Annotated in this window: 58 protein-coding genes and 2 pseudogenes (1 of these 60 only partly in view); 22 read left to right on the top strand and 38 right to left on the bottom strand. The window is 68.4% G+C overall.

Going from position 1 to position 55,946, the window contains the following annotated elements; translation table 11 throughout:
• The first annotated feature begins 103 nt into the window (after positions 1-103).
• The gene (locus ROP_RS33340) at positions 104-499 is read left to right on the top strand and encodes an SRPBCC family protein (RefSeq protein WP_043825866.1); all 396 of its coding nucleotides are present in this window, start codon (positions 104-106) and stop codon (positions 497-499) included.
• 44 nt (positions 500-543) lie between these two features.
• Here the strand turns inward: ROP_RS33340 and ROP_RS33335 are convergent, their stop codons facing one another.
• From ROP_RS33335 to ROP_RS33325, 3 genes are read right to left on the bottom strand one after another with little or no spacing between them, the layout of a single operon-like run.
• Positions 544-1,095 (bottom strand): DinB family protein, encoded by a 552-nt coding sequence (locus ROP_RS33335; protein WP_015890398.1) that lies wholly within the window; start codon positions 1,093-1,095, stop codon positions 544-546.
• A 56-nt stretch (positions 1,096-1,151) separates the two neighbouring features.
• On the bottom strand, positions 1,152-1,742 hold the full coding sequence (locus tag ROP_RS33330; RefSeq protein WP_015890397.1) for a YdeI/OmpD-associated family protein: 591 nt from the start codon (positions 1,740-1,742) through the stop codon (positions 1,152-1,154).
• Position 1,743: 1 nt separating this feature from the next.
• The gene (locus tag ROP_RS33325; RefSeq protein ID WP_043825863.1) at positions 1,744-2,160 is read right to left on the bottom strand and encodes a VOC family protein; all 417 of its coding nucleotides are present in this window, start codon (positions 2,158-2,160) and stop codon (positions 1,744-1,746) included.
• An 89-nt stretch (positions 2,161-2,249) separates the two neighbouring features.
• Between ROP_RS33325 and ROP_RS33320 the strand changes: the two genes are divergently transcribed.
• Complete coding sequence (locus tag ROP_RS33320; protein WP_015890395.1) at positions 2,250-3,215, top strand: helix-turn-helix transcriptional regulator; 966 nt, start codon at positions 2,250-2,252, stop codon at positions 3,213-3,215.
• Here the strand turns inward: ROP_RS33320 and ROP_RS33315 are convergent.
• Positions 3,200-3,469, bottom strand: coding sequence for a thiamine-binding protein (locus ROP_RS33315; RefSeq protein ID WP_419789308.1), 270 nt, complete (start codon positions 3,467-3,469; stop codon positions 3,200-3,202). The two genes, ROP_RS33320 and ROP_RS33315, sit on opposite strands and share 16 nt — an antisense overlap.
• Before the next feature lie 62 nt (positions 3,470-3,531).
• On the opposite strand from ROP_RS33315, the gene ROP_RS33310 reads away from it, so the two are divergent.
• The 3 genes and pseudogenes from ROP_RS33310 (at position 3,532) to ROP_RS33300 (ending at position 5,235) form a co-directional block, all read left to right on the top strand.
• Positions 3,532-3,957 (top strand): recombinase family protein, encoded by a 426-nt coding sequence (locus ROP_RS33310; protein ID WP_015890393.1) that lies wholly within the window; start codon positions 3,532-3,534, stop codon positions 3,955-3,957.
• An 85-nt stretch (positions 3,958-4,042) separates the two neighbouring features.
• Positions 4,043-4,991 (top strand): annotated as a pseudogene (locus ROP_RS33305) (zinc ribbon domain-containing protein); the annotation flags it as partial.
• A 13-nt stretch (positions 4,992-5,004) separates the two neighbouring features.
• The gene (locus ROP_RS33300; RefSeq protein WP_015890391.1) at positions 5,005-5,235 is read left to right on the top strand and encodes an FAD-dependent monooxygenase; all 231 of its coding nucleotides are present in this window, start codon (positions 5,005-5,007) and stop codon (positions 5,233-5,235) included.
• 29 nt (positions 5,236-5,264) lie between these two features.
• Here ROP_RS33300 and ROP_RS33295 read toward each other — a convergent pair whose 3' ends face one another.
• The gene (locus tag ROP_RS33295; RefSeq protein ID WP_015890390.1) at positions 5,265-5,735 is read right to left on the bottom strand and encodes a TIGR03618 family F420-dependent PPOX class oxidoreductase; all 471 of its coding nucleotides are present in this window, start codon (positions 5,733-5,735) and stop codon (positions 5,265-5,267) included.
• A 202-nt stretch (positions 5,736-5,937) separates the two neighbouring features.
• On the opposite strand from ROP_RS33295, the gene ROP_RS33290 reads away from it, so the two are divergent.
• Together ROP_RS33290 and ROP_RS45120 are read left to right on the top strand one after the other, a co-directional pair.
• Positions 5,938-7,281, top strand: coding sequence for an NAD-dependent succinate-semialdehyde dehydrogenase (locus ROP_RS33290; protein WP_015890389.1), 1,344 nt, complete (start codon positions 5,938-5,940; stop codon positions 7,279-7,281).
• 5 nt (positions 7,282-7,286) lie between these two features.
• A pseudogene (locus tag ROP_RS45120) lies at positions 7,287-7,811 on the top strand (class I SAM-dependent methyltransferase); the annotation flags it as partial.
• Positions 7,812-7,991: 180 nt separating this feature from the next.
• Here ROP_RS45120 and ROP_RS40770 read toward each other — a convergent pair.
• Together ROP_RS40770 and ROP_RS33280 are read right to left on the bottom strand one after the other, a co-directional pair.
• On the bottom strand, positions 7,992-8,198 hold the full coding sequence (locus ROP_RS40770) for a hypothetical protein (protein WP_080512598.1): 207 nt from the start codon (positions 8,196-8,198) through the stop codon (positions 7,992-7,994).
• Between the two features lie 86 nt (positions 8,199-8,284).
• The gene (locus ROP_RS33280) at positions 8,285-10,498 is read right to left on the bottom strand and encodes a serine/threonine-protein kinase (protein ID WP_015890387.1); all 2,214 of its coding nucleotides are present in this window, start codon (positions 10,496-10,498) and stop codon (positions 8,285-8,287) included.
• 310 nt (positions 10,499-10,808) lie between these two features.
• Here ROP_RS33280 and ROP_RS33275 point away from each other — a divergent pair, with 310 nt between their 5' ends.
• Complete coding sequence (locus ROP_RS33275) at positions 10,809-12,164, top strand: MCE family protein (RefSeq protein WP_015890386.1); 1,356 nt, start codon at positions 10,809-10,811, stop codon at positions 12,162-12,164.
• Between the two features lie 41 nt (positions 12,165-12,205).
• Here ROP_RS33275 and ROP_RS33270 read toward each other — a convergent pair whose 3' ends face one another.
• The 3 genes from ROP_RS33270 to ROP_RS33265 all read right to left on the bottom strand — a co-directional run bounded on the left by ROP_RS33270 (position 12,206) and on the right by ROP_RS33265 (position 14,434).
• Positions 12,206-12,829, bottom strand: a complete 624-nt coding sequence (locus tag ROP_RS33270) for a maleylpyruvate isomerase family mycothiol-dependent enzyme (RefSeq protein WP_015890385.1) — start codon at positions 12,827-12,829, stop codon at positions 12,206-12,208.
• 151 nt (positions 12,830-12,980) lie between these two features.
• Positions 12,981-13,133, bottom strand: a complete 153-nt coding sequence (locus ROP_RS43635; protein WP_015890384.1) for a hypothetical protein — start codon at positions 13,131-13,133, stop codon at positions 12,981-12,983.
• Positions 13,134-13,213: 80 nt separating this feature from the next.
• Entirely contained in the window at positions 13,214-14,434 is a 1,221-nt protein-coding gene (locus tag ROP_RS33265; RefSeq protein ID WP_015890383.1) for an MFS transporter, read from the bottom strand.
• Between the two features lie 71 nt (positions 14,435-14,505).
• Here ROP_RS33265 and ROP_RS33260 point away from each other — a divergent pair, with 71 nt between their 5' ends.
• On the top strand, positions 14,506-15,444 hold the full coding sequence (locus ROP_RS33260) for a LysR family transcriptional regulator (protein WP_015890382.1): 939 nt from the start codon (positions 14,506-14,508) through the stop codon (positions 15,442-15,444).
• A gap of 77 nt (positions 15,445-15,521) precedes the next feature.
• Here ROP_RS33260 and ROP_RS33255 read toward each other — a convergent pair whose 3' ends face one another.
• Together ROP_RS33255 and ROP_RS33250 are read right to left on the bottom strand one after the other, a co-directional pair.
• Positions 15,522-16,487: an NAD(P)-dependent alcohol dehydrogenase gene (locus tag ROP_RS33255; protein ID WP_015890381.1), complete on the bottom strand. Its 966-nt coding sequence runs from the start codon at positions 16,485-16,487 to the stop codon at positions 15,522-15,524.
• A 101-nt stretch (positions 16,488-16,588) separates the two neighbouring features.
• Complete coding sequence (locus ROP_RS33250) at positions 16,589-17,875, bottom strand: alpha/beta fold hydrolase (RefSeq protein ID WP_148222529.1); 1,287 nt, start codon at positions 17,873-17,875, stop codon at positions 16,589-16,591.
• Between the two features lie 243 nt (positions 17,876-18,118).
• Between ROP_RS33250 and ROP_RS33245 the strand changes: the two genes are divergently transcribed.
• Complete coding sequence (locus tag ROP_RS33245; RefSeq protein ID WP_015890379.1) at positions 18,119-18,562, top strand: protein-tyrosine phosphatase family protein; 444 nt, start codon at positions 18,119-18,121, stop codon at positions 18,560-18,562.
• A gap of 83 nt (positions 18,563-18,645) precedes the next feature.
• Here ROP_RS33245 and ROP_RS33240 read toward each other — a convergent pair whose 3' ends face one another.
• The 3 genes from ROP_RS33240 to ROP_RS33230 form a co-directional block, all read right to left on the bottom strand.
• The gene (locus tag ROP_RS33240; protein WP_015890378.1) at positions 18,646-20,919 is read right to left on the bottom strand and encodes a polyribonucleotide nucleotidyltransferase; all 2,274 of its coding nucleotides are present in this window, start codon (positions 20,917-20,919) and stop codon (positions 18,646-18,648) included.
• Positions 20,920-21,232: 313 nt separating this feature from the next.
• On the bottom strand, positions 21,233-21,502 hold the full coding sequence (gene rpsO / locus ROP_RS33235; protein ID WP_015890377.1) for a 30S ribosomal protein S15: 270 nt from the start codon (positions 21,500-21,502) through the stop codon (positions 21,233-21,235).
• A 110-nt stretch (positions 21,503-21,612) separates the two neighbouring features.
• Entirely contained in the window at positions 21,613-22,587 is a 975-nt protein-coding gene (locus ROP_RS33230) for a bifunctional riboflavin kinase/FAD synthetase (RefSeq protein ID WP_025432373.1), read from the bottom strand.
• Between the two features lie 176 nt (positions 22,588-22,763).
• On the opposite strand from ROP_RS33230, the gene ROP_RS33225 reads away from it, so the two are divergent.
• Positions 22,764-23,477 carry a metal-dependent transcriptional regulator gene (locus tag ROP_RS33225; RefSeq protein ID WP_043825860.1) on the top strand — a complete coding sequence of 238 codons (714 nt, stop codon included), beginning with the start codon at positions 22,764-22,766 and terminating at the stop codon, positions 23,475-23,477.
• A 4-nt stretch (positions 23,478-23,481) separates the two neighbouring features.
• Here the strand turns inward: ROP_RS33225 and truB are convergent, their stop codons facing one another.
• From truB to rimP, 11 genes are all read right to left on the bottom strand, one after another.
• Complete coding sequence (gene truB, locus ROP_RS33220) at positions 23,482-24,399, bottom strand: tRNA pseudouridine(55) synthase TruB (RefSeq protein WP_015890375.1); 918 nt, start codon at positions 24,397-24,399, stop codon at positions 23,482-23,484.
• A 38-nt stretch (positions 24,400-24,437) separates the two neighbouring features.
• Entirely contained in the window at positions 24,438-25,121 is a 684-nt protein-coding gene (gene npt / locus ROP_RS33215) for a 4'-phosphopantetheinyl transferase Npt (RefSeq protein WP_015890374.1), read from the bottom strand.
• Positions 25,118-26,047, bottom strand: coding sequence for a metallophosphoesterase family protein (locus ROP_RS33210; protein ID WP_043825856.1), 930 nt, complete (start codon positions 26,045-26,047; stop codon positions 25,118-25,120). The genes npt and ROP_RS33210 overlap by 4 nt, the downstream gene beginning before the upstream one ends.
• Before the next feature lies 1 nt (position 26,048).
• Positions 26,049-27,437: an MATE family efflux transporter gene (locus ROP_RS33205; RefSeq protein WP_015890372.1), complete on the bottom strand. Its 1,389-nt coding sequence runs from the start codon at positions 27,435-27,437 to the stop codon at positions 26,049-26,051.
• Between the two features lie 12 nt (positions 27,438-27,449).
• Positions 27,450-28,451 (bottom strand): DHH family phosphoesterase, encoded by a 1,002-nt coding sequence (locus ROP_RS33200; RefSeq protein WP_015890371.1) that lies wholly within the window; start codon positions 28,449-28,451, stop codon positions 27,450-27,452.
• An 11-nt stretch (positions 28,452-28,462) separates the two neighbouring features.
• The gene (rbfA, locus tag ROP_RS33195; protein ID WP_015890370.1) at positions 28,463-28,951 is read right to left on the bottom strand and encodes a 30S ribosome-binding factor RbfA; all 489 of its coding nucleotides are present in this window, start codon (positions 28,949-28,951) and stop codon (positions 28,463-28,465) included.
• Between the two features lie 113 nt (positions 28,952-29,064).
• A complete protein-coding gene (locus tag ROP_RS33190; protein ID WP_015890369.1) occupies positions 29,065-29,355 on the bottom strand; it encodes a DUF503 domain-containing protein in 291 nt (96 codons plus the stop codon).
• Positions 29,356-29,456: 101 nt separating this feature from the next.
• On the bottom strand, positions 29,457-32,381 hold the full coding sequence (gene infB, locus ROP_RS41640; RefSeq protein WP_015890368.1) for a translation initiation factor IF-2: 2,925 nt from the start codon (positions 32,379-32,381) through the stop codon (positions 29,457-29,459).
• 105 nt (positions 32,382-32,486) lie between these two features.
• On the bottom strand, positions 32,487-32,840 hold the full coding sequence (locus tag ROP_RS41635; protein ID WP_015890367.1) for a YlxR family protein: 354 nt from the start codon (positions 32,838-32,840) through the stop codon (positions 32,487-32,489).
• A gap of 44 nt (positions 32,841-32,884) precedes the next feature.
• Positions 32,885-33,916, bottom strand: coding sequence for a transcription termination factor NusA (gene nusA, locus ROP_RS33180; RefSeq protein ID WP_015890366.1), 1,032 nt, complete (start codon positions 33,914-33,916; stop codon positions 32,885-32,887).
• On the bottom strand, positions 33,913-34,485 hold the full coding sequence (rimP, locus tag ROP_RS33175) for a ribosome maturation factor RimP (RefSeq protein ID WP_015890365.1): 573 nt from the start codon (positions 34,483-34,485) through the stop codon (positions 33,913-33,915). The genes nusA and rimP overlap by 4 nt, the downstream gene beginning before the upstream one ends.
• Before the next feature lie 197 nt (positions 34,486-34,682).
• Here rimP and ROP_RS33170 point away from each other — a divergent pair, with 197 nt between their 5' ends.
• The 4 genes from ROP_RS33170 to ROP_RS33155 all read left to right on the top strand — a co-directional run bounded on the left by ROP_RS33170 (position 34,683) and on the right by ROP_RS33155 (position 37,058).
• A complete protein-coding gene (locus ROP_RS33170) occupies positions 34,683-35,210 on the top strand; it encodes a hypothetical protein (RefSeq protein WP_043825852.1) in 528 nt (175 codons plus the stop codon).
• Positions 35,207-35,650, top strand: a complete 444-nt coding sequence (locus tag ROP_RS33165) for a ferritin-like domain-containing protein (RefSeq protein ID WP_015890363.1) — start codon at positions 35,207-35,209, stop codon at positions 35,648-35,650. The genes ROP_RS33170 and ROP_RS33165 overlap by 4 nt, the downstream gene beginning before the upstream one ends.
• Positions 35,651-35,748: 98 nt before the next feature.
• Positions 35,749-36,234 carry a nuclear transport factor 2 family protein gene (locus ROP_RS33160; RefSeq protein WP_015890362.1) on the top strand — a complete coding sequence of 162 codons (486 nt, stop codon included), beginning with the start codon at positions 35,749-35,751 and terminating at the stop codon, positions 36,232-36,234.
• On the top strand, positions 36,231-37,058 hold the full coding sequence (locus tag ROP_RS33155; RefSeq protein WP_015890361.1) for an SDR family NAD(P)-dependent oxidoreductase: 828 nt from the start codon (positions 36,231-36,233) through the stop codon (positions 37,056-37,058). Before ROP_RS33160 ends, ROP_RS33155 begins: the two co-directional genes overlap by 4 nt.
• Positions 37,059-37,068: 10 nt before the next feature.
• Here ROP_RS33155 and ROP_RS33150 read toward each other — a convergent pair whose 3' ends face one another.
• Together ROP_RS33150 and ROP_RS33145 are read right to left on the bottom strand one after the other, a co-directional pair.
• The gene (locus tag ROP_RS33150; protein WP_015890360.1) at positions 37,069-37,917 is read right to left on the bottom strand and encodes an ABC transporter permease subunit; all 849 of its coding nucleotides are present in this window, start codon (positions 37,915-37,917) and stop codon (positions 37,069-37,071) included.
• Complete coding sequence (locus ROP_RS33145) at positions 37,914-38,852, bottom strand: ABC transporter ATP-binding protein (RefSeq protein ID WP_015890359.1); 939 nt, start codon at positions 38,850-38,852, stop codon at positions 37,914-37,916. Before ROP_RS33145 ends, ROP_RS33150 begins: the two co-directional genes overlap by 4 nt.
• Here ROP_RS33145 and ROP_RS33140 point away from each other — a divergent pair.
• The gene (locus ROP_RS33140) at positions 38,851-40,140 is read left to right on the top strand and encodes a sensor histidine kinase (protein WP_148222528.1); all 1,290 of its coding nucleotides are present in this window, start codon (positions 38,851-38,853) and stop codon (positions 40,138-40,140) included. The genes ROP_RS33145 and ROP_RS33140 overlap by 2 nt on opposite strands.
• On the top strand, positions 40,137-40,805 hold the full coding sequence (locus tag ROP_RS33135) for a response regulator transcription factor (RefSeq protein WP_015890357.1): 669 nt from the start codon (positions 40,137-40,139) through the stop codon (positions 40,803-40,805). The genes ROP_RS33140 and ROP_RS33135 overlap by 4 nt, the downstream gene beginning before the upstream one ends.
• Before the next feature lie 20 nt (positions 40,806-40,825).
• On the opposite strand, the gene ROP_RS33130 is transcribed toward ROP_RS33135, so the two are convergent.
• Positions 40,826-42,271 (bottom strand): MFS transporter, encoded by a 1,446-nt coding sequence (locus tag ROP_RS33130; protein WP_015890356.1) that lies wholly within the window; start codon positions 42,269-42,271, stop codon positions 40,826-40,828.
• 102 nt (positions 42,272-42,373) lie between these two features.
• Between ROP_RS33130 and ROP_RS33125 the strand changes: the two genes are divergently transcribed.
• Together ROP_RS33125 and ROP_RS33120 are read left to right on the top strand one after the other, a co-directional pair.
• On the top strand, positions 42,374-42,973 hold the full coding sequence (locus ROP_RS33125; protein ID WP_015890355.1) for a TetR/AcrR family transcriptional regulator: 600 nt from the start codon (positions 42,374-42,376) through the stop codon (positions 42,971-42,973).
• Positions 42,974-43,030: 57 nt separating this feature from the next.
• A complete protein-coding gene (locus ROP_RS33120; RefSeq protein ID WP_015890354.1) occupies positions 43,031-43,678 on the top strand; it encodes an FHA domain-containing protein in 648 nt (215 codons plus the stop codon).
• On the opposite strand, the gene ROP_RS33115 is transcribed toward ROP_RS33120, so the two are convergent.
• The 5 genes from ROP_RS33115 to ROP_RS33095 form a co-directional block, all read right to left on the bottom strand.
• Positions 43,679-44,641 (bottom strand): alpha/beta fold hydrolase, encoded by a 963-nt coding sequence (locus ROP_RS33115; protein ID WP_015890353.1) that lies wholly within the window; start codon positions 44,639-44,641, stop codon positions 43,679-43,681. It lies immediately after the preceding gene.
• A 310-nt stretch (positions 44,642-44,951) separates the two neighbouring features.
• Positions 44,952-45,251 (bottom strand): hypothetical protein, encoded by a 300-nt coding sequence (locus ROP_RS33110; protein WP_015890352.1) that lies wholly within the window; start codon positions 45,249-45,251, stop codon positions 44,952-44,954.
• Positions 45,252-45,374: 123 nt separating this feature from the next.
• A complete protein-coding gene (locus tag ROP_RS33105) occupies positions 45,375-45,788 on the bottom strand; it encodes a hypothetical protein (protein ID WP_015890351.1) in 414 nt (137 codons plus the stop codon).
• Between the two features lie 135 nt (positions 45,789-45,923).
• On the bottom strand, positions 45,924-47,654 hold the full coding sequence (locus ROP_RS33100; protein WP_015890350.1) for an acyl-CoA dehydrogenase family protein: 1,731 nt from the start codon (positions 47,652-47,654) through the stop codon (positions 45,924-45,926).
• Positions 47,655-47,722: 68 nt separating this feature from the next.
• A complete protein-coding gene (locus ROP_RS33095; RefSeq protein WP_015890349.1) occupies positions 47,723-49,468 on the bottom strand; it encodes a proline--tRNA ligase in 1,746 nt (581 codons plus the stop codon).
• 56 nt (positions 49,469-49,524) lie between these two features.
• On the opposite strand from ROP_RS33095, the gene yaaA reads away from it, so the two are divergent.
• Positions 49,525-50,268 (top strand): peroxide stress protein YaaA, encoded by a 744-nt coding sequence (gene yaaA / locus ROP_RS33090; RefSeq protein ID WP_015890348.1) that lies wholly within the window; start codon positions 49,525-49,527, stop codon positions 50,266-50,268.
• Positions 50,269-50,321: 53 nt separating this feature from the next.
• On the opposite strand, the gene ROP_RS33085 is transcribed toward yaaA, so the two are convergent.
• Genes ROP_RS33085 through ROP_RS33070 form a run of 4 tightly spaced genes read right to left on the bottom strand, consistent with a single transcriptional unit; the run spans position 50,322 to position 53,791 of the window.
• Positions 50,322-50,708, bottom strand: a complete 387-nt coding sequence (locus tag ROP_RS33085) for a universal stress protein (RefSeq protein ID WP_015890347.1) — start codon at positions 50,706-50,708, stop codon at positions 50,322-50,324.
• On the bottom strand, positions 50,705-52,264 hold the full coding sequence (locus ROP_RS33080) for a tripartite tricarboxylate transporter permease (protein WP_015890346.1): 1,560 nt from the start codon (positions 52,262-52,264) through the stop codon (positions 50,705-50,707). Before ROP_RS33080 ends, ROP_RS33085 begins: the two co-directional genes overlap by 4 nt.
• Before the next feature lies 1 nt (position 52,265).
• On the bottom strand, positions 52,266-52,805 hold the full coding sequence (locus ROP_RS33075) for a tripartite tricarboxylate transporter TctB family protein (RefSeq protein ID WP_015890345.1): 540 nt from the start codon (positions 52,803-52,805) through the stop codon (positions 52,266-52,268).
• Positions 52,802-53,791, bottom strand: a complete 990-nt coding sequence (locus ROP_RS33070; protein ID WP_015890344.1) for a Bug family tripartite tricarboxylate transporter substrate binding protein — start codon at positions 53,789-53,791, stop codon at positions 52,802-52,804. Before ROP_RS33070 ends, ROP_RS33075 begins: the two co-directional genes overlap by 4 nt.
• Positions 53,792-53,858: 67 nt before the next feature.
• Here ROP_RS33070 and ROP_RS33065 point away from each other — a divergent pair, with 67 nt between their 5' ends.
• Both ROP_RS33065 and ROP_RS33060 read left to right on the top strand, forming a co-directional pair.
• The gene (locus tag ROP_RS33065; protein ID WP_015890343.1) at positions 53,859-55,475 is read left to right on the top strand and encodes a sensor histidine kinase; all 1,617 of its coding nucleotides are present in this window, start codon (positions 53,859-53,861) and stop codon (positions 55,473-55,475) included.
• 30 nt (positions 55,476-55,505) lie between these two features.
• Positions 55,506-55,946: the 5' portion of a response regulator gene (locus ROP_RS33060; protein ID WP_015890342.1), read on the top strand. The gene runs 234 nt beyond the window's last position; 441 of the gene's 675 nt are visible here — the first part of the coding sequence; its start codon is at positions 55,506-55,508; its stop codon lies beyond the right edge, outside the window.

The raw sequence follows: 55,946 nt of genomic DNA, 5'->3' as shown, positions 1-55,946 counted from the left end.
TACCGCGAGTTACACGCAACTCGACACGGGTCAATTCACCCGTTGTTCACGTCCCACCGCCTCTGCACCGTCGGCCGGGGCAGAAACCGGGTACTCCTCCCCCGTGCCCCAGTCCTTCTCCGCTGATTCCGACGCCCCGGTGGACACCGTGTGGGCGCTCGTCGCTCGGCCCTCGCGCTGGCCCGAGTGGGCGCCGCACGTCCGCGGCGCGTGGGGACTCGGCTCCCCCGAGATCGAGGCCGGCAGGTGCGGCGCGGCACGACTGCTCTGGATCGTGCCCGTTCCCGCGTCCATCTCGGCCAAGACACCCGGCCGCTCGTGGACCTGGCGAGTGGGGCCGATCACGCTCGATCACCTCGTCGAGCCCCGCGGCACCGGTGCGCGGATCACGATGACGATGTCTGCGCCGGGACCTCTCGATTCGGTACTCGGCGTCACCTACGGCCCGGTCGTGCGGACCCTCGTCCGTCGACTCGCCCGCGTCGCGGCCGAACGCTAGCGGTCGCATCCGCGCCGGCTACGTGCAGAATTCCCACTCCCGGACTACGGGCGCCGCACATACAGGTCGCGTAGCAGCGCCACTTCGGCACCGTGGTGGATGACCTCGCGATTGATGTGCAACACCAGCGCCGCCATCGGGTAGTCCGCGAACGGTCCCTCGCTGGGCCCGCACGGCTGGGCGAGTCCGGTGGTTCCCAGGTTCCGCACGCCCTCGCACCAGGCGTCGTACTGCTCGTCGAGTTGAGTGAGCGCCTGCGCGGCGGTGCCGGCGTAGTCGAACGTCTGATAGTCCATGGGCGACCCGCCGAAGTGATTGCCGATCCGCATGCCGAAGACGCCGACGACGATGTGCCCGAGCCGCCACGCGATGGTCGTGATCGGGGGCGGGTCCGGCGCGGGAAACGCGAAATCGATGGTGAACTCGCCGCTGCCGGCCTGAACAGGGGCCTGCGAGCGACCTCTCGGACGCACACTCCAGCAGTCCGGAGCGGGCTCCCAGAAGTATTCCTCATCGGTCAGCCCCGCCAGCCGCGGGCGCAACTGATGGTCCCAGTGCCAGTTGAGCTGATCGGCGAGTTCGTGCGGCCAGTCCATTCGTGACTCTCCTCTCCCGGTCGCCGACCGGGGACGTCGACCTATCTCGAGACGTGCTATTCCACACCGTCCCGGATCCGGACACCCGGATGATTGGCCCGCAGATTCATCGCCGCCAGCGCGACCGTCCGTTCGATTCGCCGCTTCCTCGTGTCCGGCTTCTTCGCTGACGCTATCCACTCCAGTATCAACCGTGTCGAAGACGGCGGAAACTTCTCGAAGTTCGCGTGTGCAGCGTCGTTTCGCGCGAACGCTGCCCGCAGATCGCCGGGGACCACCGCGTCGTCGCCAGTTGCCGTGTTCTCCCACGTCCCCTTGGACTTGGCCAGGTCGATGGCGGCCTGACCGGCCGCGGTCATCAGGCCCTGCTCGATCATGCTCGCCGCGCGCTGCCGGTTCACCCGGCTCCAGGAACTGCGCGCGGTGCGGGGCGTGAAGCGCAGCCGCGAACTGTCCGCGTCGTGTGTCCGGTGCAGCCCGTCGATCCATCCGAAGCACAGCGCCTGCTCGATCGCCTCGTGATAGCGGACGCTCGGGGTCCCGCTGTCCTTGTGGTGGATGATCAGCCAGACCTCCTTCTCGGACCGGCCGTTCTCCGAGAGCCAGGCACGCCACTGAGCGGCCGTGCGAGCGAGAACGATGTCCATGTCACACCCCTGCCTTCGACGCGAGAATGTCCAGGTAGTGCTGGTTGAACATCACGCCGAGAATGTTCCCGAACGGATCGGTCACCGACGCGGTGACGAATCCCGGCCCGTGCTCGACCGGCTTCCCGTGCAGGATGGCACCCAGGGACAGCAGCCGCTCGACGCCCGCCTCCACGTCGTCGACGTGCCAGTACGTCATCGTGTTCTCGGCGTCGCGGAAACGGTCGGGTCCGGCGAATCGGCTGTCGACGATGCCGAGTTCGTGCTGGTAGTCGCCGATTCGGAACTCGAGGTAGGCGGGCGCTCCCGCCACCGAGCGCACGAAGTAGGGCTCGACTCCGAGCAGTTCGGTGTACCAGGCCTGGGCGGCTGTCAGGTCGTCGGCGTAGAAGCTGACGGTGGTGAGTCCTCGCAACATCGGTGGATCCTTTCCTCGGTCGGTGACACCCTCCATCCTCGGACCCAAAGTGCTCACCAATTGAGCGCTTTTCGAGGGAAACTGAGAACATGCGCGCTGACCGACTCGTGGCCACCCTTCTGCTGATGCAGTCCCGGGGCCGGGTGACCGCCGCCGAAGTCGCCGGCGAACTCGAGGTGTCCGTCGCCACCGCGCGACGCGACCTGGAGGCGCTGTCCGCCGCCGGTATCCCGGTGTACCCGCAGTCCGGACGCGGCGGCGGATGGTCCCTCCTCGGCGGCGCCCGCACCGACCTCAGCGGACTGTCCGCACCCGAGGCCCAGGCCCTGTTCCTGCTGGCCGGCCCGGCCGCCGCCGTCTCGGGCGAAGCCAAGGCGGCGCTGCGCAAACTCGTGCGGGCCCTGCCGCAGACATTCCGGGCCGACGCCGAGGCCGCCGCGGCTGCCACCATGATCGATCCCACCCGGTGGGGTGACCGCGACCGCCGCAGACCCGAAATGGTCGACGTCCTGCAGGCGGCCGTCGTACGGCGCCGGAAAGTCCGCCTGACCTACACCGACAGCGCACGGCAGCGGTCCGAGAGACTCGTCGACCCGTGGGGCCTCGTCGACAAGGACGACATCTGGTACCTGCTCGCCGGGACCGAACGGGGGCAGCGAACCTTCCGGGTCGACCGGATCGTCCACGCCGAATCGACGGCGCAGCCCGCCGAGCGCCCCGAAGACTTCACACTCGCCGAGGCGTGGGACGAAGTCGTCGGCGAGGTGGAACAGCGGCGCTCCACGACGTCGGCGACCGTGCTCATCGACGCCAGGTTCGTGCCGATTCTGCGTGATCACTTCGGGCGGCACTGCCACCCTGACGGTGAGAGCGACGACGGGCGCGCCCGGGTGCGTCTCGCCGCACCCACCCCCTTGGACATCGCCCGAAACCTCGCCGGCTGGGGTTCACTGGTCGAGGTGCTCGAACCGCGGGCGGTCCGCGCCGAACTCGCTCGAATCGGCACGGAACTCGCCCGCCGGTACGCCGGCGAGAACAGTCACTCGGTCAGGTAATGCTCCACGGTCTCGACCTTCGCCCGCAGCTGACCGCTGCGCGCCGGCCGGATATCCGCTTTCAACACCAGACTTGCCCGCGGAAACTCTTTCAGCAGAACATCTGTCGCGCGCTTGACGACTGCCATCACCTCGTCCCACTCACCCTCGACGGTGGTGAACATCGACGTGGTCTCGTTGGGCAGCCCGGATTCGAGGACCACTCGCACGGCCGGGGCAACCGCGGCACCGACGCTGTCGGAGTCCCCGCCCATCGGGCTCTCAACTGTTACCGTAATCGCCAATTCTTCCTGGTCCTTCCGGTTGCTATTGGATCATGCGCAGCGGCGAGGCGGCGGCATACCTGAACGTGTCGGTGGTGGGGGTCCGGAAGGCCGCGTCGGCGGGCCGGTTACCTTCTCGGCGTACAGGTTCCGGTCAGCGAGTCTTCGATCGGGCGGATCTCGACGTCTACCTGGGTCGACCTACATGGAAGAATGTTCGGGCCGACAGGGCGGAAGCATCGTATTGCCGGGTGTCCGGCTCGATCGGTCAGGAATCCTCGCTCGCCGATCAGGAGAAGATGTTGCGTGAGAGTGCCACCGGCACCGTGTACCGGGTCTACAAGGATCGTGGTTCCGGTCTGCGGGAGACCCGAGCGGGACTGAATCGGATGCTCGACGACGCAGCCAAGGGCCGGTTCACGGTGGTGCGAGTGGTATGGCGGGATCGGTTGGCGCGATTCTCCGGTGGCATGGATTGAACGTTACCTGTCGGTGGTCGGCGTCAAGGTCGAGGTCCTGCGTGAACAGGGGGACAAGTCGCTGGTAGAGGAGCTGATGGACGACGTCGTGGTGGGCATGGACCGGTCCCCGTCCACGCTCGGTGCCGCCGCCATCACCGCCGACGGCCCGGAGTGGCTGGTGTCCGATTACCGGGGCGTCACGTACAACGACCGCGGCCTCGGGATCAAACTGGCGCGCCTGCAAACCGAAGGCCAGTTGCTGCACCGCAAAGCTGCTCGCCTGCGCCGGCTCGCCGCCACCGCCCCACCCGAGGTCCGCGCACAACTCGACGCGAAAATCGCCGTCCTCGAAGGGCACCGCACCGCGGTGGGCGCCAAGCGGGGCAAGATCAACCGGGAAATGACGTTCCACTTCGCCCGCCAGGTCACCGACTATGCCACCTCGGCGGGCGCGCAGGTGATCGCGGTGGAAGACCTCACCACCCTCGAGACAACAACAATCGGGCCGCGCAGTCCGCCCGCCGCCACGCCGTCGACGCTCTCACCCACACCGCCGCCGGTGTCGGTGCGGTGCGGTGGTGGTGTCCGTACCGGCACGCGGATCTTCCGCGCAGTGTCCGGGCTGCAACGAGCCACTCTCTCGCCCCGGCGGTTACCACCGAGCATGGTGTGCGGGGTGCAAGGTTGGCGGAAACCGTGACCATGTGGCGGCCGTGAACCTGGCCGAATGGGCATTGCTGGGACGCGGAAAAGCCGTTCGGAGGCGCGGCGGGAATCCGCAGATCCGGGTGATCGAGCATGCGCCGGTGCGCCGATGCCGCGACAAGATGTGTCCCACTCCGAGCAGGCCGCGGCATCGCCGGGTCCGCCGCAGCCTGCACACCGTGACACCGCCGATGGGGGTGACTCCGAACAGATATGTTCCCACACCTCGAGCGTCGGTGTGGGACACGGTCCAACCCGCACCACCGCACGGTATTACGGGTAGCCGTGAAGTACATACATCTCCAACGCCAGCCACGTCAGTGGTAGGAAGTATGAGATCTATGTAGACGCTGACGCCGAATGCCACCTATCCTCCTGGGCGATCAACGGGCCGTGGTCATCGGTGATGCCGCCCACGGCATGTCACCGGCAGCAGGCCAAGGCGCCTCCCTCGCCATCGCCGACGCCCTCACCATCGCAGCCGTCCTCGACCCTCGAACCTCCGCCTCGGAGTTCTCGACCGCGATAAGCCGACGCCGCACCGCCGTCGAAGAAGCCCGCAACACCCCCGGCCCTCGGGCGACGACCTGATGCGCGGTGTCGACTCCCGTCCGTGCACGTCACGTCCCGGTCGCCTCTGAGGTCTGCGCGACCGGATTGCTGTAAATGCGGTCGGGCCGGACGAGCACGGCGGTGCGGCGGTCGGCGTCCATCACGCGGTCGAATTCCGACCAGTCGTCGTGGGTTCCGCCCGCGGCGACGAAGATTTCGCGCAGCAGCAGCCGCAACCGCTCGGAGTCCAGCCACGGCTGCGGGTCGTCCGGACCAGCGAGCTCCGCGCGACCTTCGACGGTGGCCCACTGCCACCCACGGCGAAATGTCGTCGTCGCCTGGGGCCGGGTGCGCAGATTCGCCAGCTTGACCTTGCCGTGCGCGACGAACGCCAGCACGGTCTCACCGGTGACAGGGTGCTCGAGCACTCCGGTGTTCACGACGCTCGATTGGATGGTCCCGTCGGCGCGGAGCGTCGCAACGACGGCCAATCCCTGATCGGCACGAGCGAGTTCGAACGCTTCCTGAAGCGTAGTCACCGGTTGCCCTCCGACCTCTCGCTCCCAGTCGGCGAGTCGACGATCACCACTGCTGTCGGCCCGTTGCTGGGAGGGTTGCTGGGTTCACTTCGCTCAGTATGAGCCATGCCGAACCCGGGTGCGATCTCCATCCCGACTTCCGGCCCCACTGCCCGATCGCGCGTAATACTGGGGGTACCCGACCCTTTCGAGGAGACGCGACATGAGCCTGTACGCAGTAGTGGACCCGGCGACCGGGAAGACCGTGCGCGAATACCCGACCGCCACCGACGAGGAGATGCAGGCGGCGTTGTCCGCTGCCGAGAAGGCACACCGTGAGTGGTCGCGGCGCTCGACGATCCCCGAGCGCGCTGGACTGCTCGCGAAAGTCGCCGAGTTGCACACCGAACGCCGCGAGGAACTGGCCACGATCATCCAGCGGGAGATGGGCAAGCCGCTCGACCAGTCGCTGGGGGAAGTGGACTTCAGTGCCGCGATCTACCGGTACTACTCCGACAACGCCGAGAAGTTCCTCGCCGACGAGCCCATCGACCTGGTCGAGGGCACGGGTACCGCGCTGATCCGTCGAAGCTCGATCGGTGTGCTGATCGGCATCATGCCGTGGAACTACCCCTACTACCAGGTGGCCCGGTTCGCGGGTCCGAATCTGGCGCTGGGCAACACGATCGTGCTCAAACACGCACCGCAGTGCCCGGAATCGGCGGCGGCGCTACACCAGATCTTCTCCGACGCCGGATATCCGGAGGGCGCCTACGTCAACGTCTACGCCACCAACGAACAGATCGCCGATGCGATCGCCGACCCACGCGTCCAGGGCGTGTCGCTCACCGGGTCCGAACGCGCGGGTGCAGCGGTCGCCGAGATCGCCGGACGCAACCTCAAGAAGGTGGTGCTGGAACTCGGCGGTTCCGATCCGTTCATCGTGCTCAGTTCCGATGATCTCGACGCCACGGTCAAGGCGGCGGTGGAAGGTCGTTTCGAGAACACCGGACAAGCCTGCAACGCAGCGAAGCGATTCATCGTCGCCGAGGACCTGTACGACGATTTCGTCGGCAGATTCACCGCGGAGGTGCTCGCGTCCGCCGATGGACTCGCGCCTCTCTCGTCGGTCGCCGCGGCGGACCGGCTGGCCGAACAGGTGCAGCAGGCGATCGCCGAGGGAGCCACCCTCGTGTCCGAGGGTGAACGGCGGGGAGCCTTCTTCCCGCCCGCCGTGCTGACGAATGTGTCACCCGATTCGCGAACGTACCGGGAGGAACTGTTCGGGCCGGTTGCCACCGTGTACAAAGCAGGCTCCGAGGCCGAGGCCGTCGAGCTGGCCAACGACACCCCGTTCGGTCTCGGCTCCTATGTCTTCACGACCGACCCCGATCAGGCCGACCGGGTCGCCGACTCACTGGAGGCGGGCATGGTGTTCGTCAATGCCGTTGGCGCCGAGGGTGTCGAGCTGCCGTTCGGCGGCGTCAAACGCTCCGGTTTCGGTCGCGAACTCGGCAAATTCGGGATCGACGAATTCGTGAACAAGAAACTCATCCGCGTCGGCTGAACTTCGTGGCCATTTTCAACGACTACGACAGGTACGCGTCGGCGTACGACGCCGACATCGAGGACAACGTGTACAACGCGTTGTACGAGCGACCCGCGACGTTGGCGCTGGTCGGCGACGTCGCGGGGCGGAGGGTGCTGGACGCGGGCTGCGGCAGCGGTGTGCTGTCGCAGGCGCTCGTCGCCGCAGGCGCTGCGGTCACCGGCGTCGATGTCAGCGCGAACCTGCTCGCGATCGCCCGGAACCGCCTGGGACCCGACGTCTCGCTGATCCGGGCAGATCTCAACCGGCAGTTGCCCCTCGCGTCATCGACCTTCGACGTCGTGGTGGCGTCGCTGGTGATGCACTACCTCCACGACTGGTCCGGTCCGTTGTCCGAGTTTCACCGGGTACTCGCGCCGGGCGGGTGCGTCGTCCTCTCGACGCATCACCCGTTCGTGGACTTCAGGCCCTCGGGGCAGGGCGACTACCTCGACACGTTCGAGTTCACCGAGGAATGGGTGAAGTCCGGCGAGACCTTCCCCATGAGGTTCTGGCACCGGCCGTTGCACGCAATGTTCGACGCCTTCACCACAGCGGGTTTCACCGTCGAACGTGTCTCGGAGCCGCGACCGGATGCCGCGGTGCGCGACCGCTCCCCCGAACTGTTCGAGCAGCTCAACCGTGAAGCCCCGTTCATCTTCTTCGTCCTGCGCCGCGGCGCGACGCCGTCAGGGAAGATGCATCAGCTTTCCGGCGAGGGTGAACAGGCGGCGGGCCAGCCTCATGACGGGCAGGCCCAGGGGAATCAGGAGGATCGTCACGCACAGTATTCCGCCGACGAGCCACACCACGGCCGCGACGATCCCCAGCACCGTGCCGAGTACGGCCGTGAGGATTCCCAGCACCACATCGAGCAGGCCCCGCAACAAACGCATGATGACCTCCTGGTTCCAGTCTGCGCGCATGCGGACCGAATCGCACCCCGTCGACAGTGACCCGCCGTTGGAGATTCCCGGTTGCGTCAGACCACCCGCTCGAGTGCGCGGACGTCTGCATCCAGTTTCCTGTACAGCCAGTACACGGCGACGAATGCGAGCCCGGAGGCCGCGCACAACCCCAGGACCGAATCGCGCACCAGCGGCAGTTCCTGGGGTTCGAGGGTGCTGAATCCGGCCAGGACACCGACGAGCGGCACCGACGCCGTCACCGCCAGATAGACCGTCGTTCGTCGACGCAGCCCGTCGAGAACGTCGGCGTCGTGCGCTGTCGTGAGGCCGTGTCGCAGATAGATGGGATAGACGCAGCGGACGACGTAGAACGTCGACAGAAAGAATGTGTAGGCAACGGAGATCGTGCCCGCCACCAGGACGGTCGTCGCCGCGTGGACCAGCAGCCGCGAGGGAAGCTCCGTGAACCAGCGAAGAAACATCACCCCCGCCACGGATGCGCAGACGGCGAACACGAAAGTATTGAGCGCGCACAGATCGCCCCAGACCAGGGTTCGTGAGCGCACCCGTGCGAGGACGGCCTCGTCGTAGCGTCTGCCCTTACGCAGGCCGCGGGGAACCGCGAGCAGATCGCGGGACATGTAGGCGTAGATGAGGACGGCAAGCGGCCAGGCGATGAGGTTGAAGACGACGGTGCTCGTGTAGAGCTTCGAGTAGGTGGCATCGGACAGCCGCTCGTCGAGAAGTTCCTGCAGGTGCACGGCCAGGTAGATCGTCGCCAGCCCGATGCCGACCAGCGACGACGACCACAGGATGGGGGTCGGCGATCGCGACAGTCGTGCCCGCCAGCTGTTCGGGGGCGGATAGACCAGGTCCCGGGACCTCTTCTCGAGGCACAAGTCGAACTGCTGGGCCAATTCGGACCCGCTCGGGTAGCGGTCTTCGCGGTCGGGCGACAGACATTTCAGAAGCACCCGGCGCAGGGCCATGGGGCAGTCCGGCGGAAGCTCCGACAGGAACTGCGCGGCCACGGGCCTGCGCCGCAGTTCGAGCATGCGGGCCAGCGACGTCTCCGACTCGCCGGCCGTCGTTTCGTCCGCGAACGGTCGGCGTCCGGTGAGCAACTCCCACACGAGGACAGCGAGCGCGAAGATATCGCTCCGGGTGTCGAGGTCGGCGGCGGTGGTCGGTGAGCCCGGGTGGCAGGCTTCGAGCTGTTCGGGTGACATGTAGGCCAGCGAGCCACCGAAATATGCCAGCGGGCTGGTGCCCTTGATGCGTTGGCTGGAGCTGACGTTGAAGTCGGCCAGCTTCGGTATCCCCTCGGCGCTCAACAGCACGTTCGCCGGCTTGATGTCTCGATGCAGCACCCCTCGCTCGGAGGCGTGCGCAAGCGCGTCGGCGAGCCGGCGGCCCAGCCAGGCCACCGTCTCCGGCCACGTCAAGGACGCGATCCGTGTTCGAACACCGGATTCTGTGGGCCGCACCTCGCCCTTGGCGGCAAGGACCCCGTCGACGGCATCGAGCAGCAGTTGCCCACTCCGCTGTTCCATGGGCGTCGAGCGCAGGAGATGCACCACGTCGAGCAGTGTTCCCCCCGGCAGATACTGCATGTAGAGCAACTTCAGCTCGCCGTCGGCGATCAGTCGCTGGTCGTAGATGCGCACGATGTAGTCGTGATCCAACTGCGCGAGGGTCTGCGGCTCGATGCCGTGGTTGTGGGAAATCTTGACGGCGACGAGTCGCTGCATCGATTGTTGCCGCGCGAGATACACCTGGGCGAAGGCACCGGACCCGATCCTCATCAGCAGATCGAAGTCGTCGACACGGTCGCCGACATCGATGTTGCCGAGCACGACTTGTGCCCGCGGTCGAGCGATCATCGTGCTGCAGTAGTCATCCGTGAACTCTTCGGGTCCGGGACCGCCCGCCATGGTGGCGGCCTCGGCGGCCATGGTGACCGCATCGGCTTCGGGCTCACTGCGGCGCCGGGCGTGAAATTCCTCGTAGACCAACTCGGCGGGAAGCGGTCCGTCCTGCAGTTCCGCGAACTCCGCCCGGTACTCGGTCAGTCGTTTGGGGAAGTCGAACCGAAGCCAGCGGTACTCGAGGTCGATCTTGATCAGTTCGATCAGTATCGAACGTCGTTCTGCCGGTTCGCGGGGCAGGAAGGCGGCCAGGTCAGGCGGGAACCCGGACTCCCACGCATCCGAAAACCGTGCCACGACCGTGGCAAGCGCTGTGCGGGTCCGTTCCGCTGATTCGACCAGATCGGTCGGCTCGTACATCGGTAGCTCGGTGTGCAGCCCCGGGCGATCACACGGCGGCTACGCGCGGTGCGGCGACGGGTCGTGTTTGCCCCACATTGTGTCCTTCCGCCGAATCTCCCCGCTCAAGAATATCGCTCCGCCACCGGCGCACGGGCGGCAAAGCGGCGGTCACCGCACGGTCGTGGCCGACTCCGGCCGAGAATTTTGTCGGCACCCGCGCCGACGCGGCACCACACCCACCCTGCGCGAGGCACGATAGACCGGGAGGTTGGCGCATGCCGACGCGGTCTCGGCGGCCACCACCGACGGCGATCGTGAGGGTGGTCGAATGAGCGACACGGCATCCGTCGTGGGCCGACGAGTACTGGGGCTGGTGTTCTTTCTCGTCCTCGCGTTGTTCCTGGCCGTCACGACCGGCATGTTCGACAAGGCCTTCGGCACGGTCGTCGACATCGACGTCGTCACCGACAGCGGCGGAAACTCAGTGGCCCCCGAGGCGGACGTGAAGGTTCGTGGCCTCATCGTCGGCGAGGTGCGCTCGGCGTCCTCCCTGGAGGGCGAGGTCACGCTCGCTCTCGCGATCCAGCCGGACAAGGCGCCGCTGATTCCGTCCAACGCGACCGCGCGGCTGCTGCCCAAGACGCTGTTCGGTGAACGCTATGTGTCGCTGATCGTTCCCGAGGGCGACACGGCCCCGCCGATCCAGGCCGGTGACACGCTGCGTCAGGACAAGAGCGGCAACGCCGTCGAGGTCGGCGAGGTGCTGGACGGCCTGCTGCCGCTCCTGCAGGCGATTCCGCCGCAGGATCTGGCGAACACGCTCGGCGCACTGTCCCAGGGGCTGAGCGGACGCGGCGCCGAACTCGGCCTGACGCTGGACCGGCTCGAGGAGATCTTCGGCGGGCTGAACACCGAGCTTCCCGCCATTCAGGAGGATCTGCGCGGCCTGGCGGACTTCTCGCAGACGTATTCGGAGGCGGCGCCCGATCTGGTCAACGCCCTCGACAACCTGCGGACCACCGGAAACACCGTGGTGGAGAAGCAGGGGGAGATCGCCACGCTGCTCACGACACTCACCGGAACGAGTGCGTCCACCGCGGACCTTCTGCAGGCGAACGCCCGGAGTGTCGTCACGATCGCCGCCGATTCACGGGAGGCGCTGCAACTCCTCGGCCGCTACTCACCGAGCGTCGGCTGCACCCTCGCGGCCTTCGTGAGGGCGGCGCCGATCGCCCTCGAGTTGCTCGCGCTCGACGACCCGTACCCCGGCGGTCGGGGCACCGTGCAGTTCGTCAACCCGAAGGGCCGCTACCTGCCCAATCAGGACGAGCCGCGCCTGCTCGACAACCGCGGACCCGCTTGCTACGACGACGTCACCGCACCGGGCGGACACTTTCCGCAGTACCCCGGCGGATCGTTCAACGACGGTTCCTACCAGGTGCCCACACGGAACCCCGGACCGTCTGCCCTCGGTTACTTCCCGGCGCCCGCCGGCGTCCCCGACCAGGTTCCGGGGTACCGAGCCGAGGTCATCCCCGCCAGCTACGCGGGTTCGAAGATGGAACAGGACACCCTCGACGTCGTCTACGGCGAGGCCGGGGGCATGGCGCCGGAGGACGTGCCGAGCTGGACGACGCACGTCGGCGCCCCCGCGTTGAGGGGAACCGAGGTGACCCTCGAATGACGACCTACCGGCCGCCGCCGCGGAAGTCCCGCAGGACGATCTCAAAGCGCCGCCGCGAGTGCGTCGACTCCCGGTCCGTCGAGGTCGTCCAGCGCCACCGTCCGGCCGGACACGGCGAGAAGGAGGGACAGTGCGGTGCCGCTCACCTCGGGACCGTCGCCGATCGACACGTCGGCGTCCACGGCCGTGAGCCGGACGCGGGCCACGAGTTCCTTGGCGCCGCCCATGGAGGCGGGGGTGCGCGTCTGCAGACGGAGCGATCTGACAACTGCCTCCGCCGGGTAGGAGCGGGTGAGACCGAGCGGTCGACGGATGTCCTCACCGTGGACGACCTCCTCGACGAGTCGGCTGTCGAGGGGCGCCGAAGGCGTCGACGTGCGCGACGCCGCCCGGCGAAGCCGCTCCAACGTCTCCTGCGGCGAGGCACCGCGTTGACGTTCCACGCCGCGAGCGTTCTGGCGGTCGAAATCGAACCGTGCCCGGGCGAGTCCGACCACGAAACCGAGGCGCGTCGTCCGCGCCGTGTCGACCAGGTGAGCGACCACGTCGTGCACCGTCCAGTCGCCGCAGAGCGACGGCTCGTCCCACCGCCCGGCGTCGAGGTTCTCGAGGTCGTCGATCAGCGCGGCACGCTCTACGTGCACCATCGTCCAGACATCTTCCACGGCACTCTCCTTCGGTCGGACACATCGTCTGCCCGGTAGGACTCCCGGATCCGCGGAGAATCATCGGTCGACGAGTCTCGACCATCCGGCGACCTCGTCCGCAGCGATCACGGCCACTACAGCTTTCGAGTTCCGGCGACAGGGTGACCGGTCAGGACCGGCGATCGTCACAGACCTCGGTTCGACCGTCGAACGTGCACGCGCACAAAGGGTTCGATTCCGCTCCCCCGAACAGTGCGACCGCCAATCCCAGGACACCGACTCCGCCGGACAGCACGGCACCGAGTAGGAATACGTCAGTCATCAAGCGCCCTCCCCCTTTGTCTCTCGTCCCATTACAACAGGTCCGCCCTCGGGCGGCAGCCGCGGGCCCACCGGAGAGATTCACCGCGGCAGCTTTGCCTTCGGGAGAAGCGCGAGGCCGAGCGCGAGCATCGTCAGCACGAGGACGAGCACAGCCACGCCGACCCAGCGTCCGCTCGCCCAGGCGACACCTCCGACCCAGCCGAACAGGCTGGATCCGGCGTAGTAGGAGACGTTGTACAGCGCCGTGGCCTGCGCCCGCCCCGTCGTCGCGTGCGCGCCGACCATGCCGGATGCGACGGCGTGGCCGACGAACAGTCCGGCGGTGACCGCGGCCAGACCGAGGAGGATCAAAACCAGCGATCCGCCGAGGCTGAGCACAGTCCCACCTGCCATGAACGTGCAGGCCAGCACGAGCACCGTTCGGTGGCCGAGCCGGCCTACCAGCCATCCCGCGGCGCGGGAACCCACGGTGCCCGCGAGGTATGCGAGAAAGATGAGCGACACCACCGTCGGCGCGAGATGGTAGGGGGCTGCCTCGAGGCGGAAGGGCAGATAGTTGAAGACCGCCACCATGCCGCCGACGAGCAGCGCACCGATGCCGAACAGTGCCAGAAGCCGGGCATCCCGCAGGTGAGCGACGAGACTTCCGTTGGACGGGGTGGACGAGCACGGCCCCCGCCGGGCGGGCAACAGCACGATCAGGACGGCCATCAGAATCGCCAGGCCAACTCCGAGAATCGCGAGCGCGGGACGCCATCCGAGATGCTCGGCCACCGGAACGACCAGTAGCCGGCCACCCAGTCCACCCAAAGAGGTTGCGGCGACGTAGGAGCCGGCCAGCGCTGCAGTCCGCGCCGGAGCCGCGGCCTCGTGGAGCAGCGTCATCGCGAGCGCGGGTAGTCCCCCGAGCGCTACACCCTGCACGAACCGTCCCGCCACCAGGGCCTCGAACGTGGGAAGCCACGGGACGGCCACGGCAAGCAGCCCGGCGGTAGCCGCCGCATACCGCATCGCGGTGGGACGTCCGACTCGATCCGAGAACCGGGCCCACGGCAGAACCGACAACGCCAGCCCGAGTGTGGCCGCCGAGACCAGAAGCGAAGCCTGCGCGGCACTGACGGAGGCGTCGTGTCCGATCTGCGTCAGGAGCCCTTGCGGCGCGTACATCAGCGCGAAGGTCGCCAAACCCGCACACCACAGAGCCGCCGAGAGCCGGCGGTCCCGATTCGGCTCCTTCGCCGGATCGCGCGAGGCGACCGGCCCGCGGGTGTCAGTTTCGGTGACATGCGTGGCGGACATGCACTCGACGTTAGGACGACACTACCGATGAATCCAATGCGTGATGGGTGAACAACTCATACAGTTGAGTCATGAATAGCGAGGCGGTCAAGGCCCTGCTGCCGCACCTTCCCGTCCTCGTCGCCCTCGGCGAGGTCGAACACGTGACCGTTGCCGCCGCCATGCTCGGAATGCCTCAGCCGACGGTCAGCCGGATAGTCCGCCGACTGGAGAGGCAACTCGGCACAGCTCTCCTGGAACCGGACGGCCGGGGTGTCCGGCTCACGGATGCCGCCCGGACACTGGTGCCCTACGCGCAACGCGCTCTCGAGGCGGTCGTGGACGGCCTCGACGCCGTCCAGACCCAGGACCGACGGACGCGGGCAACGGTTCGTATCGCCTTTCAAACATCGCTCGGCGAGCACCTCGTGCCGGAGTTGATCCGGATCGTCCGCGCAGAGGATCCGGCGATCCGGTTCGTTCTCAGCCAGGGCGCGCGGCGCACGTGCCTGAACACCCTCCTCGACGCGGAGGCCGATATCGCCCTCGTCTCTCGTCTCGACCCTCCGCCGGACGGACTCACGGTCACGCCGCTGTTCGAACAGCCACTCGTCCTGCTCGTGCCCTCCGAGCACAGGCGGGCCGCCTCGACGTCGACGACGATCCGCGACCTCGCATCCGAGCCGGTCATCACGCTCAAGCCGGGCTACGGCCTCCGCGGATCCGTCGACGACCTGTTCGCACGAGCCGGCGTCCTCCCCATGATCGCGTTCGAAGGCGAGGACCTGCGAACCGTGTCCGGCCTGGTGGCGTCCGGCTTGGGCGTCGGCATCGTGCCGGCCGCCGACACTCCCCCACCCGGCTGCGCGCAGATACGCCTCGACGATCCTCGAGCGACCCGAGACATCGGTGCCGCGCTGCTGCCCGGCGCCCGGCGAGCCGCGGTCACTACAGTGCTCACCGCCCTCGTGGCGCTCACCTCGAGGGAGAACCGTCACGACGAGCGACCGAACCCGAGGGAGTTTTCGTAAATCGCAAACATCCTTAACGGGACTACGGACTACGGACTGCGGTTCGGATGCCAATCAGATCGTCTCGACCGGACGCATCAACCGCACACGGTGACCGTCACGTTGCCGACCTTGTGACCCAGGTCGACGTATCGGTGTGCGTCGACGATCCGATCCAGCGGGAAGTTGCGGTCGACGACGATGCGAAACCTGTCGGACTCGATCAGTTCCTTCACATAGGCAAGTGCCCTCGTCTTCTCGACGGACATCCCCGGCCGAACAGTTCTTCCGCCGCGCAGCGCAGTCCACGCACCGAGAGGCCAGTTGATCAGGCCGGTCGTGGGGAGGTAGCAGCCATGCGGCGTGAGTGCCCGTCGGCATCGCGCGAACGAAGTCGGGCTGACGGTGTCGAAGATGACGTCGTAGGCCTCGTGGTGGGAGGTGAAGTCTTCCGTCTGATAGTCGACGACGTGGTCGGCGCCCAGGTCGGTGACCAGATCGGCGTTACGGGACCCGCACACCGCTGTGACTTCGGCGCCGAGGTGCTTGGCGAGTTGCACGGCGGCGGTTCCGATGCTCCCGGAAGCGCCGTTGACCACAACGTGCCGGCCGCTACGGACGTGTGCCTTGTCGCGAAGGAAGTACAGCGCCGTAGACGGGCCGTCGACCGCGGCGGCCGCCTCCTCGAAGCTGATGCCGGCAGGCTTCCGCTCGAGCGACGCGGACTCCGGCAAGCAGACGAATTCGGCGCACGCACCCAGGTGGAATCCGGCGAATCCGAAGACCTGGTCGCCTGTGGCGAACCGGCGCACGTCCGCGCCGGCCGCTGCGATCTCTCCGGAGAATTCGAGCCCGAGAATCCGCCGATTCTTCCGCGGCCGAGTGACGCCGAGGACGACACGTCCCCAGCGGGGGAACCCCCTGCGCATGAGGGTCTCTGCCCTCGTCACCGTCGTTGCGCGCACTCGCACCAGCACCTCGTCCGGCTTCGGTGCGGGTCGCGCAACCTCACGGACGCCGACGACTTCCGGCGGTCCGAACTCGGAGTACATGACTGCCTTCACCGGTCACTCCTCCTCCGCGTGCTCGTCCGAGATCGTTGCCGCGGTTGATCCCATCATCGCTCAACCGGGTCCCGATCGGACGCCGGCGCCACCCCCGGCGCTCAGGCGATGCGACCGGTGCCGGCGCCGGGTCGTGCCCGCTTGGGTCGCCGCTTTCCGACCGCACCCCGCCGTGAAGTAACGGCGAGCTGCTCGCGGATCAGGCGGAGGGTCGTCTCGGGCTGCTCGAACTGAGGAACATGCCCACAGGCTCGCAACGTCACCGACCTGGCGGTGGGCACGGCGCTCGTGACGTGCCTGTCGAATCGGGCGGGAACGAGAGTGTCGCGGTCGCCCCACAGGAACAGTGCAGGCACTTCGAGGCCCGAAATCCGGTCCCAGAGCCCGGTTTCCCCGAACGGTTCGTCGAGATACAGTCCGAGCAGCGCCGACCACAGCGCCCGGCGGCGCGAAGCATGTCGCAACGACAGCTCCCATTCGTCCGCTGCGGCCTCGTACCAGTGCCGGGGCACCACGTCCGGATCCGCCAGCAGCGCCCGCAGCCCGGCACGGGTCCCCGCGTGGAGCAGCCGCGGCGGCACGGCGAGCGGAAGCCGCGCCACATCCTGCGGAAGCAACCGGGCCAGTGAGGTCAGACGGCGCCGGCGGCGGAAGGCCATCGCCGGGCACAGCAAAACCAACCCGGTCACGGCATCCGGGTCGCGCAGCGCGAGTTCGAGAGCGACACGGCCGCCGAGAGAATGTCCGATCAGCGCGGCGCCGCGGGCGTCGACCACATCGAGGAAGGCACGCAACCAGCGATGCAATTGTTCGGGGGTGTACCGCCAGGCCGGGGCCGCCGAGGACCCGAACCCGGGAAGATCGGGGCAGATCACCCGATGATCCGATGCGAGGTCGGCCAGCACCGGCAGCATGGAGGAGTTGTTGGCGCCGAGACCGTGCAACAGCACCACCGGCCGTGTGCCCGGGGCACCCACTTCGAGGTATCCCGTGCGTACCCCGTAGGCACTGGTCTCGCGGGCCTGTGCCCGGGTCGGCAACTCGACGTCGGGCGCGAGGGTACCGCCGATCGCGAGGACCGTCGTCATGCTGCCCCGGATCTCGAGTGCTCCGGATAAGAAGGCGTCGGCCACACTGACTCGGCCGGCGAGCAGGTCGCCGAGAGTCGCCGCGTCGGTACGGATGGTGCTTGTCGGATGCGCAACCCCGCCGCGTCCGTACGTGACCGTGCCTTCGTCGAGGCGGACGAGCCATGTGCCGTGGCCGGTGATGTCGAGATTCATCGTGACCCGCCGGTGGCCGAGCACGCTGCGGGTGACGTCGCGCGGCAGACAGCTGGCGAGACAGGTTTCCGGATCGCAGCTCACGAATGAGCGTGCCATGGTCATGACCACTCCTCACCGCTCCGATACCCACCGGTCCAGGTCGGATCGCTGAGAATGCACTCCCTCGTGAGCAGTGCATCGGTGCGTTGCTACTCGGCAACGGTGTCTGCCGTTCCGTACTGATTCCAACACCGACGAGGCAACGGCTAATCCGCGTGGATCCGTAGTCCGGTGCGGGCGCTCCGCGCCCACGGTCGGACCGTCTGCCCCCGGTTCCCGACGCAGTGCGACGCTAGGGTGACGACCATGACCGACACCTGGGACGCTGAGGCTCCCGGAATCCTCCACCTGCCGTCCGGGCGTCTCGTCCGCGGCCGGGGGCTGCGACGACCGCTCCCCGACGGCCCCCTGCCCGATTTCGGCGTGTACCTGCTGGGGCGCACGCCGCCGGCGGTGCAGTGGGACTCACGGTGGGTCCGGTGGCCCGATTTCGCGCTGCCCCGGGACCGCCGCGACGCCCGGGATGCGCTGGGCGAGGTGTGGCGCCGCGCCGCATCCGAGCGGGTGGAGGTGGCGTGCGGGGGCGGCCGCGGCAGGACGGGCACCGCCCTCGCCTGCATCGCCGTGTTCGACGGGGTCCCTGCGCGGGACGCCGTCGCCTTCGTCCGGCAGCACTATCACCCGCGCGCGGTCGAGACGCCGTGGCAGCGGCGGTATGTCGGGCGGTTCACCGCGGCACCGACCTCCTGACCCTCCCGACACCGGACCCGAAGACACCGGCGGCCCCGCACGAGAATTCGTGCGGGGCCGCCGGCGTGATGACCGGGAGAAGGCTACTTCTCGGCAGCCGCCTCTTCGCTCTGCTCGGCCGGAGCCGCAGCGCCGTCTTCTTCGACGGGGATCAGCGAGATCTTGCCGCGGTTGTCGATGTCGGCGATCTCGACACGCAACTTCGAGCCGACGCTCACGACGTCCTCGACCTTCGCAATGCGCTTGCCACTGCCCAGCTTCGAGATGTGCACCAATCCGTCGCGGCCGGGGAGGAGCGACACGAACGCGCCGAAGGCGGTGGTCTTGACGACCGTACCCAGGAAGCGCTCGCCGACCTTCGGCAGCTGCGGGTTGGCGATGGCGTTGATCATGTCGATCGCGGCCTGCGCGGACGGGCCGTCCGTCGCACCGACGAACACGGTGCCGTCATCTTCGATGGAGATGTTGGCGCCGGTCTGCTCGGTGATGGAGTTGATCATCTTGCCCTTGGGGCCGATGACCTCACCGATCTTGTCGACGGGGACCTTGATGGCCGTGACGCGCGGGGCGAACGGGCTCATCTCGTCGGGGGTGTCGATGGCCTCGGCCATGACCTCGAGGATCGTCGCCCGTGCATCCTTGGCCTGCGACAGCGCACCGGCGAGGACCTTGGACGGGATGCCGTCGAGCTTCGTGTCGAGCTGCAGAGCCGTGACGAAGTCCTTCGTGCCCGCGACCTTGAAGTCCATGTCGCCGAACGCGTCCTCGGCACCGAGGATGTCGGTCAGCGCGACGTACCGGGTCTCACCGTCGACCTGGTCGGAGACGAGGCCCATGGCGATACCGGCGACCGGAGCCTTCAGCGGCACACCGGCGTTCAGCAGTGCGAGGGTCGACGCGCACACGGAACCCATCGAGGTGGAGCCGTTGGAGCTGAGTGCCTCCGAGACCTGACGGATGGCGTACGGGAACTCCTCGACGCTGGGCAGCACGGGCATGAGAGCCCGCTCCGCCAGCGCGCCGTGACCGATCTCGCGGCGCTTCGGCGAACCGACGCGTCCCGTCTCACCGGTGGAGTACGGCGGGAAGTTGTAGTGGTGCATGTACCGCTTGGTCGTCTCGGGTCCGAGCGAATCGACCTGCTGCGCCATCTTCACCATGTCGAGGGTGGTGACACCCAGGATCTGGGTCTCGCCGCGCTCGAACAGAGCGGAGCCGTGCGCACGCGGAACGATGGCGACCTCGGCCGACAGCGAACGGATGTCCGTGATGCCGCGGCCATCGATGCGGAACTGGTCGCGCAGGATGCGCTGACGGACCAGCTTCTTCGTCAGCGAGCGGAACGCCGCTCCGAGTTCCTTCTCGCGTCCCTCGAAGTTCGGGGCGACCTGCTCGAGGACCTCGACCTTGACCTCGTCGGTCTTGTCGTCGCGCTCCTGCTTGCCGGCGATGGTCAGTGCCGCGCTGAGCTTCTCCGCTGCGGCGGCCTCGACGGCGGCGAACACGTCGTCTTGGTACGCCGGGAAGACCGGGAAGTCACCGGTGGGCTTGGCCGCCTTGACCGCGAGCTGCTGCTGCGCGGTGCACAGGCGAGCGATGAACGGCTTGGCGGCTTCGAGGCCCTCGGCCACGATCGTCTCGGTGGGAGCCTGTGCGCCGCCGTCGATCAGGGAGATCACGTTGTCGGTGGCCTCGGCCTCGACCATCATGATCGCGACGTCGGCGTCGTCACCGCTGCCGGAGACGATGCGGCCGGCGACGACCATGTCGAAGACGGCGTTCTCGAGCTGCTCGACGGTGGGGAATGCGACCCACTGGCCGGCCTTGTTCTCGTCCGACGTGATGAGCGCGACACGCACGCCACCGACGGGGCCGGAGAACGGCAGTCCGGCGATCTGGGTGGAGGCGGATGCGGCGTTGATCGCGACCACGTCGTACAGATCCTGCGGGTTCAGGCTCATTACCGTGACCACGACCTGGATCTCGTTGCGGAGACCGTCGACGAACGACGGACGCAGCGGCCGGTCGATCAGGCGGCAGGTCAGGATCGCGTCCGTGGACGGGCGGCCCTCACGACGGAAGAACGACCCGGGGATGCGGCCCGCGGCGTACATGCGCTCCTCGACGTCCACCGTCAGCGGGAAGAAGTCGAAGTGCTCCTTGGGGTGCTTGCTGGCGCTCGTTGCGGACAGCAGCATCGTCTCGTCGTCCAGGTAGGCGACGACGGCACCGGCGGCCTGCTGCGCGAGGCGACCGGTCTCGAAACGAATGGTGCGGGTTCCGAAGGACCCGTTGTCGATCACGGCGGTGGATTCGAACACGCCCTCATCGACCTCTACTGCGGAATTCTCTGTCATCTCTTCTTTTCACTTCCCTCTCGTCTTCGCCGTACCCGCGGGGGCGTTCTCACCCTCCTGGCGAGAACTGCGCACCTGAGGGACATCCCCCTCTCGAGTTCTCGGGATGTCACTGTGCGGAGGCGGCCGTCGATCGAAGTCCGCCGGACCGTGTCCGGAAGACCACTACCGAAGACCGACACCACATTCTCGGGTGCATACGGTAGTGCTGCCCTCGGCAGCTAACACCGATAGCCAGCGAGGCCCAGTCTAAGCAAGGCCCCGCCGGCTACCGGAGTGATTTGCGATCGAAATGATCGCCGTGTTGCGAAACTCAGCGACGCAGGCCGAGACGCTCGATCAGCGAGCGGTAACGCGCGATGTCGACCTTCTGGACGTACTTGAGCAGACGACGACGGCGTCCGACCAGCAGCAGGAGGCCGCGGCGGGAGTGGTGGTCGTGCTTGTGCATCTTGAGGTGTTCAGTGAGATCGACGATGCGCTTGGTGAGCATGGCCACCTGCGCCTCCGGCGAACCGGTGTCGGTCTCGTGCAGGCCGTACTCGCTCAGAACCTGCTTCTTCTCTTCGGTGGTCAATGCCACTGGTTCACTCCTGGTGATGACGTTCGCGTGCAAGGATCGAAACTCGGCGCGGCCGCCGCGAACCGCAGCGCACGCCAGCGGACTACTTTACCAGCTGAAATGGGACAGCTTTACCGCACGTCCTCCGACGCCGCCAGGATCGCGCGCGCACGTTCGGCGTCCTTCCCCATCGCGACGATCAGGTCGTCGACGGAGTCGAACTTCTCCATCCCACGGAGGCGCTCGACGAGGTCCACGGCCACGTGCTGGCCGTACAGGTCGGCTTCCCGGTCGAGGACGAAGGCCTCCACCGTGCGCGTCCGCCCGGAGAACGTCGGATTGGTGCCCACCGACACGGCAGCCATGTACCGCTCGCCGGAAGTGACGGTGCCCAGGTCGACTCCGTGCCCGAGCACGGTGAACCAGGCGGCGTACACGCCGTCCGCGGGAATCGCGGCGTACATCGGCGGCGCGACATTCGCGGTCGGGTAGCCGAGCTGGCGGCCACGACCGTCCCCGTGGACGACGACACCCTCGACGCGGTGCGGGCGGCCGAGGGCCTCCGTCGCGGCGGCCATGTCGCCGGCGTCCACGCACGAACGGATGTAGGTGGACGAGAACGTGACCGCGTGCTCCGCGAGCAACGTCACACCGTCGACCGCAAACCCGAACCGGTCGCCGATCTGCCGCAGCAGGTCTACGTTGCCCGCGGCCTTCTTGCCGAACGTGAAGTTCTCACCGACGACGACGTCCGCCACATGCAGGCGCTCCACGAGGATCTCGTGGGCGTAGCGCTCCGGCGTCAGCTTCATGAACTCGGCGGTGAACGGCATGACGCAGAACACGTCGATGCCCAGCTCCTCCGCGAGCTCCGCCCTGCGGGCGAGCGTCGTGAGCTGGGCAGGATGACTGCCCGGACGAACCACTTCCATCGGATGAGGATCGAAAGTCATGAGCACGCTGGGTATTCCACGCGTGCGGGCAGCCGCCACCGCTCGACTGATCAATTGGGCGTGACCTCGGTGCACGCCATCGAATACGCCGATCGTGAGAACACAACGACCCCAGTCGGCAGGAACCTCGTCGAGACCACGCCATCTCAGCACGAGTGGCAGCCTACGGTGCCGCGCGCCGATGTTCATCTTCGGACCGGCTGTCCGGCGGTCCGGCGTGGCGGAGAACCGTCACGACCTCGCGGTTCGCGGTCGCCGGTGACGTCCCGCGGGGACGGATCAGGTGTGTCGATGTGTCTCGCGGGTAAGACTTGCCTAAGCTCGTTGTCGTGGCGGTGAACAAGAATGACCAGAGCGTGACCGAGGACTCGACCTCCGAGACCGGGGCGCTCTCGGCAGTGGCGCAGGACTACCTGAAGGTCATCTGGACCGTTCAGGAGTGGTCGCAGGAGCGGGTGTCCACGAAACTGCTCTCCGAGAAGATCGGGGTGTCGGCGTCCACCGTGTCGGAGGCCATCCGGAAACTGTCCGATCAGGGTCTCGTCGATCACGCCCGCTACGGGTCGATCGCCCTGACCGAAGCGGGGCGCGTCGCCGCCGTCGGAATGGTCCGCAGGCACCGCCTCATCGAGACGTACCTGGTGCACGAACTGGGATACGGCTGGGACGAGGTGCACGACGAGGCGGAGGTGCTCGAGCACGCCGTCTCGGATCTGATGATCTCCCGGATGGACGCCAAGCTCGGTCATCCCGAACGCGATCCGCACGGCGATCCGATTCCCGCGGTCGACGGGTCGGTGCCCACTCCCCCGGCACGTCAGCTCAGCGACTTCGTCGACGGCGAGAGCGGCCGCATCGCCCGCATCTCGGACTCCGACCCGGCCATGCTGCGGTACTTCGACTCTGTGGGTGTGGCACTGGACGTCACGGTGACGGTGCTGGAGCGACGCGACTACGCCGGCACCGTGTCGGTCCGGATCGGTGTCCAGGAAGACACCGTCGAGCTCGGAAACCCCGCAGCCCAAGCCATCTGGATGGTGTGAGCCGCTACCTCAGGGTCGCGGGACGGACCACCATCACCGAACTCGCCCGCTTCCCACGTTCCTGGAGCAGCGCGATCGTGTGCCCGCTCGGATCGATCGCGGCGTAGACGCCCTTCATGCCGATCGGCTCGAGCCAGCGGCCCTGACTGATCGCTTCGGCCTCGTCGGCGTCGATCTGCCGGTGCGGGAACGCGGTCTGCGCGGCGGAATCGATGTCGAGGCTCACGCCGGGCTCCTCGGCCAGCTGTTCCAGCGTGCGCGCGTGCTCGAGGGTGAACGGTCCCACCCGGGTCCGTCGCAGCGACGTGAGATGTCCGCCGACGCCGATCAACGCGATCCCCAGATCACGTGCGAGCGCCCGAACATAGGTTCCGGAGGAACATTCCACCTCGACGTCGAGGTCGACGAACGGGCCCTCGGTGCGCCTCGCGACCACGTCGAACCGGGACACCGTGACCGACCGGGGAGCGAGTTCGAACTCCTCACCGGCACGGATCAGTGCGTGCGCCCGCCGGCCGTCCACCTTGATGGCACTGACGCTCGACGGGATCTGCTGGATGTCCCCGGTGAGGGTGCGCACCTGCGCGGCGATCTCCTCGTCCCTCACGCCGGATGCATCCGCCGACGCGACGATCTCACCCTCCGCGTCGTCGGTGGTGGTGGCCTGCCCCAACCGGATCGTGGCCGTGTACGCCTTGGTGGTGAGCGCGAGAAGCCCCAGCAGCTTCGTCGCCCGCTCCACACCGAGCACCAGCACTCCCGTGGCCATCGGGTCCAGAGTGCCCGCGTGACCGACCTTTCGGGTGCCGAGCAGCTTGCGGCACCGGGCCACCACGTCGTGGCTGGTGACGCCCGCGTCCTTGTCGACGATGAGCAGTCCGGCGCCGACGAGACCGGAGGAAGGCTTTTCACGTGCAGACACGAGGCCCGATTCTGCCAGCCGCCGTCACGGCATCGAAATCAGTGCACCGCAATGGCGGTGATGATCAGGCCGTCGGACACCATCCACCGTCCGTCGAACGACGCAAGCGGTGGCCCAGCGACGGTCTCCCCGGAGATGAGCAGATCCGAATGGAACGTGCCGGTGCCGTCGCCGGACGCCTCGAACGTGATGTGCGCGTCCTCGAACCCGAGCCACCGGGCGGTGAGCGGGAACCACGCCTTGTACGTGGCTTCCTTCGCGCAGAACAGCAGCCTGTCCCGGTGCACCGGACCACCGGTGGCCGAGCGCCACCGGCCGGAGTCCGCCGCACCCGACAGCCAGTCGCGTTCGGCGGGCAGACTCACCGCCTCCAGCACACCGTCGGGCAACGCATCGTGCGGTTCGGCGTCGATGCCGACGGACCGCACCTGCATCGCGTAGCCGAGCGCCGCGCCGCGGTACCCGTCGCAGTGGGTGAGGCTCCCGACCACGCCGCGCGGCCACACCGGGGAACCCTTGTCGCCCCGCAGAACAGGGGCCTGGTCCACACCCAGCTTCGTCATCGCCAGGCGGGCGCAGTGCCGCGCGGTGGTGAATTCGCGTCGCCGCTTCTCCACCGCCCGCCCGATCAGCGCCTCCTCCTGCGGGTGCGGACGCAGCCCCGCCGGATCCTCGAACAGTTCCGAGGACACCACGCCGGCGGGCAGAATTCTCTCGATCACAGGGCCCCCCTCGCCCGCATCTTCTCCACTTCGGCTTCCTGTTCGGGAGTGACCTTGAAGTGGCCGCCCCACTTGTTCAGCGTTCCCGGCGGATACTCCGGCACCGGAAGGATCTGCCGCAGCAGGTTGTCCGGCAGTCCCCGCCGCTGCCACTCCCGCGGGTAGCCCAGCGACACCTCCTCGAACCGCACCCCGTCGTAGTAGGTGGTGCGCGGAATATGTAGATGCCCGTACACGGCGCAGACGGCGTTGTACCGGGTGTGCCAGTCCGCGGTCAGTTCGGTGCCGCACCACAGGGAGAACTCCGGGTACCACAGCACCTGCGTCGGCTGACGCACCAACGGGAAGTGGTTGATGAGAACGGTGCGGGTGCCGGCGGGCAGGGCATCCAGCCGGGCCTTCGTCGACTCGACGCGGGTGCGGCACCAGGCGTCCCGGGTTCCGTACGGTTCGCTCGACAGCAGGAACTCGTCCGTGGCCACCACGTTCTTCTCCCGCGCGATCGCGAGACCTTCCTCCTTGGTGGCGGCGCCGTCGGGCAGGAACGTGTAGTCGTACAGCAGGAACATCGGGACCAGCGTCACCGGGCCGTCCTCCGCCTCCCACACCGGGAACGGGTCCTCGGGCGTGATGACCCCGATCTCGCGGCACATGGTGACCAGGTAGTCGTAGCGGGCGGCGCCGTGGATCTGCACCGGGTCTTTCGCGGTCGTCCACAGTTCGTGGTTGCCCGGAACCCAGATGACCTGCGCGAAACGACTGCGCAGGAGTTTCAGCGCCCACCGGATGTCGTCGGTCTTCTCCGAGACGTCCCCGGCGACGATCAGCCAGTCCTCGGGCGAGTCCGGGTAGATGTCCTCGGTGATCGGGCGGTTACCCCGGTGCCCCACATGGGTGTCGCTCACCGCCATCAGTTTGGGTGCCACGTCAACCACCTTTCCGATCGTGCTCCGTCACCGGATTGCCGTCCGGTCCGTGCCGTTCCTGCAGGTCGGCCCCGACCACTGCCCAGCGGCCGGATCCGACCCGCCACACGACCGCGAGCATCCGAAGAATTAAGAACACCGTGAGTCCCGTCCAGATTCCCGCCAGGCCCCAGTCGTTCAGCATCGACAGCCAGATCAGCGGCAGAAACCCGGCCAGCGCGCAGGCCAGCGTCGCATTCCGGAGGAAGGCGACGTCCCCGGCCCCGAGCAGCACTCCGTCGAGGGCGAACACGACCCCGGCCACCGGCATGATCGCGACGAAGAACCACCACGCCACCGCCATCTCGTCGAGCACGGCCCGGTCGGACGTGAACAGTTCCGGGATCACGCCGTGCCCGAGGGCGAAGATCAGGGCGAGTCCTGTCGCGAAGATCGTGGACCATCGGGTGATGCGCCACGACAGTCGCGTGGCCCCGGCGGCGTGCCCGGCACCCAGTGCCGCACCGACGAGTGCCTGCGCGGCGATCGCCAGGGAATCGAGGGTGAGGGCCACGAGGTTCCACAGCTGCAGCACCACCTGGTGGGCAGCGACCGCGGCAGCGCCGAACCGGGACGCGACGGCGGCGGCGGAGAGGAAGCACGCCTGGAACGCCAGGCTCCGCAGGATCAGGTCACGGCCGAGCACCATCTGGGCGCGCATGACGTGCCATCGCGGGCGCAACGGCACCCGCTCCACCACGAGTGCCCCGACGAACAGACTCGCGGACACCGCCTGTCCGATCACGTTCGCGACCGCCGAACCCTCCAGTTCCAGCCGCGGGGCGCCCCACAATCCGTGCACCAGCACCGGGCAGGCCACGGCCGACACGACGAGGCCGGCGATCACGAAACGCAGGGGGCGCACCGTGTTCTGCACACCCCGCATCCAGCCGTTGCCTGCCATCGCGACGAGGATCAGCGGGGCACCGAACACCGCGATCCGCAACCAGCTCCCGGCCGCCGCCGCGATGTCGGAGCCACCCGCGATCGCCGACGTGACCGGGCGTCCGAACAGGTGGACCAGCGCGATCACCAGCGCGCCGATCCCCAGTGCCAGCCAGGTGGCCTGCACACCCTCCCGGACCGCGCCGCGCTCGTCCCCCGCCCCGTGCATGCGGGACGCGCGCGCCGTCGTGCCGTAGGACAGGAACGTCAGCTGCGTGCTGACCTGGGCGAGGATCAGGCCACCGACGGCAAGACCGGCGAGCGCCAGCGCACCCAGCCGGCCGACGACGGCGATGTCGAAGAGCAGGTAGATCGGCTCGGCGGCGAGAACACCGAGCGCGGGCAGCGCCAGCCCGAACACCGTCCGGGCGGTCGCGTCGCCCGTGACTTCCGAAACCTCAGCCAACGATTTCGGACCTCAGCCGAGCGATTCGACGAGCGAGGTCACGATCTCGTCCGCGGAGTTCACGGCCGTGTAGCCGGCGGCGAAGCGGTGACCACCGCCGCCGAGGTATCCGGCGACGATCGAGACGTCCACGTCGGATTTCGATCGCAGCGACACGGAATACGTGCCGTCCGCCGCCTCCTTGAGGACGGCCGCGACCTCGGCCTCGGACGTCGTCCGGACGATGTCGATGACGCTCTCGATCTCCTCCGAGCGGAGATCCCCGACGTAGGCCTGCCGGATGACGGCGTAGACGAGTCCACGCCCGCCTGCCGCCTCGGGAACGAGCGTCGCCGATCCCAGCACCGAGGACAGCATGGGCAGCCAGCCGAACGGGTGGGTGTCGAGAAGGCGCCGCGCGATGCGGGCACCGTCGATGCCGGTGGCGAGGAGCCTCTCCGCGAGAGTGTGGGTGCCGGGCTGCACCCAGCGGAAGGAACCGGTGTCCGTGACGAGTCCCGCGTACAGGCAGTGCGCGAGGTCGGCGTCGATGTCCACACCCCACACGTCGAACATCTGCGCCACGACAGCGGTCGTCGACTCCGCCGACTCGTCGATCAGGTTCATGCGACCGAACCGGGTGTTGGACCGGTGATGATCGATGACCAGGGTCTCCCCCGCGGTCGCGAGCCGGTCGGCGAGCTTGCCGAGACGTCCGGCGCTGCCGCAGTCGACGGTCACGAGCAGATCGACGTTGCGGCGCACCTGGTCCGCCGGCACCAGCAGATGGGTGCCCGGCAGTTCACGCATCGACTCCGGCAGTTCGTCGGGCGCGCCGAACGCGACCTGCACCGGAATCCCCTTGCGCTCGAGCACCAATGCCAGGGCGAGTCCACTGCCGATCGTGTCGGCATCGGGTTGGACGTGACACAGAATCGTCACCGACGTCGCGTTCTCGAGAACGGCGACCGCCTGCGGCAGAAACACCTCGTGACGATCGAGATCAGACAGGGACGTCTCCTGAGTGTGGGTCATGTCGGTTCGTGTCAGTCCGCCTGGCGGGAACGGGACGGCTCGTCGACTTCGGCGTCGTCCGCGTCCTCGACTCGGGGTTCCTTGTACGGATCGGGGTCGCCGGCCGGGGACGCGCCGGCAGCGACGCGCGCCACCTCGTCGTCGGCGGCGCGGGCGCGGGCGAGGAGTTCCTCCATGTGCCGTGCCGTGTCGGGGACCGTGTCCGCGACGAATGTCAGCGTCGGCGTGAACCGGACGCCGGTGCCTGCGCCCACCTTCGAGCGCAGAACGCCCTTCGCCTTCTCCAGTCCCGCAGCCGCGGACACGAGGTCCGGTTCGGACTCGAGGTCGGCGCCCATCACGGTGTAGTAGACGGTGGCGTCGTGAAGGTCGGCCGTCACCTTGGTGTCGGTGATCGTGACGAACGCCAGGCGAGGGTCCTTGATTTCGTGGTCGATCGCCGTCGCGACGATCGTGCCGATGCGCTTGGCGAGTTTTCGTGCCCGGGCGGGATCCACCATGACAATCAGACTCCTCTCCCTGGCCGGTCGATAACTTGTGAAGTTGCGGGTGTAGCTGTAGTTCATTCTGCACGCCGGGCCGCGGACGCGGCGGGCGGGCAGGGCGCTCCGAGTCAGTCCTCGGGGCCGAAAATCCTTCGCCGGACCGCAAGGAGTTGCAGTTCCGGCATCCCGGCGACGTGCCGTTCGCACGTGTCGAGCACCTCGTGTACGTGATCGACCGCCGAACTCGCCATCGTGACGCCGAGCATCGACCGGCGGTACCGATCCTGTTCTCCGGTCTCCGCCGCCGAGACGCCGTAGCGTCGCAGCTCCGCCAGAACCGGTTTGACCATTGCACGCTTCTCTTTCAGAGATCGCACGTCACCGAGCAAGATGTCGAGCTCGAGCGCACCGACGTACAAGCTTTCCTCCTTCGGGGAGACGTGCGCTCCCCCGGCCGATCGACTCGGCCGGGGAAGCGCACGCCGGATGACGCTGCCACGTCACCCCAAACGAATGGCGACTAGTCGCGCGGCTTTTCCCGAAGCTCGTAGGCCTCGATGACGTCACCGACCTTGATGTCGGAGTAGGTGAGCGTCAAACCGCACTCGTAACCCTCGCGTACCTCGACGGCGTCCTCCTTCTCCCGCTTCAGCGAGGAGATGGTGACGGTCTCGGCGACAACCGTGTTGTCACGCAGCAGCCGGGCCTTCGCATTGCGACGGATGGTACCCGAGGTGACGAGGCAACCGGCAATGTTGCCGACCTTGGACGAACGGAACATCGCACGGATCTCCGCCTTGCCCAGCTCGACCTCTTCGTAGATCGGCTTGAGCATGCCCTTGAGAGCCTTCTCGACCTCGTCGATGGCCTGGTAGATCACCGAGTAGTACCGGATGTCGACGCCCTCGCGGTTCGCCAACTCGGTCGCCTTGCCCTCGGCGCGCACGTTGAACCCGATGATGATCGCGTTCGACGCAGCGGCCAGGTTGACGTTGGTCTCGGTGACGCCACCGACACCACGGTCGATGACCCGCAACTGCACCTCGTCGTCGATCTCGATGCCGTGCAGGGCCTCTTCCAGGGCCTCCACGGTTCCCGAGTTGTCGCCCTTGAGGATGAGGTTGAGCTGCGACGTCTCCTTGAGAGCCGAATCCAGGTCCTCGAGGCTGATGCGCTTGCGGCTCTTCGCGGCCAGTGCGTTGCGCTTCCGCGCATTGCGCCGGTCGGCGATCTGACGGGCGATGCGGTCCTCGTCGACCACGAGCAGGTTGTCGCCTGCACCGGGGACCGACGTGAAGCCGACCACCTGGACGGGACGCGAGGGCATGGCCTCGAGCACGTCGTCGCCGTGCTCGTCGACCATGCGGCGCACACGTCCGTATGCGTCGCCGGCCACGATCGAGTCGCCGACCCGCAGCGTTCCGCGCTGGATGAGCACGGTCGCGACGGGGCCGCGTCCACGGTCGAGGTGCGCCTCGATGGCGACACCCTGAGCGTCCATGTCCGGGTTGGCCCGCAGGTCCAGGGCAGCATCCGCCGTCAACAGCACCGCTTCGAGCAGTGCGTCGATGTTGGTGCCCTGCTTCGCCGAGATGTCGACGAACATGGTGTCTCCGCCGTATTCCTCGGCGACCAGTCCGTACTCGGTGAGCTGCTGCCGGATCTTGTCCGGGTTCGCGCCTTCCTTGTCGATCTTGTTCACCGCGACCACGATCGGCACGTCGGCCGCCTGGGCGTGGTTGATCGCTTCCACCGTCTGCGGCATGACGCCGTCGTCGGCGGCGACGACCAGGATCGCGAGGTCGGTGGCCTTGGCACCGCGGGCACGCATGGCCGTGAAGGCCTCGTGACCGGGGGTGTCGATGAACGTCACGAGACGCTCGTTGCCGTCGAGCTCGGTCAGCACCTGGTAGGCACCGATGTGCTGCGTGATGCCGCCGGCCTCGCCCTCACGGACGTTGGCCTTGCGGATCGTGTCGAGCAGTCGGGTCTTACCGTGGTCGACGTGGCCCATGACGGTGACCACCGGCGGGCGGGACTCGAGGTCCTCCTCGCCGCCTTCGTCCTCGCCGTAGGTGAGGTCGAAGCTGTCGAGCAGCTCGCGGTCCTCGTCCTCCGGGCTGACGACCTGGACGACGTAGTTCATCTCGCCGCCGAGCAGTTCCAGCGTCTCGTCGTTGACCGACTGGGTCGCCGTCACCATCTCGCCGAGGTTGAACAGCGCCTGCACCAACGCTGCGGGGTTCGCGTCGATCTTCTCCGCGAAGTCGGACAGGGAAGCACCGCGGGCGAGGCGAATGGTCTCGCCGTTGCCACGGGGCAACCGCACGCCGCCGACGGCGGGCGCCTGCATGGAATCGTATTCCTGGCGCTTCTGACGCTTCGACTTGCGACCACGACGCGGGGCGCCGCCGGGACGACCGAAGGCACCTGCTGCCGCACCGCGCTGACCGGGGCGTCCGCCGCCACCGGGACGACCGCGGAAACCACCTGCGGGTGCTCCGCCACCGGGCGCGCCTGCGCCGGCACCGGGGGCTCCGCCGCCGCGGTATCCACCGCCGCCGCCACCGGGACGACCGCCGGGGGCGCCACCGGGACGTCCGGGACGACCGCCGGGGGCGGGACGTGCCGAACGAGCGGGCATCGCGCCCGGGTTCGGGCGAGGAGGCATCGAGCCGGGGCTCGGACGGGGACCGCCCTGACCCGGTGCCGGACGGGGACCGCCCTGACCGGGAGCCGGACGAGGTCCACCCTGACCGGGAGCCGGACGGGGACCGCCCTGACCCGGTGCCGGACGAGGTCCACCCTGACCGGGAGCCGGACGGGGTGCACCCGGGCGCGGCGCGCCGGGAGCCGGACGGGGTGCCGGACGCTCGGCGGGAGCCGAGGAGTACGGGTTGTTGCCGACGCGCGGAGGCTTCGGGCCCGGACGGGGTCCCCCGGGCTTGGCGCCCGTGGACGGGGCCGCGGGGGTGCTCGCCGCCGCCGGAGCGGCCGGGGCTGCGGGTGCGGCCGGAGCCGGGGCAGCCGGGGTGGGGCGACCGGGCTTGGGAGCGTTGGACGCCGGTGCGGCCGGGGTGGCTGTACTCGCTGCGGGTGCGGCCGGTGCCGGGGCCTGAGCCGCGGGGGTGGCCGCGGGGGCTGCTGCAGCGGGTGCGGCCGGAGCCGGGGCTGCCGGCTTGGGGCCGGGACGAGGTCCGCCCGGCTTGGCCGAGGTCGCGGGGGTGCTCGGCGCGGGCGCGCCGGGCTTCGCAGCCGGACGGGCTGCGGAATCTGCCGATTTCGCCGACGGGAACGACTCCCGCAGACGCCGGGCGACGGGCGCCTCCACCGTGGAGGACGCCGACTTCACGAACTCGCCCTGCTCCTTGAGCGTTGCGAGTAGTTCTTTACTTGTGACACCGAGTTCTTTAGCCAACTCGTGCACGCGGGCCTTGCCTGCCACTGCTCTCCTCACTGATGAGGTCGAGCAGGAGGCTCCCCTGAGAGGGGCCCGCACGACCTCGGGTTATCTCCGATGGACGATCATCGCTGGTGCTTCACGGTGTGCTCATGAGTGCTTGTGCCTGTTCTGTTCGAGAGGTACTGCTCTGGGTGGGTGCCCTGCGCGTACCCAGTGGTCGACTTCTGACGTGTCGACACTTCCGGACACTCGCAGCGCTCTGCCGAATGCTCGGCGTCGTTCCGCGAGACTCAGGCAAACCTCGACGGGGTGCAGCCACGCACCTCGACCGGGAAGCCTGCGCCTCGGGTCCGGGGCGAGAACATGACCTTGCGGCCCGCTCTCACCAACCACAACCCTGAGCAGATCGACAGCCAGCGCGCGCTCCCTACATCCTATGCATGTTCGGACCGGCGAACCGGCATTGACGCGCGCAGAAACGGGGTGCTCATGCTGAACCATTGACCACTCTACCGCCGACTTGCCCCGATCTCCGCATTCCCGGCTCAACGAGTGGTCGCGGCGGGTCCGCCTGCCGACTCCGGAGCGGGTGCGGCGTCGCTGCGGATGTCGATTCGCCACCCGGTCAAGCGCGCAGCAAGACGGGCATTTTGCCCCTCCTTGCCGATGGCGAGGGACAGCTGGAAGTCGGGGACGACGACACGCGCGGCCCGGGCCTCGGGATCCACGACAGTGACGGACACCACTTTCGACGGTGACAGCGCGTTGCCGACGAAGCGGGCCGGGTCCTCGTCGAAGTCGATGATGTCGATCTTCTCGCCGGCGAGCTCACTCATCACGTTGCGCACGCGCTGGCCCATCGGCCCGATGCACGCACCCTTCGCGTTCAGTCCCTGCACCCTCGACTGGACGGCGATCTTCGACCGGTGGCCGGCCTCGCGGGCGACGGCGATGATCTCGACCGAGCCGTCCGCGATCTCCGGAACCTCGAGCGCGAACAGTTTGCGGACGAGATTCGGGTGGGTGCGCGACAGCGTGATCTGCGGTCCGCGCTGCCCGCGGGCGACACCGACGACGTAGCACTTGAGCCGCTCGCCGTGCTCGTAGTTCTCGCCGGGCACCTGCTCGGCGGGCGGGATCAGGCCCTCGGCACCGCTGGCCTCGCTGCCGATCCGCACCACGACCATCCCGCGCGAGTTCGCGCGGGTGTCGCGCTGGATCACGCCGCCGACGATCTCACCCTCGTGGGTGGAGTACTCGCCGAAGCTCCGCTCGTGCTCGGCGTCGCGCAGCCGCTGCAGGATGACCTGTCGGGCGGTGGTCGCGGCGATCCGGCCGAACCCTTCCGGGGTGTCGTCCCACTCCTCGCCGACCATGTTGCCGTCGGAGTCGACGTCGTGCGCCATCACCCGAACGATGCCGCTCTTGGTGTCGACGTCGATCCGGGCGTGCTGCTGATGCCCCTCGGTGTGCCGGTAGGCAGTGAGCAGTGCCGTCTGGATGGTCGAGATGACCGTTTCGATCGAGATGCCCTTGTCGGCCTCGATGGCGCGCAGCGCCGCAATGTCGATATTCACTTGTCCAACCCCTCTACTACTTCTTCATCTTCCGACGCGTCTGCGTCCGCAGGTGCCACGCGACCCTCGGGAATTCCGCCGGCGAGTTCCAGCTCTCTCGGGTCGGGTTTCGAGAATTCCACCTGCACAACAGCTTTCTGGATGTCCGCGAGCGCGATGCGCCGAACGTCCGGACCGGTGCGCGAGCCGATCACCACCGCGACCGAGTCGCCGTCGAGGGCTCCGATCCGGCCGACGACGGTCTCGTGCGCGAGGTCGATACGGGCCTTGCGGCCGCGGGCCCGCCGCCAGTGCCGCTCGTGCGTGAGCGGCCGGTCGATGCCGGGAGACGTGACCTCGAGGGTGTACGGGGACTCCCCGAAATCGGACACCGAATCGAAGACCTCGGAGATCTCGTGACTGAGGTTCGCGACCGCGTCGAGTTCGAGTCCGGCGTCGCTGTCCACCATGATCCGGACCGCGCTGTGCTTACCCGCGAGCGTGACGGCAACGTCCTCCACGTCGTAGCCCTGGCGTTGCACCAGATCGGAGATGAGCTCCGTCACCCTCTCCTTGGATGGAACCGGCATCGGGGAAGCTCCTCGTTTCAGTTGTCGCTCGTCGTGTGTCGTGGTCTGCAGGTCACCGTGCCGCACAGAGCAGCACCTCGAACCCGCCGGGACGGGTTCGAGCATCTAAGAGTAACGCCGATTCGAGGTGCCCGTGACCAGCCCCGGCGCTCGATTCCCGGGATCGCGGCCCGACCTGGCACCATGGACCGGTGCTCATGCCCACCGTCTCCCGGCCCCCGACACCCGGTCCGGTCGTGTCCCGGCGCACCGCTCTCCGGTTCGCAGCAGCCTCCGCCTTCGGCGTCGCGAGCGTCCCCCTGCTGGCAGGGTGCGCCGACGGCGAGGACGCCGACACCGAGGTCGATTCGCTGGTCGAGCAGTCGCGTCTGGCGCGTCGCGACGCCGCAGGTGCGGCAGCGACCATTGCACTGCTGCCCGACCGCGGCGCGGCACTCGAACTGGTCCGCGCCCAGCGCACCGCGCACGCCGACGCGTTGGACGCCGAAATCGCAAGGGCTGCAGGAACTTACCCGGACGGATCCGCGCCGACGACGTCCGCTTCCCCGTCGGCGACACCGACCACGCCGGCGCCTCCACCCGGTCTCGAGCAGTTGCGGGCCGACCTGGCCGAATCGCAGCGCAGCGCAGCCGACTCGGCCCGCGCGCTGACCGCGTACCGCGCGGGACTGTGTGCGTCGATCAGCGCCGCGTGCGGAACCTACCTGGCGGTGGTGCTGCCGTGACGACACCCACCGAAGTCGAGAGCCGGAGCCTCGGCGACGCGCTGGCCGCCGAACATTCCGCGGTGTTCGCCTACGGGGTGGTCGCCGCCTTCTCGAATCCCACGCGGGCGGCGCAGGTGGCCACCGCCGCCGCGGCCCACCGGGCCCGCCGGGACGAACTCCTGGACACGCTGACCGCGGCGGGTCTGACGGCCCCGGCCGCGGAGGCGGGCTACACGCTGCCGTTCCCGGTCACCGACCCGATCACCGCCGCACAGCTCGCGGCCCAGGTCGAGGCGGACACCGCGGTCGCGTGGCGGGCGGTCGTCGAGCACGGCGAGACGGCGGACACCCGGACGCTCGGCGTGACCGCCCTGACCGACGCCGCCGTCCGGGAGGCCACCTGGCGTGTCGCCCTCGGAACAGATCCGGTGACCGACCCGTTTCCCGGCCAGCCCTGACGCGTAGGTTCCCGCCCACCGGGATTGCGCCCCCAGACGGCGCAGTCCCGGCTTAGCGTCTCTCCCGAGACACCGCACTGCAACGGGAGGACGACGGCGTGGACGAACGCTCGGTGGAGCAGCGAGTGGCGGACCTGGAGCGGGTGAACGCGATCAAGGCCCTCAAGTACCGCTACTGGCGGGCGTGCGACGGCAAGGATCCGGACGCGTTCCGTTCCTGCTTCGTCGCGACCGGCGCGTCCGTCGACTTCGGCCCGCTCGGCCGGTTCGACGACGCCGACCGCCTCACCGACGTCTTCCGCGGGATCGCGCTCCACGAGGTGGACGGCCGGCACGTGATTCTGGACATGCACCACGGCTTCCATCCGGACATCGTGCTGCACGGCGACACCGAGGCGACCGGTACGTGGACGCTGCAGTTCCGCCAGGTCGATCTGCTGAAGCGGACGGAGACCGTGTCCTCCGGCGAGTACGACGACGCCTACCGCTTCGAGGACAACGGCTGGCGTATGTCGCGATGCCACTTCACCACTCGATGGTCGATCACCCGCCCGCTCACCGAGGACACGGTGGTCGTCCAGTGAGCGCCGGGGTAGCACTGGTCACCGGGGCGAGCCGCGGCGTCGGCAAGGGCGTCGCGACCGCGCTCGGAGCCGCCGGGTGGACCGTCTACGTCACCGGACGCGGCCCGGTCACCGCGGACCGCCCGCTGTCGGCGTCCGCGCGAGCGGTCACCGACGCCGGGGGCACCGGCATCGCGGTGGCCTGCGATCACCGCGACGACGAGGACGTGCACGCCCTGTTCGCCCGGATCTCGGAAGAACAGGCCGGCCGACTCGACCTGCTGGTCAACAACGTGTGGGCGGCCCCTGCGGGGTTCGGCGGGTTCAGCACGCCGTTCTGGGAACGGCCTCTCGGCGACTGGGACTCGCTGATCGGCGTCGGACTGCGCGCCCACTATGTCGCGTCGGTGGAGGCAGCACGGTTGATGGTGCCCCGGCGGTCCGGGTTGATCGCGAACATCTCCTCTTTCGGGACCCGGGGGCATCTGCACTCGGTGCTCTACGGCATGTCCAAGGCCGGGTTGGACAAGATGGCCAGCGACATGGCGGCGGAACTGGCTCCGCACGACGTCCGCGCGGTCTCGCTGTGGCCGGGCATCGTGCGCACGGAGATGATCGTCGCCAGCGGCCTCGAAACCATCGCCGGCTTTCCCGTCGCGGATGCCGAGTCTCCCGAGTTCGTCGGCGAAGTGATCTGCGCCCTCACCGCGGATCCCACCCTGCCGGAGCGCAGCGGCCACACGTTCGTGACGGCAGAGCTGGCCGTCGAATACGGCATCACCGACACGCAGGGCCGCACCCCGCCGTCGCACCGGGAACCGTTCGGCGGCGGTCCCCTGTTCTGAGCCGTGGCCGTCAGTTCACGTCGCGTCGGCGGACGAGCCGGATCGTGCCCACCGCGAACACGGCGACGTAGCCGGCCAGGACGAGCACCGCCGTGCTGCCGTCGAGGATGTGCAGGACTCCGGGGGTGGTGTCGCCGCCGAAGTCGCGGAGTGAGCCGGCCAGCGAGCCCGCGGCGGTACCGGGGAGGAAGTCCGTCACCACGGACACGGGGTCGAGGACCGCCGCGACTCCGCGGAGCAGGTTTTCGACCACGAGCACCCACACGAGGCCGAGACCGACGGACAACGCAGGCCCCCGCGCGAGGGCGCCCACGAGGACACCGGCAGCGGTCCACATGGCGAGGATGAGCATCCCGGACGCGAGCGCCTTCAGCATCGCCGAGGCGGCAGGCAGATCCGCCGGCTCCGATTCGACCGCGGCGATGACGGTGGCCACCCCGACGTCGACGGCCGCCACGGTGAGGACGAGTCCGATCACCACGGTCAGCAGCGCGAGGAGGGTTCCGGCGAGTGCGGCCGATCGCGAGGGCCCCTGGGTGAACACGGTCTTCCACGTCCCCCACCCGTAGCCGCTGCCGATGGTGAGAGCGCCGAGGATGAGCATCAGTGCGCCCCCGAACAGGGCCATGCCCTGGGTGAACACCTGGGGCACCGCCGAGGGCAGCATCTGCGCGAGCAGCACGTCCGGGGGCGCGGACGACGCCATGTCGGTGGTGCCGCCGGTCTTGACGGTGACGTAGTTGAACACGTAGACGAAGACCAGGTTCAGCACGATCCAGGCGGCGAGCAGCACCCACATCGACGGCCATTTCCGCAGTCGGAGAAGCTCGGCCCGCATGCCGGCAATCACTGCATTCATGACACTCTCCTCGAATCGTTGCTCGCTGTGCGGTCGCCGGGACCGCCGTCCGACGTCATCGCGAAGAAGACGTCCTCGAGCGATCGCTCCCGCCGGGACATCTCGTGCAGGTCGATTCCCGCGTCGACGAGTGCCCGGGCCACCTTCGGGGCCAGATCGGGCGACACGGCGACGGCGAGCGCGTCACCCACCGTGCCGACGACGTCGCGTCCCAGCAGTGCCGCGAGCACCGTCGCGGCGCGTTCCCGCGGATCGGCGCGCACCAGCAGGCTGGTGCCGCCGCGCAGTTCGGCGACGGTGGACTGCGCGATCAGCTTTCCGCGTGAGATCACGCCGACGCGATCGCAGATCTCCTGCACCTCGCTGAGCATGTGGCTGGACAGCATGACGGAATGCCCGGAATCCGCGAGTTCGACTATCAGTTCCCGCATCTCGGCCATCCCGGCCGGGTCGAGCCCGTTCGTGGGTTCGTCGAGGATCAGCAGGTCGGGTTCGCCGAGGAGTGCGGCCGCGACTCCGAGGCGCTGCTTCATCCCGAGCGAGTAGGTGCGGAAGCGGTCGTGTCCGCGATCGCGCAGGCCCACCCGGTGCAGCGCGGATTCCGCCGCGTCGTCCGGCAGTCGGCGATATCTGCTGAGTACCCGCAGGTTGTCGCGACCGGACAGGTAGGGGAAGAAGCCGGGGCCTTCGATCAGCACCCCGGTGCGCGCCGCCACCGCGCCGTTCCCGGGTGCACACCCGAAGAGCATCGCGGTCCCGGATGTCGGCCGGACCAGACCCGTGAGTATGCGCAGTGTGGTGGTCTTGCCGGCGCCGTTCGGTCCGAGGAACCCGTACACCTCCCCCGCCCGCACGGTCAGGCTGACGGCGTCGACCGCCGTGTGTTCGCCGTAGCGTTTGGTCAACCTGTCGGTGACCACGATGTCGGAAGTCATGACTCCAGCCTCGGCCCCGTGGAAGACGCGCACATCCGCCTGCACGCGTCATCTCTCCTACGTGTCGCGGACGACGACATCGTCGCCGGATCGGGTCTACGTTCGGATGGTGCACACCGGCCGGAGGGACACGTCGATCGCCCCGCGGGACGTCCTGATCGCCCTGGGCGTCGCAATCGTGCAGGTCGTCGGCAGTGTGGGCGCCAACCACAACCAATCGTGGGCGACGCCGCTGGACGCGGCGGGATTCGTGTTGCTGGTATGCGGTCCCTTCGCGCTGCTCGTCCGGCGACGGTTGCCGGTCACGGTCCTGCTCGTCGTGCTGGCCGTGACGGTCCTGTACGTCGCCCGAGGTTACGGATACGGCCCGGTGTTCCTGTCGCTCGTGGTCGCGTTTCTGAGCGCCGCGACGGCCGGGTCCCGATGGCGCACCTATCCGGTCCTCGCGGTCGGTTACGTGCTGATCGTCTTCGCCGTGCCCGCGGTGTCCGATGCCGAGGCCCCGTCGCTCCTGGCCCTCACCGGCATCGCGGCCTGGTTGCTGGTGCTCCTCGCCGTCGCCGAGATCATTCGTCAGCGCCGCGGGACGCTCGACGCCCGCAGGCAACGCGCCGAGGCGGCGGAACGCGCCGCCCTGGACGAACAGCGTCGTCGCGCCAGCGAGGAGCGGCTCGCGATCGCCCGCGAGCTGCACGATGTTCTGGCACACAGCCTTTCGCTCATCAACGTGCAGGCGTCGGTCGCACTCGAGCTGTGGGACAGCAGACCCGAGCAGTCGCAGGAGGCGCTGTCCGCGATCAAGGTCGCGAGCCGCGACGCGATCGGCGACGTCCACGCGCTGCTGGCATCACTGCGCGGCAACGACAGCGCGCCCACCGCGCCCACCGCCGGGATCGGAGACCTGGACGGCGTGGTCGAGCGTGCCCGCACCGCAGGTCTCGCGGTGACGACGGTCGTCGAGGGCACACCGCGGTCGCTGCCCGCCGTGGTCGACGTCGCTGCGGCGCGCATCGTGCAGGAGTCGCTGACCAACGTGGCCCGCCACTCCGGCGGCTCGCCGGCCGTCGTCACCGTGACGTACACGCCCACCTCCGTCCGCATCCGGATCGACGACGACGGACGGGGCCCGGACAGCGCGCCGACCGTCGGGGGCGGAAACGGCATCCCCGGCATGCGGGAGCGCGCCCGCGCGCTCGGCGGTGAGCTGACCGCCGGGAGCGGACCGGGCGGCGGCTTCCGGGTGCAGGCGACGCTCCCCCTCACCCACGACACGGCGGGCCGGGCATGACGATTCGCGTCCTCGTCGCCGACGACCAGGCCCTCGTGCGGGCGGGTTTCGCCGCGCTGCTCGACGCCCAGCCGGACATCACCGTGGCCGGTCAGGCCGAGAACGGCGAGCAGGCGGTGAGCCTGACCCGCACGCTGATCCCCGACGTCGTTCTCATGGACATCCGGATGCCCGTGCTCGACGGACTGGAGGCGACCCGGCGGATCGCCACCGATCCCGCGCTGTCGGGTGTGCGGGTGGTGGTGCTCACCACCTTCGAACTGGACGAGTACGTGTTCGAGGCCATGCGCGCGGGGGCGACGGGTTTCCTCGTCAAACACACCGAACCCGCCGAACTGGTGCGGGCGGTCCGCGTGGTGGCCGACGGGGATGCCCTGCTGTCGCCGTCCGTGACGCGGAAGCTGGTCGCGGAGTTCGCGACCCACGCCAAACGGCCGCCGCACTCCAGCCGTCTCGACGACCTGACCGATCGCGAACGCGAGGTGATGACCCTGATCGCCGAGGGACTCACCAACGCCGAGATCGGCTCGCGGCTGTTCCTGAGCCCGGCCACCGCCCGCACGCACGTCAGCCGGATTCTGCTGAAGCTCGGCGCCCGGGACCGCACCCAACTGGTGGTCATGGCGTACGAGTGGGGCCTGGTCCGGCCGGGCTGGCAGGACTGAGGACGACCGGACCGGCCCGCTCACGTCGACGCCGGGACCGCCTTCGACCGTCCCGGCATGAGGGCGGCCGCGACGACCGCGACCGCCACGGATCCGGCTCCCACGTACAGCGCAGGCGCGAGGGCGTCGATGTACCCGTTCGGCGTGAGGCTGCCGCCCGCCCCGAGGAACACCGCGGTCAGCAGCGCGATCCCCAGCGCGACTCCGATCTCCCGGAGCGTCGCGTTGGTCGAACTGGCCGTGCCGTGGTCGGCCTCGGGCATGTCGGCGAGAACGGCGGTCGCGTTGGGGGCGAACGTCAGACCCATTCCCGCGCCGGCCATCACGAACGCAGGCACCATGCTGCCGTAGGTGGCGCCGGGGACGATGAGCGATGCCATCCAGAGCAGCGACAGCCCCTGCAGCACCAGTCCGGTGACGAGGAGTGTCCGGACGCCCAGCCGCGGCGCGAGCAACCCGGCGATCGGCGCCACGACCATGGGGGCCGCCGTCCACGGCAGCGTCCTCAGGCCGGCCTCGAACGGGGAGTACCCCATCACGATCTGGAGGTACTGCGACAGGAGGAACACGGCACCCATCATTCCCAGCGTGAACGTCAACCCGATCACGTTGGCCAGGGAGAACTGACGGGACCGGAACAGCCGCAGCGGCATCACGGGGAACGGTGTGCGCAACTCGCGCACCACGAACGCCGCGAGCAGCACCACCGCGGCGACGAGGGCACCGAGAACCGTGGCGCTGGTCCAGCCGTCGTCGTTGCCGTGCACGATCCCCCAGACTCCGAGGAACACGGCGGCCCCGGCCAGCACGACGCCAAGCGGATCCAGCGGTTGCCGCTTCCCCTTCGACTCGCCGAGCGCGTAGAGCGCCAGCGGGATCGCGACCGCGGCGACGGGAACGTTGATCCAGAACACGGCCTGCCACGACACCCCGTCGACGACGGCGCCGCCGACCACGGGGCCGAGCGCGATTCCGAGCCCCGAGACGCCGCCCCAGATGCCGATGGCGAGGGCTCGCTCGGCGACCGGCACTGCGCCGGCGAGCAGGGTGAGCGAGAGCGGCATGATCGCGGCCGCGCCGACACCCTGGACGGCACGCGCTGCGATCAGCATCTCGGAGGTGGTCGACAGCGCCGAGGCGACCGACGCCAGGGCGAAGAGCACTATGCCCCAGAGGAATACACGCCTGCGGCCGAGCCGGTCACCCAGCGCCGACAGCGTCAGCATCAAGGTGGCGAACGCCAGCGTGTAGGCGTTCATGAACCACTGCAACTGCCCCACCGACGCATTCAGGTCGCGTTGGATCACCGGCAGGGCGCTGGTCATCACCAGGTTGTCGAGGGTGGCCATGAACATCGGGATGGACGCGGCGGCGATCGCCAGCCACGCCGGCACCGTCCGGCCGCGGCGATGCCCCGGGGGCGGCGCGGCCGATTCGTGGTCGAGGCGTTCGGAGAGTGTCGTCATGACGGGACCTCACATCCGAGTCGTGGTAGAGGAGATCAGAAGTTGTAAGCATCAGATGATTACTTATTTCGGAGACTAGTAATCGACTGATAACATGTCAACATGGCCTCGCCCGTGAAACAGACCCGCATGAGCGCGACGGAACGGCGTGAACTCGTACTGGCCGCCGCATCCCGCGCGTTCGCCAGGGACGGGTATCACGGCACCAGCACCGACGCCGTCGCTCGCGAGGCGGGGGTGTCGCAGCCGTACGTGGTGCGCATGTTCGGTTCGAAGTCGCGGCTGTTCGCCGACGTCTTCGACCGGGCGATGCGTCGGATCATGGACGCTTTCGAGCCCTGTTTCGCCGACGTCGCCGCCGACCCGGAGAACGACGAGTCGTGGCTCCCGCTGGGCATTGCGTACACCGAACTGCTCGAGGACCGCGACCTCCTGCTCGTGATGATGCACGGCTTCACGTCCGGCGCGAACCCGGAGATCGGCGCCCTGGCCCGCGACTGGATGTCCCGGCTCTACACGCAGGTCCGCACGCGCACCGGATGCAGCCCCGAACGGGCCCGCACCTTCATCGCCAACGGAATGCTGCTCAACACGCTGCTCGCCATGCAGGTGCCCGAGCATGCCGGGCAGGATCCGGCGCTCGAGGAACTCGCCGTGTGCGCCTTCGGAAACACCCTGGACGCCGCAAGCTCCGAGAACTGATCCGTGATCGGCGATTTCCGCTCTTGATCTTGCTCATCGGACACACGGCGGGGCACGATGGAAGCGTGCGGAAGGGGTGTAGCCGTGGACCGAGCCGTTGAGTCTCGACTGAGCTATTCCGACAGGGAGGGTCACCACCACACCGTGGACCTCTCCCCCACTTCCGCGCGCGTCACGATCGGACGGTCGCCCGGCTCCGATCTCCTCCTCACGGAGGACGACGAGGTCTCGCGACTCCACGCCGTGCTCGAATGCGTCGGCTCGCACTGGACCATCCTCGACGACGGGCTCTCCCGTAACGGCACGTTCGTCAACGGCGAGCGTCTCGCGGGCCGTCGGCGGCTCCGGCAGGGCGACAGCATCCGAATCGGCGCAACCAAGATCCGGTACCTCGAATTCGGCGGCGCTCTCGACGAGGCCACCCGGATGGGGACCGACATGCCCGACGTCCGGTCCCTCACCGACACCCAGCGGGCGGTCCTCACGGCGCTGTGCCGGCCGTACAAGCACGGCGCCGCATTCGCGAATCCCGCCTCGAACCAGCAGATCGCGCAGGAGCTGTTCCTCAGCGTCGACGCGATCAAGACGCACCTGCGCGCCTTGTTCGCGAAGTTCGGCGTCGGCGATCTCCCGCAGAATCAGAAGCGGGTCAGCCTGGCCGAGCGGGCGATGCGCAGCGGCATCATCAACGAGCGGGACCTCTGATCAGCAGGCGGCCATCAGTTCGCGGTCGCGCGCGGCAGTCTCACCGTGGGCGATCCGCTCGACGAGTCCGATGATGGCGAGCGCGACGTCGGCCGCACGCTCGAGGATCACCGAGTGACCTGCCCCGTCGACGCTCACGAGTTCCGACGCGGGGAGCTTCGAGGCCATCGCGACGGAATGCTGGAACGGGGTGAGCATGTCCACCGAGCCGCACAGGATCAGCGACGGAATGTGTGCGAGCGCCGCTAGGGAGTGCCGCTCGTCGAACCCGAGCAGGGATTCGAGGAAGCTCGACATGGTGACGACGGACGTCGTGTTGACCATCGCCGAGACCAGAGCCGCGAGCCGCGGATCGACGGCCCGGTTGCGGGCGCTCGCCGCGCGGGCGATCGCCGTGCAGACGGTGCTACCCAGCCGCTTGGATCCGTGCACGACCCGCGGTGCCCGCCGCACCGCGGTGCGGAACAGCGACACCGCAGGGCTGCGCAGGTGGCGACCGAGTCCGGCCTCGGCGAGATCGCACGCCGCGGTGGAGATCAGAGCCATGCCCACCACCCGCGAGCCGATGGTGTGAGGGTTCTGCCGCGTGTAGGACAGCGCGGTCATCCCGCCCATCGAGTGCCCGACGAGAACGACCGGACCGCGCGGCGCGACGGTGTCGAGGACGGAACCGAGGTCGCGGCCGAGCTGATCGATCGTGTAGGTGGCGGCCGGCGCCTCCCCCGACTCCCCGTGCCCCCGGTGATCGTAGAAGACCATGCGAACATCGTTGCGCCAGAAGCGGACCAGCTGTTCGCGCAGTGCCCACCAGGACTCGGTGCGCAGGCAATGACCGTGGACGAACACCACCGTGGTGGCCGCGTCGGGCGAACCGAACTCACGAACCGCGAGCGGGACCCCGTCGTCGGTCCGGACCGTGAGGCGACGGCCTTCGTGCTCATGTGCAACCGGGGTGTTCGTCATGATTGCCTCCTCGGTTTCTTCGCTCGCGGCTGGTGAAGCGTTACGTCCTTGCTTGTCCTCCACTCTGCCGCCCACGGGGCGCGCCGCCCAGGACCCCCAGTGGTGGCCTCCGCACCCGGAGGTGTCGAGCATTCCACCCCTGGGGTGGGTGGACACGGACATGCCGGGGATCCCCCTCGGCGAGGAGGCTTCCAAACTTTCGCGACGACGGCGCGACAGGACCGGGTCACTCGTGGGGGCGACCTGTGCCGCGACCTCAGAATGCGGGGTCCGTCTCGGCGGAACCAGGCACCCTGGGGTGGGGAACCCGTCACCCCCAGGGGAGGCCCGGGCCGCCCTGTCCGCCAAAGTCGTGGCCGCCGACGCTCGTCCCGCCGGGCCCGGCCTTGATCCCGTCGACGGCGATCGGCCCGACGTGCGGGCCGCCGATGTCGACGTTGCCGCCCTGCGCGTTCGGTCCGGGAGCGAGGGTGCTCACGGAGGGGTCGTCGGACGGGGCGTCCGGCGCCGCCGACGCGATGCCTGCGCCCGCCGCCAGGACGAAGAACGCGGCCGCGACGGTGGCACCCGTGCGCGTGAGGACAGTGGAGAAGCCGAAGGAAGTCGACATGGGAAGAACCTTTCGCAGTGTGTTACAGGAGGCGGGAAAGCCGTGCGGCATGGCGCCGAGGGGCCGGCACCTGGCGGTGTCGACCCCTCGGGTGTTCAGCGAGATCGAGCGATCACGACTCGGTCAGAAGCAGAAGACGAATCCGCAGTTCTGGGTGTTGTCCGTGGTGGTCGTGTCACCGGCACCCGCGCCTCCGTTCGCGGAGCCGCCGTTCGCATCCCCTGCATTGCCTCCATTGGCATCCCCGGCGTTCCCGCCGTTGCCTCCATTGCCACCGTTGCCGGCGTTCTGGGGGCCGGTGGTGGTACCCGGGCTGCCGATGACCGGACCGCCCAGCACGACGTTTCCACCGGAGCCGTTGCCGCCGGCACCACCGGCGCCGCCCTGGGAAGTGCCGCCGTTGCCGCCCTGAGAGGTGCCGCCCGACGCCGTGCCGCCGTTCCCACCCGGATCGGCGGAGGCGATTCCTGCTCCGGCCGTGAGGGCGAAGCCCGCGATCGCGAGAGCGGAGAGGGTGCGCTTGAAGGTGTGTGCCATGTGTGGATCTTTCTGTGGGGGTGGGGTTTTGCTTGCCACATAAGAATGCTCTGAGAGCGCCCACCCGAACAGGTACCCCAGGGGGCAGGGGCGGCACCCCGAGGGATGACGCCGCCCCACCCCGTAGAGCCGGGTCTACGGCCGCATTTCGTAGGCCCCGTCGTAACCTTCCACCTGCGCCCACACCCGCGAGAATCGTTCCGCGTCCACGACGGGCCGGCGGATCGCACCGAGCGCCCACCGCTGCTGAGCCTCGGTGGCGGACGATTTTCCGTGCAGCGCAACGGCATACCGGGAGAAGTCGCGGATCTGGAAGTCGAAGATCTGGTCGACCAGGTCGCGGTCGATGCCGGCGATGTCGGCCTGCTCGAGAATCAGGTGCCCGTAGACCACGAGCGAGAACAAGTGCCCGAGGTCGAGCAGGAAGTCGAGGTCCTTCTGCTGTTCGGTGTCGGGCGGCGCGGTGGTGAGCAGTTCCCGCAACGCTGTCGCCTGCTCGTGGAACCGGGCCACGTTGGGGACGCCCGAGTGCGCCTCGTATGCCGTCGTCCAGTCGTGGAACTGGATCTTGCCCGCACCGCGGGTCGGTCCCTGGGCCCAGAAGAAGGCGTCGTCGGCGGCGTCGAGGCGGGTGCCGATCTCCGGGTACTCCGCCGGGTTGAGCAGGTAGTTCGGCATGAACTTCAGGATGAGGCCGACGTTGACGTGCACCGTGCCCTCGAGTTTCGGCAGGGTGCCGATCAGCTGTGCGGCCTCCCGGAAGTAAGTGTTCTTCTCGTAGCCCTTCGCCGCGATCACGTCGTGCAGGAGCGCGATCACCTTCTCCCCCTCGGAGGTGACCTTCGCCTTCGTCATCGGGTTGAACAACAGGTACCGGCGGTCGTCGAGACTCGCGCTGCGGAAGTAGTCGACGGCGCGGGCGCTGAACAACTTCATCGCGACCAGCCTGCTGTACGCGTCGACGAAGTTTCCGCGCACGTGCGGGAAATCGGTGACCGGGTTTCCGTACAGAATCCTGTTGTGCGCGTGGGTGATCGACTCGTAGAACGCATGCTCGGAGATACCGATGGAACCCGTGCACAGGTTGAACTTGCCGACGTTGACCGTGTTCAGTGCCGCCTCGAACGCGGCGACCCCGGTGTGCAGGATGTCCTCCTCCCGCACCGGGTAGTCCTCGAGCCGGAACGTGCTGACGTACATCTGGCCGTGCACCACGTTGCCCTGCAGGTGGTACGCCGGGTGGCGGCTGTCCGCGACGAAGAAGACGTACCCGTCGCTGCCCTCGACATCGGTGCGCCTGCCGAACACGGACACCATGCCCGCCACGTTGCCGTTGCCGATGTAGTACTTGTCGCCACTCGCGGTGAACGCGAGATCCGCGTCGTCCTCGGCGGGGGTCAGCAGCATGTCCGTCGAGTAGACGTCCGCACCGTGTTCCCGCTCCGACAGGCCGAACGCGAGCACACCGCCGTCGTCGAGGAGTTGCGCGGCGCGATCCTTCGCGGCCCGGTTGCCGCTCATCCAGATGGGGCCGAGACCCAGGACCGTCACCTGCCACGCGTACCAGTACGCCAGCCCGTAGAACCCGAAGATCTCACTGAGCGCGGCGTTGCGTGCGGCGTCCCAGCGTTTGCCCGGATCGCCGCCCGCCGATTCGGCGGGCGTGAGGAACGTGGCGAACAGCTTCTCCCGTTTCACGAACCCCAGGAAGTCCTCGGGCCACACCGCCTCGAGATCGTCCTCGATGAGCCGTTTCTTGCCCCGCGACTCGAACCACTCGATCAGCGCCCGCAGCAGTCTGCGCGTCTCCGGATCGAAATGCTCGGGATCGTAGGAGTTCGGATCGAACAGCAGGGAGTTCGTCACAGCAGGCCTTTCGTCCGGACGTGTCAGGCCAAGCTAACAGTCCGGACGAAAGGCGTGGGCGGGTTTGATCAGCCCCTGACGGTCTTGACGATCTCGCTCAGCGCCGACTCGGCGGCCACCTCGCGGCTCTCGCCGGTGAAGCGGTCCCGCACCTCCACCTTGCCCTCGCCCCAGCCGCGGCCGACAACCACGACCAGCGGGACACCGAGCAGTTCGGAGTCCTTGAACTTCACACCCGGCGACGCCTTGCGATCGTCGAGGATGACCTCGAGACCGGCCTTGTCGAGGTCGGCCGCGAGCCCCTCGGCGCCCTCCCGGGCAGTGTCGTCCTTGTTCGCGATCACCACGTGCACGTCGGCGGGCGACACCTCGGCAGGCCAGCGCAGGCCCTTGTCGTCGTGATGCTGTTCCGCGATCACCGCGACGAGGCGGGAGACGCCGACACCATAGGACCCCATGGTGGGCCGGACCGGCTTGCCGTTCTCGCCGAGCACGTCCACGGAGAACACGTCGGTGTACTTGCGGCCCAGCTGGAAGACGTGACCGATCTCGATGCCCCGGGCCGCGACGAGTTCACCGGCGCCGTCGGGTGACGGGTCGCCGCCGCGGACCTCGGCGGCCTCGATGGTGCCGTCCGGGACGAAATCGCGGCCCGCGACGAGCCCGACCACGTGCCTGCCCTTCTCGTCGGCTCCGGTGATCCAGCTGGTGCCGTCGACGATGCGGGGATCGACGAGGTACCGGACGCCGTTGGCCTGCAGCGCCTTCGGTCCGACGTAGCCCTTGACCAGGAACGGATTGGCCTCGAAGTCCGCTTCGGTGAGGAGTTCGAACTCCGCGGGCTCGAGCGAGGCGCCGAGGCGCTTGTCGTCCACCTCGCGGTCGCCGGGAACACCGATGGCGAGCAGTTCCCACTTCCCGCCGGGCTGGCGGACCTTGACGAGGAGGTTCTTCAGCGTGTCCGCGGCGGTGACGGTCCGGCCCAGGTCGGCCTCGTTCGCCCACGCGACGAGCGTCGCGATCGTGGGGGTGTCCGGCGTGTCGTACACCTTCGCGGCAGGCAGTCCGTCGAACGGAATGGGTTCGGGAGCCAGCGTCTTCACGGCCTCCACGTTGGCCGCGTAGCCGGACTCGAGGCAGCGGACGTAGGTGTCCTCACCGATCTCGCTCTCGGCGAGGAACTCCTCCGAGGCGCTGCCGCCCATCGCACCGGACGTCGCCGACACGATCACGTACTTGACGCCGAGCCGGGCGAAGATCCGCTCGTACGCGTCGCGGTGCGCCCGGTACGACTCGGTCAGCCCCTCGTCGGTGAGGTCGAAGGAGTACGAATCCTTCATCACGAACTCGCGGCCGCGCAGAATGCCCGCCCGCGGGCGCTCCTCGTCGCGGTACTTGGTCTGCACCTGGTACAGCGTGACGGGGAAATCCTTGTACGAGTTGTACTCGCCCTTGACGGTCAAGGCGAACAGTTCCTCGTGAGTGGGGCCGAGCAGGTAGTCGCCGCCCTTGCGGTCCTTCAGGCGGAACAGACCCTCGCCGTACTCGGTCCAGCGGTTGGACGCCTCGTACGGTTCCCGCGGCAGCAGTGCGGGCAGGGAGATCTCCTGCGCACCGATCCCGTTCATCTCTTCCCGCACCACCCGCTCGACCTCGCGCAGCACGCGCAGACCCAGCGGCAGCCACGAGTAGACACCGGGCGCGATTCGACGCACATAACCGGCGCGGACCAGCAGCTTGTGGCTGGGGACCTCGGCGTCGGCGGGGTCGTCGCGCAGCGTGCGGAGGAACAGGTGGGACAGGCGGGTAATCACGGGATACCAGAATAGTCGGCTGGGACGAGGCCGGGCGCGTCGGTAGGGTTTCGTGCGTGCTGGTGCTACTTCCTCCCTCCGAAACCAAGTCCGACGGCGGCGCCGACGCGCCCCTCGACCTGGCCGAGCTGTCGATGCCGCAGCTCACCGAAACCCGCGAAATTCTGGTCCAGGCGCTGGTCACGCTGGCGGCCGACGGGGAGGCGTCGCAGCTGGCGCTCGGCCTGGGCCCCACCCAGGCCGACGAGATCGAGCGCAACGCCAAACTGTGGGTCTCCCCCACCCGGCCCGCGCTCGAGCGGTACACCGGCGTGCTGTTCGACGCCCTCGACGCGAAGTCGTTCACCAGGGCGCAGAAGTCCAAGGCGCTGTCGCGGCTGGCGATGGGGTCCGCACTGTTCGGCGCGGTCCGCGCCGGTGACCTGATTCCCGCCTACCGGCTGTCGGGCGGATCGAAACTTCCCGGGCTCGGCACCCTCCGCGCACTGTGGAAGCCGGAACTGTCCGGGGCGATCACCGCCGAGGCCGACGGTCTCGTCGTCGACCTGCGGTCGGGGACGTACCAGCAGCTCGGACCGATCCCCGAGGCCGTGATCGCCACCGTCCTCACCGAGAAACCGGACGGCACCCGCACCGTCGTCAGCCATTTCAACAAACACCACAAGGGCCTGCTGGCCCGTGCGCTCACCGTGTCCCGGGCCGAACCTCACGACGTTCGCGGGGTGGCCCGGGTGGCAGCGAAGGCCGGACTCCGGGTCGAGGTCGCGTCGGACCGCGAGCTGATCATCCTCACCGACTGACCCCGGCTGTGAGTACTTGTCAACCGCGGGCGGTTGATAAGTACTCACGGGCCTCAGGCAGGCTTGACGGCCAGGACCGGTTTCCGGCAGGACAGCAGCAGGCGCTGGGCGGTGCTGCCCATCAGCAGTTTCCCGACGGGGGTGCGGTCGCGGATGCCGATCACGAGCAGTTCCGCGTTCGGCGCCGTCATCGCCTCGAGGATCACGTCGACGGTCTCGTCTCCGACGATCTGCCGGACCTCGTGGTCGATCCCGCTCGCGGCCAGTTTGCCTTCGAGTTCCTGCAGGTGCGCGTTGTCGGCGAACGCCTGATCGGCGAGGGAGTCGCCCTTCGACGAGTTGATCACCAGCAGCGACGTTCCGCGCAGCTGCGCCTCCGCGACGCCGTGTTCGAGGGCCGCCCCTCCGAACTGGTCGGGGGTGTATCCGACGACGATCATGCGTGTGCCTTCTCTCTGGTGTCGGTGGCGTCGCCGCCGGCCGGTCCGTCCGGGAAATCGGGTGCCGCGACGGGGTAGTGCGCGCGGACGACCTTGGCGACGAGGGGTGCGACGAGGAGCATGGCGATCACGATGTAGACGATGATCGCGACGGGCTCGGTGAACAGGCTGCCCCAGTCGCCGCCGCCGAGTTGCAAGCTCTGCCGCAGTTGCCGTTCGATGCGCGGCCCGAGGATGACGCCGATGATCAACGGCAGCACCGGCAGCCCGAACCTCCGCATCATCAGACCCAGCAACCCGAACGTCAGCAGCAGCGCCAGGTCGAGCCATTGGAGGTTGACGGCGAACGCGCCCAGGGCGGCGAAGAACAGGATGCCCGCGTACAGGTAGGGGCGCGGGGTGCGGAGCAGCTTCGCCCACAGCGGCGCGAGCGGAAGGTTGAGCACCAGCAGCAGGAAATTGCCGATGAACAGGCTGGCGATCAGCGTCCAGATCAGCAGCGGTTCCTTCTCGAACAGGGTCGGTCCCGGCTGGATCCCGTACGACACGAAGGCCGTCAGCATGACCGCGGCCGTGGCGTTGGTCGGCAGACCCAGCGAGAGCATCGGCACGAGTGTGCCCGCGGCCGACGCGTTGTTGGCGGCCTCGGGGCCTGCGACACCCTCGATGGCGCCCTTGCCGAATTCGTCCTTGTGCTTCGACAGCTTCTTCTCGGTGATGTAAGAGAGGAACGTGGGCAGCTCGGCGCCGCCCGCGGGCAGCGCACCGAACGGGAACCCGTAGGCGGTACCCCGCAGCCACGGCTTCCACGAACGCTTCCAGTCGCTCTTGCCCATCCAGGGCCTGCCGACGGGGATGACCTCGGCCGGTTTGCGGCGGAGGTGCGCGGCGACCCAGAGGGCCTCACCGAGCGCGAACACGGCGACCGCGACGACGACGATGTCGATCCCGTCCGACAACTGCGGGATGCCGAACGTGGCACGCGGCTGGCCGGTGAGGAAGTCGATGCCGACCAGCCCGATCGCGAGACCGAGGAGCAGGGAGATGCATCCGCGGAGTTTGGAGGTGCCGAGGACCGCGGTGACGGCGACGAGGGCGAGCAGCATGATCGCGAGGTAGGACGGCGCACCGAGGGTGACCGCGAAACTCGAGACGGCAGGCGCGAACAGCACCAGGAGCATCGTGCCGATGGACCCGGCGACGAACGACCCGATCGCGGCGGTCGCCAGGGCCTGCGCGGCCCTGCCGGCTCTGGCCATCTTGTTGCCTTCGATCGCCGTGATCACCGAGGACGACTCGCCCGGCGTGTTCAGCAGGATCGACGTCGTCGACCCGCCGTACATGCCGCCGTAGTAGATGCCGGCGAACATGATGAACGCGGCGCTCGGGCTGACGTTGTAGGTGACGGGGAGCAGCAGGGCGACGGTCATGGCCGGTCCGATGCCCGGGAGCACACCGACCGCGGTGCCGAGCAGGACGCCGATGCAGGCGTAGAGCAGGTTCATGGGGGTGGCTGCCTGCTCGAACCCCTGCAGGAGCCAGTTCAGATTGTCCATGTCAGAGAATTCCGTCCAGAATGCCTGCGGGCAGCGGTATTCCGAGCCCGACGTAGAACGCGTAGAAGCTGCCGAATCCGAGCACGGCCCCGATGGCGACGTTGCGCACCCAGTGCCTGCTGCCGAGAATGGTTGCGGCCCCGGCGAACAGGACTGTGCCGATGATCGCCCAGCCCAGGACGTCGACGAACGCGATGGTCACCACGAACAACCCGACGAGCAGACCGACCGTCTTCCAGTCGCCCGGGGAGTTCGGGTCGACGTCCTCGCCGCTGTCGGCCTCCCCGGTGGAGCCGCGCAGGATCGCGACCGCGAACACCACGGACAACACCAGCAGTCCCCCGCCGATGACGAGCGGGAACAGTCGCGGGCCCACCGGATCGACCTTCGCGAAACCGCCGGTGAGCGACAGTGCGTCGACGACGAGGAACACCCCGACCGCCGCCATCACCGCGCAGACGACGAACTGCGCATAATCCCTCCGCTTCGGCGCCGGCGCCGTGTCCGCGGAGACGGCGGACGGTTCTGCGGGCGCGGTCATGTCAGCCCCAATTCCGCCAGCGTGGACGAGACCCGCTCGTCCTGGTCCCGGAGGAACTGCTCGAACTCCGGTCCTGTCATGAAGGCGTCACTCCAACCGTTCTTCACCAGGGCCTCCTTCCATTCCGGTGTGTCGTGCAACTTGTGAAGCGCCTCGACCATGTCGGCCTTCGCGCCGTCGGACAGCCCGGGCGGCGCCAGGATGCCCCGCCAGTTGGTGAAGGTCAGGTCCACTCCGGCCTCGGTGAGCGTCGGCGCGTCGACACCCTCGACCCGCTCGTTCCCCGACACCGCGAGGACCCGGACCTGACCGGCCTCGATCTGGTCGACGTACTCGCCGAGCCCCGACGTGCCTGCGGTGATCTTCTTGCCGAGAAGGGCCGTCAGCAGGTCGCCGCCACCGTCGTAGGAGACGTAGTTCACCGCGTTCGGGTCCACTCCCACCGCGCGCGCCGTCTCCATCGGGAACAGGTGGTCGGGGCCGCCCGGCGAGGAACCGCCGCCGATGGTGATCGACGCCGGGTCCGCACGCCAGGCCGCCACGAAGTCGTCGATGGTCTGCAGGGGCGAATCCGCGGGCACGAGAATGCCCTCCTGCTCCTCGACCACCTTGGCCAGCGCGGTGGCATCGGAGACGCGTGCGGTGGAGCCGTTGGTGTAGCCGGCGCCGACGACGCCGAGGCCCATCATCATCATGAGGTCGTCGTTGCCGGCCTCGTTCATCAACCGGGCCATCGCAACCGTTCCACCTGCGCCGATCACGTTGAAGACCTCGACGCGGCCGGTGATGTCCTCGTCTTCCATGATCTTCACCGCGGTCCGCGCCGTGAGGTCGTAGCCGCCGCCCGGACTGTTCGGAACCATCATGCGCACCCTGTGCAGGCCCTCGTCCTCGCCGCGGGTGACTCCGCAGCCGGCCACGAGGAGGCCTACGAGCGCGAGCAGGAGCAGCGCGCGTACCCTGCTCCCGCTACCTGTTCTCGACATCGTTCCTCATTTCGCCATGAATGTGATCTTCCGCAATACTGAACCTCGGACGTGATGCACGTCACCTATGAGAACGAAATGGAACTTAAGTTCATTGTGGTCACCACTTCACCCCCGCGTCCGTAGCCTCGCGGGCCAGGTCCTGCTCCTCCAGCTCGTCGTCGTCGCCGTCGTGCTGCTCGCGGTGGCCGCGGTGTCGGTCCACCAGTCGACCGTGGAATTCCGCGACCTCCAGGGGCAGCGCATGATCGCGGTGGCCGAGAACGTGGCGTCGACACCGGTGGTCCGCGACCAGCTGTCGGACCGCTCGGTCGAACGGGTGCTGGCGCCGGAGGTCGATCGCGCCGTCAACCTGTCGGGCGCCACGCTCGCCGAGATCGTCGCACCGAACGGGGCGGTCACCGTGTCCTCGGATCCGACCCGGCTCGGGGCTCCCGCCGAACTGGGCGCCAGCGACGTGATGACCGGACGCGCCTGGTCGGGCGACGTGGACGTCGACGGGCGCCGCGCCATCGTCGGGCACGTCCCGATACTGTCCGCCACCGGGGACGTCCTCGCGGTCGTGTCCGTCAGCGACGACTACCCGTCCATCTGGGACCTGCTCAGCAGTGCGGGGGCGCGCCTGCTCCTGTATCTCGGAATCGGTGCCGGTCTGGGGCTTCTCGGCTCGTGGCTGCTGTCCCGCCGGATCAAGACCCACACCCGCGGGCTCGAAATCGCCGAGATCGCAAGCCTCGCCGACCATCGCGAGGCCCTGCTGCACAGCATCCGCGAGGGCGTGGTCGCGGTGAACCCCGACGGCGTGATCACCGTGCTCAACGACAGCGCCCAGGAACTGCTCGACCTCACCGACGACGCCGTCGGCAGGCACGTCGACGACGTCGCGCTCGACCCCGCCGTCCGGCAGTACCTCCTCAACGGGGAGGACGGCCGGGACGTGGTGCTGTCGACGTCGTCGCGGATGCTCGCCCTGAGCCGCCGCGCCGCGACCAGTCAGGGCCACAAGATCGGCACCGTCACCACGATGCGCGACAGCACCGAACTGGCGTCGATGCAGAGCCAGCTGTCGTCGCACAAGAGTGTCACCGACACCCTCCGGGCGCAGACCCACGAGTTCGCCAACCAGCTGCACACGATTTCGGGACTGACACAGCTCGGCGACTACGACGCCGTCACCGAGTTCGTCGGCACCCTCACCCGCCGCCGGGCGGAAATCAGTGACGCTGTCACACAACGTATCTCGGATCCCGCCGTGGCCGCGCTGCTGATCGCGAAGACGTCGCTCGCCGCCGAGACCGGAGTGTCGCTGACACTGGAACCGGATTCGCACCTGCACGCCCTCGACCCCGAACTCGCCACCGACGTGATCACCGTGCTCGGCAACCTCATCGACAACGCCGTCGACGTGTCCGAGGGCGGCCGGGACGCGCGGATCTCGATCCGGATCACCGACGACGACGGCATTCTCATCGAGGTCTCCGATTCCGGCCCCGGAGTGCCCGAGCCGATGCGGGAGGAGATCTTCTCCCGCGGAGTCACGTCGAAGCCCGGCACACCCGGTGGCCGCGGAATCGGGCTCGCCCTGGTCCGCCTCGTCAGCTCCCAGCACGGCGGGTCCGCGGCCGTCTCGGACGCACCCGGCACCGGCGGTGCCTTGTTCACCGTCCACGTGCCGCGTAGCTAGACTCTCCGACCATGACGGGACGGCGTGGCGATGTATGAGGTCCTGGTCGTCGACGACGACTTCATGGTCGCGGAGATCCACCGCCGATTCGTCGACAAGACACCGGGGTTCACCACCGTCGGGGTGGCGCGGACCGCCGCGGAGGCGCTCGAATCGGTGCGCACCGGAAACCCCGACCTCGTGCTCCTGGACGTGTACCTGCCGGACATGTCCGGTCTCGACGTCCTGCAGCGACTGCGCGCCGAGGGCAACGCCGTCGGCGTCATCATGATCACCGCCGCCCGGGAGATCGACACCGTCAGCCGCGCACTGCACGGCGGCGCCTCCGACTATCTGGTCAAGCCGTTCGACTACACGCAGCTGCAGGAGAAACTCGAGAACTTCCGGCGACGCGCCCGCGCCCTCGAATCACAGTCCGGCGCAGACCAATCACTGATCGACTCCCTGTTCGGGGGCAAGGGCAAGAACCCG

It is taken from the genome of Rhodococcus opacus B4 (assembly GCF_000010805.1).
Classification (GTDB): domain Bacteria; phylum Actinomycetota; class Actinomycetes; order Mycobacteriales; family Mycobacteriaceae; genus Rhodococcus_F; species Rhodococcus_F opacus_C.
The sequence above is the reverse complement of the archived record's forward strand: the minus strand, read 5'-3'. Positions and strand labels throughout refer to the sequence as shown.

Coding starts and splice junctions, on each gene's coding strand:
- ROP_RS33335 (WP_015890398.1), bottom strand. CDS start 1,095: ATGGACTGGCCGCACGAACTCGCCGATCAGCTCAACTGGCACTGGGAC.
- ROP_RS33330 (WP_015890397.1), bottom strand. CDS start 1,742: ATGGACATCGTTCTCGCTCGCACGGCCGCTCAGTGGCGTGCCTGGCTC.
- ROP_RS33325 (WP_043825863.1), bottom strand. CDS start 2,160: ATGTTGCGAGGACTCACCACCGTCAGCTTCTACGCCGACGACCTGACA.
- ROP_RS33320 (WP_015890395.1), top strand. CDS start 2,250: ATGCGCGCTGACCGACTCGTGGCCACCCTTCTGCTGATGCAGTCCCGG.
- ROP_RS33315 (WP_419789308.1), bottom strand. CDS start 3,469: ATGGGCGGGGACTCCGACAGCGTCGGTGCCGCGGTTGCCCCGGCCGTG.
- ROP_RS33310 (WP_015890393.1), top strand. CDS start 3,532: ATGCGCAGCGGCGAGGCGGCGGCATACCTGAACGTGTCGGTGGTGGGG.
- ROP_RS33300 (WP_015890391.1), top strand. CDS start 5,005: ATGCCACCTATCCTCCTGGGCGATCAACGGGCCGTGGTCATCGGTGAT.
- ROP_RS33290 (WP_015890389.1), top strand. CDS start 5,938: ATGAGCCTGTACGCAGTAGTGGACCCGGCGACCGGGAAGACCGTGCGC.
- ROP_RS40770 (WP_080512598.1), bottom strand. CDS start 8,198: ATGCGTTTGTTGCGGGGCCTGCTCGATGTGGTGCTGGGAATCCTCACG.
- ROP_RS33280 (WP_015890387.1), bottom strand. CDS start 10,498: ATGTACGAGCCGACCGATCTGGTCGAATCAGCGGAACGGACCCGCACA.
- ROP_RS33275 (WP_015890386.1), top strand. CDS start 10,809: ATGAGCGACACGGCATCCGTCGTGGGCCGACGAGTACTGGGGCTGGTG.
- ROP_RS43635 (WP_015890384.1), bottom strand. CDS start 13,133: ATGACTGACGTATTCCTACTCGGTGCCGTGCTGTCCGGCGGAGTCGGT.
- ROP_RS33265 (WP_015890383.1), bottom strand. CDS start 14,434: ATGTCCGCCACGCATGTCACCGAAACTGACACCCGCGGGCCGGTCGCC.
- ROP_RS33260 (WP_015890382.1), top strand. CDS start 14,506: ATGAATAGCGAGGCGGTCAAGGCCCTGCTGCCGCACCTTCCCGTCCTC.
- ROP_RS33250 (WP_148222529.1), bottom strand. CDS start 17,875: ATGACCATGGCACGCTCATTCGTGAGCTGCGATCCGGAAACCTGTCTC.
- ROP_RS33245 (WP_015890379.1), top strand. CDS start 18,119: ATGACCGACACCTGGGACGCTGAGGCTCCCGGAATCCTCCACCTGCCG.
- ROP_RS33240 (WP_015890378.1), bottom strand. CDS start 20,919: ATGACAGAGAATTCCGCAGTAGAGGTCGATGAGGGCGTGTTCGAATCC.
- ROP_RS33200 (WP_015890371.1), bottom strand. CDS start 28,451: ATGACCCACACTCAGGAGACGTCCCTGTCTGATCTCGATCGTCACGAG.
- rbfA (WP_015890370.1), bottom strand. CDS start 28,951: ATGGTGGATCCCGCCCGGGCACGAAAACTCGCCAAGCGCATCGGCACG.
- ROP_RS41635 (WP_015890367.1), bottom strand. CDS start 32,840: ATGGTTCAGCATGAGCACCCCGTTTCTGCGCGCGTCAATGCCGGTTCG.
- rimP (WP_015890365.1), bottom strand. CDS start 34,485: ATGCCGGTTCCATCCAAGGAGAGGGTGACGGAGCTCATCTCCGATCTG.
- ROP_RS33170 (WP_043825852.1), top strand. CDS start 34,683: ATGCCCACCGTCTCCCGGCCCCCGACACCCGGTCCGGTCGTGTCCCGG.
- ROP_RS33150 (WP_015890360.1), bottom strand. CDS start 37,917: ATGAATGCAGTGATTGCCGGCATGCGGGCCGAGCTTCTCCGACTGCGG.
- ROP_RS33140 (WP_148222528.1), top strand. CDS start 38,851: ATGACTCCAGCCTCGGCCCCGTGGAAGACGCGCACATCCGCCTGCACG.
- ROP_RS33145 (WP_015890359.1), bottom strand. CDS start 38,852: ATGACTTCCGACATCGTGGTCACCGACAGGTTGACCAAACGCTACGGC.
- ROP_RS33135 (WP_015890357.1), top strand. CDS start 40,137: ATGACGATTCGCGTCCTCGTCGCCGACGACCAGGCCCTCGTGCGGGCG.
- ROP_RS33130 (WP_015890356.1), bottom strand. CDS start 42,271: ATGACGACACTCTCCGAACGCCTCGACCACGAATCGGCCGCGCCGCCC.
- ROP_RS33125 (WP_015890355.1), top strand. CDS start 42,374: ATGGCCTCGCCCGTGAAACAGACCCGCATGAGCGCGACGGAACGGCGT.
- ROP_RS33120 (WP_015890354.1), top strand. CDS start 43,031: ATGGAAGCGTGCGGAAGGGGTGTAGCCGTGGACCGAGCCGTTGAGTCT.
- ROP_RS33115 (WP_015890353.1), bottom strand. CDS start 44,641: ATGACGAACACCCCGGTTGCACATGAGCACGAAGGCCGTCGCCTCACG.
- ROP_RS33110 (WP_015890352.1), bottom strand. CDS start 45,251: ATGTCGACTTCCTTCGGCTTCTCCACTGTCCTCACGCGCACGGGTGCC.
- ROP_RS33105 (WP_015890351.1), bottom strand. CDS start 45,788: ATGGCACACACCTTCAAGCGCACCCTCTCCGCTCTCGCGATCGCGGGC.
- ROP_RS33085 (WP_015890347.1), bottom strand. CDS start 50,708: ATGATCGTCGTCGGATACACCCCCGACCAGTTCGGAGGGGCGGCCCTC.
- ROP_RS33080 (WP_015890346.1), bottom strand. CDS start 52,264: ATGGACAATCTGAACTGGCTCCTGCAGGGGTTCGAGCAGGCAGCCACC.
- ROP_RS33075 (WP_015890345.1), bottom strand. CDS start 52,805: ATGACCGCGCCCGCAGAACCGTCCGCCGTCTCCGCGGACACGGCGCCG.
- ROP_RS33070 (WP_015890344.1), bottom strand. CDS start 53,791: ATGTCGAGAACAGGTAGCGGGAGCAGGGTACGCGCGCTGCTCCTGCTC.
- ROP_RS33065 (WP_015890343.1), top strand. CDS start 53,859: ATGAGAACGAAATGGAACTTAAGTTCATTGTGGTCACCACTTCACCCC.